Source organism: Streptomyces sp. CB02056 (assembly GCF_001905545.1).
Taxonomy (GTDB): domain Bacteria; phylum Actinomycetota; class Actinomycetes; order Streptomycetales; family Streptomycetaceae; genus Kitasatospora.
On sequence record NZ_LIPD01000007.1, the window covers coordinates 56,446 to 114,116 of the forward strand.

Annotated in this window: 29 protein-coding genes, 2 pseudogenes and 1 riboswitch (1 of these 32 running past the window's edge); of the genes and pseudogenes, 14 read left to right on the forward strand and 17 right to left on the reverse strand. The window is 74.0% G+C overall.

Features of this window, described 5'->3' with window-relative positions; all coding sequences use genetic code 11:
* The 4 genes in view from AMK13_RS19350 to AMK13_RS19365 are tightly spaced (at most 23 nt apart) and all read right to left on the reverse strand, a layout consistent with a single transcriptional unit that may run on beyond the window.
* Nucleotides 1-266, reverse strand: the beginning of a protein-coding gene (locus AMK13_RS19350; RefSeq protein ID WP_074003373.1) for an NAD-dependent epimerase/dehydratase family protein. Its footprint begins 730 nt before the window's first position; only the first 266 of its 996 coding nucleotides appear in the window; it begins with the start codon at nucleotides 264-266; its stop codon lies beyond the left edge, outside the window.
* On the reverse strand, nucleotides 263-1,936 hold the full coding sequence (locus tag AMK13_RS19355; RefSeq protein ID WP_241852952.1) for an AMP-binding protein: 1,674 nt from the start codon (nucleotides 1,934-1,936) through the stop codon (nucleotides 263-265). The genes AMK13_RS19350 and AMK13_RS19355 overlap by 4 nt, the downstream gene beginning before the upstream one ends.
* Nucleotides 1,933-2,928, reverse strand: coding sequence for a 3-oxoacyl-ACP synthase III family protein (locus AMK13_RS19360; RefSeq protein ID WP_074003374.1), 996 nt, complete (start codon nucleotides 2,926-2,928; stop codon nucleotides 1,933-1,935). The genes AMK13_RS19355 and AMK13_RS19360 overlap by 4 nt, the downstream gene beginning before the upstream one ends.
* Nucleotides 2,929-2,951: 23 nt before the next feature.
* Nucleotides 2,952-3,776 carry an alpha/beta fold hydrolase gene (locus AMK13_RS19365; protein ID WP_241852953.1) on the reverse strand — a complete coding sequence of 275 codons (825 nt, stop codon included), beginning with the start codon at nucleotides 3,774-3,776 and terminating at the stop codon, nucleotides 2,952-2,954.
* A 379-nt stretch (nucleotides 3,777-4,155) separates the two neighbouring features.
* Here AMK13_RS19365 and AMK13_RS19370 point away from each other — a divergent pair, with 379 nt between their 5' ends.
* Together AMK13_RS19370 and AMK13_RS19375 are read left to right on the forward strand one after the other, a co-directional pair.
* Nucleotides 4,156-4,830 carry a hypothetical protein gene (locus tag AMK13_RS19370; RefSeq protein WP_074003376.1) on the forward strand — a complete coding sequence of 225 codons (675 nt, stop codon included), beginning with the start codon at nucleotides 4,156-4,158 and terminating at the stop codon, nucleotides 4,828-4,830.
* Nucleotides 4,831-4,873: 43 nt separating this feature from the next.
* Nucleotides 4,874-5,569: a hypothetical protein gene (locus tag AMK13_RS19375; RefSeq protein ID WP_074003377.1), complete on the forward strand. Its 696-nt coding sequence runs from the start codon at nucleotides 4,874-4,876 to the stop codon at nucleotides 5,567-5,569.
* Between the two features lie 91 nt (nucleotides 5,570-5,660).
* Here AMK13_RS19375 and AMK13_RS19380 read toward each other — a convergent pair.
* A pseudogene (locus tag AMK13_RS19380) lies at nucleotides 5,661-6,398 on the reverse strand (SDR family oxidoreductase).
* Nucleotides 6,399-6,523: 125 nt separating this feature from the next.
* Here AMK13_RS19380 and AMK13_RS19385 point away from each other — a divergent pair.
* The 4 genes and pseudogenes from AMK13_RS19385 (at nucleotide 6,524) to AMK13_RS19400 (ending at nucleotide 9,753) form a co-directional block, all read left to right on the forward strand.
* Nucleotides 6,524-7,367: pseudogene (locus AMK13_RS19385) on the forward strand (helix-turn-helix transcriptional regulator).
* A gap of 200 nt (nucleotides 7,368-7,567) precedes the next feature.
* Nucleotides 7,568-8,773: a cytochrome P450 gene (locus AMK13_RS19390; protein WP_074003378.1), complete on the forward strand. Its 1,206-nt coding sequence runs from the start codon at nucleotides 7,568-7,570 to the stop codon at nucleotides 8,771-8,773.
* 3 nt (nucleotides 8,774-8,776) lie between these two features.
* Entirely contained in the window at nucleotides 8,777-8,977 is a 201-nt protein-coding gene (locus tag AMK13_RS19395) for a ferredoxin (protein ID WP_074003379.1), read from the forward strand.
* Nucleotides 8,978-9,117: 140 nt separating this feature from the next.
* Complete coding sequence (locus tag AMK13_RS19400; RefSeq protein WP_074003380.1) at nucleotides 9,118-9,753, forward strand: class I SAM-dependent methyltransferase; 636 nt, start codon at nucleotides 9,118-9,120, stop codon at nucleotides 9,751-9,753.
* A 49-nt stretch (nucleotides 9,754-9,802) separates the two neighbouring features.
* Here AMK13_RS19400 and AMK13_RS19405 read toward each other — a convergent pair whose 3' ends face one another.
* Nucleotides 9,803-11,062: an APC family permease gene (locus AMK13_RS19405; protein ID WP_074003381.1), complete on the reverse strand. Its 1,260-nt coding sequence runs from the start codon at nucleotides 11,060-11,062 to the stop codon at nucleotides 9,803-9,805.
* A 182-nt stretch (nucleotides 11,063-11,244) separates the two neighbouring features.
* The gene (locus AMK13_RS19410) at nucleotides 11,245-11,607 is read right to left on the reverse strand and encodes a hypothetical protein (protein ID WP_198959392.1); all 363 of its coding nucleotides are present in this window, start codon (nucleotides 11,605-11,607) and stop codon (nucleotides 11,245-11,247) included.
* A 172-nt stretch (nucleotides 11,608-11,779) separates the two neighbouring features.
* Nucleotides 11,780-11,956: riboswitch (M-box (ykoK) riboswitch) on the forward strand.
* A 426-nt stretch (nucleotides 11,957-12,382) separates the two neighbouring features.
* Here AMK13_RS19410 and AMK13_RS19415 point away from each other — a divergent pair.
* Both AMK13_RS19415 and AMK13_RS19420 read left to right on the forward strand, forming a co-directional pair.
* A complete protein-coding gene (locus AMK13_RS19415; protein ID WP_074003382.1) occupies nucleotides 12,383-13,147 on the forward strand; it encodes an MgtC/SapB family protein in 765 nt (254 codons plus the stop codon).
* A 64-nt stretch (nucleotides 13,148-13,211) separates the two neighbouring features.
* On the forward strand, nucleotides 13,212-13,583 hold the full coding sequence (locus AMK13_RS19420) for a VOC family protein (protein ID WP_074003383.1): 372 nt from the start codon (nucleotides 13,212-13,214) through the stop codon (nucleotides 13,581-13,583).
* Nucleotides 13,584-13,602: 19 nt separating this feature from the next.
* Here AMK13_RS19420 and AMK13_RS19425 read toward each other — a convergent pair whose 3' ends face one another.
* Both AMK13_RS19425 and AMK13_RS19430 read right to left on the reverse strand, forming a co-directional pair.
* Complete coding sequence (locus AMK13_RS19425) at nucleotides 13,603-14,928, reverse strand: ABC transporter ATP-binding protein (RefSeq protein WP_074003384.1); 1,326 nt, start codon at nucleotides 14,926-14,928, stop codon at nucleotides 13,603-13,605.
* A 92-nt stretch (nucleotides 14,929-15,020) separates the two neighbouring features.
* Entirely contained in the window at nucleotides 15,021-16,769 is a 1,749-nt protein-coding gene (locus AMK13_RS19430; RefSeq protein WP_338016309.1) for an ABC transporter permease, read from the reverse strand.
* 378 nt (nucleotides 16,770-17,147) lie between these two features.
* On the opposite strand from AMK13_RS19430, the gene AMK13_RS19435 reads away from it, so the two are divergent.
* The gene (locus AMK13_RS19435) at nucleotides 17,148-18,359 is read left to right on the forward strand and encodes an MFS transporter (protein WP_074003385.1); all 1,212 of its coding nucleotides are present in this window, start codon (nucleotides 17,148-17,150) and stop codon (nucleotides 18,357-18,359) included.
* 104 nt (nucleotides 18,360-18,463) lie between these two features.
* Here AMK13_RS19435 and AMK13_RS19440 read toward each other — a convergent pair whose 3' ends face one another.
* The 3 genes from AMK13_RS19440 to AMK13_RS19450 form a co-directional block, all read right to left on the reverse strand.
* Entirely contained in the window at nucleotides 18,464-19,357 is an 894-nt protein-coding gene (locus AMK13_RS19440; protein ID WP_074003386.1) for a class I SAM-dependent methyltransferase, read from the reverse strand.
* A 40-nt stretch (nucleotides 19,358-19,397) separates the two neighbouring features.
* Complete coding sequence (locus AMK13_RS19445) at nucleotides 19,398-19,739, reverse strand: thioredoxin family protein (RefSeq protein WP_074003387.1); 342 nt, start codon at nucleotides 19,737-19,739, stop codon at nucleotides 19,398-19,400.
* A gap of 192 nt (nucleotides 19,740-19,931) precedes the next feature.
* Entirely contained in the window at nucleotides 19,932-20,534 is a 603-nt protein-coding gene (locus AMK13_RS19450) for a DUF1349 domain-containing protein (protein WP_074003388.1), read from the reverse strand.
* A 617-nt stretch (nucleotides 20,535-21,151) separates the two neighbouring features.
* Between AMK13_RS19450 and AMK13_RS19455 the strand changes: the two genes are divergently transcribed.
* Entirely contained in the window at nucleotides 21,152-23,917 is a 2,766-nt protein-coding gene (locus AMK13_RS19455) for an ATP-binding protein (RefSeq protein ID WP_074003787.1), read from the forward strand.
* Nucleotides 23,918-23,926: 9 nt separating this feature from the next.
* Here the strand turns inward: AMK13_RS19455 and AMK13_RS19460 are convergent, their stop codons facing one another.
* Nucleotides 23,927-24,742 (reverse strand): alpha/beta hydrolase, encoded by an 816-nt coding sequence (locus AMK13_RS19460; protein WP_074003389.1) that lies wholly within the window; start codon nucleotides 24,740-24,742, stop codon nucleotides 23,927-23,929.
* A 232-nt stretch (nucleotides 24,743-24,974) separates the two neighbouring features.
* On the opposite strand from AMK13_RS19460, the gene AMK13_RS19465 reads away from it, so the two are divergent.
* The gene (locus AMK13_RS19465) at nucleotides 24,975-26,042 is read left to right on the forward strand and encodes an alpha/beta fold hydrolase (RefSeq protein WP_074003390.1); all 1,068 of its coding nucleotides are present in this window, start codon (nucleotides 24,975-24,977) and stop codon (nucleotides 26,040-26,042) included.
* A gap of 65 nt (nucleotides 26,043-26,107) precedes the next feature.
* Here AMK13_RS19465 and AMK13_RS19470 read toward each other — a convergent pair whose 3' ends face one another.
* The 4 genes from AMK13_RS19470 to AMK13_RS19485 form a co-directional block, all read right to left on the reverse strand.
* Nucleotides 26,108-28,831 carry an AAA family ATPase gene (locus AMK13_RS19470; protein ID WP_074003391.1) on the reverse strand — a complete coding sequence of 908 codons (2,724 nt, stop codon included), beginning with the start codon at nucleotides 28,829-28,831 and terminating at the stop codon, nucleotides 26,108-26,110.
* Between the two features lie 212 nt (nucleotides 28,832-29,043).
* On the reverse strand, nucleotides 29,044-30,192 hold the full coding sequence (locus AMK13_RS19475) for a nucleotide disphospho-sugar-binding domain-containing protein (RefSeq protein ID WP_074003392.1): 1,149 nt from the start codon (nucleotides 30,190-30,192) through the stop codon (nucleotides 29,044-29,046).
* The gene (locus AMK13_RS19480; RefSeq protein WP_074003393.1) at nucleotides 30,189-31,982 is read right to left on the reverse strand and encodes a condensation domain-containing protein; all 1,794 of its coding nucleotides are present in this window, start codon (nucleotides 31,980-31,982) and stop codon (nucleotides 30,189-30,191) included. The genes AMK13_RS19475 and AMK13_RS19480 overlap by 4 nt, the downstream gene beginning before the upstream one ends.
* Entirely contained in the window at nucleotides 31,979-42,544 is a 10,566-nt protein-coding gene (locus AMK13_RS19485; RefSeq protein WP_074003394.1) for a non-ribosomal peptide synthetase, read from the reverse strand. The genes AMK13_RS19480 and AMK13_RS19485 overlap by 4 nt, the downstream gene beginning before the upstream one ends.
* Nucleotides 42,545-43,195: 651 nt before the next feature.
* Between AMK13_RS19485 and AMK13_RS19490 the strand changes: the two genes are divergently transcribed.
* The 3 genes from AMK13_RS19490 (at nucleotide 43,196) to AMK13_RS19500 (ending at nucleotide 57,628) form a co-directional block, all read left to right on the forward strand.
* Nucleotides 43,196-44,437, forward strand: a complete 1,242-nt coding sequence (locus tag AMK13_RS19490; RefSeq protein ID WP_074003395.1) for a cytochrome P450 — start codon at nucleotides 43,196-43,198, stop codon at nucleotides 44,435-44,437.
* A gap of 88 nt (nucleotides 44,438-44,525) precedes the next feature.
* Nucleotides 44,526-57,398 carry a non-ribosomal peptide synthetase gene (locus AMK13_RS19495; protein WP_074003396.1) on the forward strand — a complete coding sequence of 4,291 codons (12,873 nt, stop codon included), beginning with the start codon at nucleotides 44,526-44,528 and terminating at the stop codon, nucleotides 57,396-57,398.
* A complete protein-coding gene (locus tag AMK13_RS19500) occupies nucleotides 57,395-57,628 on the forward strand; it encodes an MbtH family protein (protein WP_074003397.1) in 234 nt (77 codons plus the stop codon). The genes AMK13_RS19495 and AMK13_RS19500 overlap by 4 nt, the downstream gene beginning before the upstream one ends.
* Nucleotides 57,629-57,671 lie beyond the last annotated feature (43 nt).

Sequence of the window (57,671 nt, forward strand, 5' to 3'; positions counted from 1 at the left end):
CCCTCGACGTTGGCCGCGCGGTACGGCCGCTCGGGCCCCCGGACTCCGGCCAGGGCCGCGTTGTGGATCACCGCCTCGCACCCGGCGAGGGCCCGCCGGACCGCACCCCGGTCGGCGATGTCGCCCAGGTGCTGACGGACCCCGAGCCGCTCCAGCTCAGGACTCCAGCGGCGGTGCAGCGAGACCGCGATGTCGCCACGCCCGGCGAGGCGCCGGCACAGCTCCAGACCGAGGAAGCCACTGCCCCCGGTGACCAGGACCCTCATCGCCCGCCTCCCAGCACGCCGCCCGGGCCTCGTCGGCGCAGCTGTCGGCGGGCCCAGCGGGCCAGGCGGTCGCGGTCGACGCGCGAGTTGTGCCTCGGGTCGGTGGGCAGCCGGCGGTGGACCAGCACGGTGGCGATCCGGTGCCCGCCCGGCACCGCCGACAGGGCCTGCCGAAGACTCTGGCGGACAGCCGTCCCGGAGTTGGCCGCCGATGGCGCCAACTCGACGCAGAGCACCGGCCGTTGGCGGCCGACGGGCCCGAGGCCGATCAGCGCGGTGCGGCCGATGCCGGGCACCGCGTCGGTGATCCGCTCGACCACGGCGGTGTCGAGCACGAACCCGGTGCCGTGCACCCGGTGTGCGGAGCGCCCGAGGAACCACAGCCGGCCGCTCTCGTCCAGCCAGCCGAGATCGCCGGTGCGGTGCAGCAGGTCCTCACCGGTGCCGACCTTGGCGGCGGTGTTCGCTTCCGGGCGGGCGTGGTAGGCCCGGCTGACCTGCGGGCCGCCGACCGTGATCTCTCCGTACCTCCCTCGCGCCATCGGCCGGTCGGAGGCCGACCGGCCGGCCGGCGCCAGGACGTGGGCCGCCATGCCGGGCACCGGGCGGCCCAGGCAGACCCCGCGGTGGGTGTGCAGCGGATCGGCGTGCGCGGCGGCCAGCTCGGCACTGTCGATCACGCTGACCGGCAGGCACTCGGTGGCGCCGTACGCGCTGAGCAGCGTCGCCTCCTCCGGCAGCGCCCGGCGCAGCGCACGCACCAGCCGGTCGGGCGGCGGGGCGCCGAAGGAGCAGATCCGCCGTACCGGGGCGAGCGGCAGGCGGCCGCCCTCGCACCCCTCGGTCAGTGCCCGCAGCACCGCGGGGGAGGCGCACACCACCGAGGTGCGGTGGTCGGCGACGGCGCGGACCAGGTCCGCGCCACGGGTGCGCGCGGGCCTGAGGTGGTCGACGGCCGGGACGACGGTGGTGGCGCCGGTGGCGGGCCCGAACAGGGCGAAGGGCAGGAACCCGGCGAGCAGCACCTCATCGGGGCCCAGTTCCAGCAGCCCGGCGACGGAGCGGACCTGAGCGGCGAGCTGCCGGTGCTCGTACTCGACGCCCTTGGGCGGACCGGTCGAGCCGGAGGTGAAGGCGATCAGCGCGAGCGAGGCCGCGGGCGGCGGGCTCGGCCACGGCGGACCCGGCCGGGCCGGGTCCGGCCGCGGGCCGCGCCGCGCACGTCCCGTGACCAGCGTGGTGGTGACGTGCCGACGGGCCCAGCCGAACAGCAGCCGGGCCAGGTGGGCGAGCGGGTCGCCGATGAACACCTCGGGCCTGGTCTCCTCCAGGCAGGCCCGCAGGGCCGGCCGGGGCAGCGCCGGGTCGATCAGCACCGGTACCGCACCAAGGGCGAGCAGCCCGTACACGGTGGTCACCAGGTCGTACGGGTCACGGGCCATCACCACGGCCTTCTGCCCGGCTCCGACCCCCGCCTCGCGCAGTTCCCGGGCACGCGTGCGGCAGGCGGCCTCCAGGGTGGCGAAGTCGACGGTGTGCCAACGCCCGCGCTGAGCGGGCCAGACGAGCGCGGTACGGTCCGGTTGCAGGTCGGCCCAGCCGGCCAGGCGGGCGGCGAGCGTCTCCGGCCGGGCCCCGTCCGCCCGGACGGCCCCGGAGTCCACGGTCACCACCGCAGCGCCATGACGCCGACACTGGTGCCGCTGGCCAGGCCGACGATCCCCACCAGATCGCCCTCGCGCAGCCGGCCCTGCTCCTGCGCGAGGACCAGCTGCAGCGGGATGGTGGCGGTGGCGACGTTGCCGTGGTGGGCGAAGGTGGGGATCACGGCCTCTTCGGGGATACCGGTGGTCGAGCAGAGGATGCGGGTCATGGCCGCCGAGGGCTGGTGGACACAGAACAGCGCGCAGTCGGCCACGGCACCGATCAGCTCGCCCGCGGCCTTGACGGTCTGTTCCCGCAGCCCCGCGAAGGAGGCCGTCAACGCGGCGTCGTCGACCTCCAACTCGTGCATCCGGCCGGTGGCGTACGGGCTGCGCAGTACCGCGCTCGGCCACGCGGCGGGGTTGGCGAAGAACCGGCTGCCGAGGATGCCGGGCCGTTCGCTCGCCTCCACCAGCACGGCCGCCCCCATGTCGCCCAGCGTGAGGCTGGCCATCGCCGACGCGAGCCGGCCACGGTCCGGGACGCGCCAGCGGGTGAGCCGGCTGGGCGCCTCCCCGGTGACCACCAGCACCCGCCGGTAGGAGCCGAGCCTGATCAGCGCATCGGCGCTCTCCAGCGCGCTGAGCACGCCGTTGCAGGCATTCATCAGGTCGAAGACCGGTGCGGTGACACCGAGTTTGGCGGCCACCACGTTCGCGGTCGCCGGCTCGTCGAGGTCCTTGGTGATCCCGGTGTAGACGAGCAGGTCGATCGCCTCGGGCGGGAGGCCGGCGTCCTCCAGGACGGCGGCGCCCGCCCGGGCCGCCAGGTCCGAGGGCAGGTCCCCCGGCGCCGCCACGCACCGCTCGCGCAGCCCGAACATGTGCTCCAGCAGCCCCGTCGGCAGCGCGGCCCCGGGGCTCTGCCGGCACAGCTCCTCCTCGATCTCGCGGGAGCTCTGGCGGGCCTCGGGGACATGGACCCGCACGAGACCGATCCTGCTGTGGGGCGAGGGCATGGGTACCTCTCTGTGATAGGTCGTCACCGCGCGGACAGGAAGCGCCGAAGCGGCCCGACCAGGGCCTCGCCGACGTCCTCCAGGACGAAGTGGCCCGCGTCGGCGAAGGCGTGGACCTCGGCGTGCGGGAATCTGCGGCGCCACTCCCCCAGGACGAGCGGCGTGAACACCGGGTCGCGCAGGCCCCAGCCGATGAACACCGGCAGCCCGGCGTGGTCGGCGCTGTCCCCACCGGGATCGACCAGGGACCAGGCGGGGTCCTCGCCGCTGCGCGGGATCTGCCGCAGGAAGTCCCGTACCGCCCGCCGCCGCCCCGCGCCGCGGTACGGCCACAGGTAGGCGGAACGGACCTCGGCGGGCAGCGGCCGGACCACCCCGGCCCGCAGCGCCGCCCGCGGGAAGGCGTTCAGCAGGTGCGCCGCCTCACCGAGCGGCCCGATGTCGCGCAGCAGGGCCAGCGAGCGCGGCAGCCGGTAGCCCTCGGGCCAGCGGAAGCCCACGCTGTTCAGCACGACCAGCCGGGTCACCAGCCCGGGATGCCGTCTCGCCCAGGCCAGACCGATCGGCCCTCCCCAGTCGTGCACCGCCAGGGTCCAACCCTCCGACGGTGCCCCGCACCGCTCGATCAGGTGGGCCGCCAGCACGTCGAGGTGCTCCAGCCGTTCCACGAAGGGAATAGGGGCGGCGCCGGCGCTCCGCCGGGAGAGGCCCATGCCCAGCTGGTCCGGCACGACGCAACGGAAGTCCTCGGCCAGCGCGGTGACAAGGCGCCGCCACAGATATCCCCACGTCGGGTTCCCGTGCAGCATGAGCACGACGTCGCCGGACCCCTGGTCGACGTAGTGCAATCCGGATTCCTCCTCGCGCCGCCAGTGCTCCGTACCCGGAAAGCCGGGCAGACGAGGTCGACTGGGCAGCATGGGGGTCTCCCCTGGTCCGTCGGCGGCCCGGCGGGCCGGCGCTGAAAGGTCTGCCGCAGAACGTAGCCCGACGCCGGCGGAAGACCCGGCAGGCGCACGCCGCTATCCCCCGACTGCCGGACAGTAAAGATCGTCAGCGATCTTTAGCGGCAAAAGTCAACCCATTCATGACTCTTCCCACACGCTGCGACAGTCGGATCAATATCGCACCGTAAAGGCGAATCCGGTCCCGCCTGGATCGCGCAGTTCCACGCCAGTGGTGATCCTGGCACCAGCAGTTCGTATACACAATCAAAAGGAGGACATTATGGGCTTTCAGCCCACCGCCGCGGACACCCCGTCCGGTCCACACGCCGGAAACTCCTCGACCCGGCGCTGGCGCCTCGCCACCGTCCCGCTCGCCCTGGCCGCCACGGTCGCCGGTGCCGGCCTGCTCATCCAGGAGACCGCCCCCACTCCGGCCGCCGCCAGCGGCTCCACCGGCCACCGCGACACGCTCCTGACCAAGCTCAGCTGCTCCGGGCAGGCGGTCGTCACCACCAGCGCGCCGATCACGGACGCCCCCACGAGCGTGTCCATCACCGCGGTCGGCACCTACGACGACTGTTTCGCCGAGAACGGCGGGCCCGCGAACGTCCTGTCGGCGACGTTCACCTTCGCCGGCTCCGGCACGATCTCGTGTTCCTCCCCCAGCTCGTTCAGCGGCACCGAGACCATCACCTGGTACAGCGGACTGAACCAGACCGGCAGCGTCGTCGGAACCTCCACCGTGACCACCAACGGCGCACAGCCCGTCGAAGGCGACCCCGCGCACGAGGAGATCCTCGACTCGACCGACAGCACGGTGTCCCTCGGCAGCACCGTCCTGCCGGGGGCCGGCGTCGTCGCCACCTTCGAGCCCACCAGCGACATCAGCAACTGCTCCAACGGCCTGAGCAGCATGACCGTGAAACACGACGCCGCGTTCTCCGCCCTCCTCTGACCCCTCCTCTCCCAGCCGCCCGATCTCACAGAACAGGAACACCATGCCTTCGCACTCCTGGGACTCCGACCCCGTCCCGACGCGGGAAACGACGCCCCCCAAGCCCCGCCGGTGGCACCTGGCCGTCGTCCCGCTCGCCCTGGCCGCCGTGGCCGCCACCTCGGCCGTGCTGCTCCAGCAGTCCGCCCCCGCCTCGGCCGCCGACACGCCGGTCGTGACCGACGGCGCCAATGAGGTCGCCAAACCCCGGGCCACCCCCCTGCTCAAGCTCATGTGCGGCGCGAACGGTACGATCCAGAGCACCCAGCCGGTCACGAACACCCCCACCTCGGTCGACATCTCCATGACCAACGGCGTCGTCGAGAGGTGTCTGACGCAGAACGGCGGACCCGAGCTGTCCGCCGGAACGGTCTCGCTCACCGGGGCGGCCACCCTCTCGTGCAGCCAGGTCGGCCAGCTCACCGGCACCATCGTCGTCAACTGGTCCGACGGAAGCGGCAACTCGGCCGGCGTCTCCACCATCAACGCCGACGGCATGCAGCGCGTCCAGGCCGACGCCTCGAAGAACGAGATCACCAACAACCTCAACGGCGTGGTCTCCCTCGACAGCACCGTCCTGCCCGGTGCCACCGTCACCGGCACCCTCTACCCGGGGGCCGACATCACGAAATGCAGCACCGGGACCCTCAGCAGCATCCCGAACAGTGACATCGTCCTGCGTTTCAACAGCCTCGTCTGAGACTCCCTCGGCACCGGGCCGGGGCGCGGCACCTGCCGTGCCCCGGCCCGGTGCCGTAGCGCCGGTGCCGACAGCATTCCGGGATCTTCCGTCACTGGGCGCTCGCCGCGGGTCGTACGACGATCTCGTTCACGTCGACGTACGGCGGCTGGGAGATCGCGTAGGCGACGGCGTCCGCGATCGCGGAGGCCGGCAGGGCCACGGCGCGGTAGGTCCGCATGGCCGCCCGGGCGGCCGGGTCCGCGATGCCGTCGGCGAGTTCGGACTCCGTGACGCCCGGCGAGACCAGCGTGACCCGGACGTCACCGGCGGACTCCTGACGCAGGCCCTCGGAGATCGCACGGACCGCGAACTTGGTGGCGCAGTACACGGCGGCGGTGGGAGAGACCTCGTGCGCGCCGACGGAGGCGATGTTCACGATGTGCCCGCCGCCCTGGGCGCGCAGCACGGGCAAGGCGGCGGAGATGCCGTGCAGGACGCCCCGCAGGTTCACGTCGATCATGCGGTCTCACTCCTCCGTCCTGAGCGCCTCCAGCGGCGACAGCGGCATCACCCCGGCGTTGTTGACCATCACGTCCACGCGGCCGTACCGCTCTTCGGCCGCGGCCACGAAGTCCCGCACGTCGGCGGCCCCGGTCACGTCCAGGCGCCGGGTCGCCGCCGTGCCGCCCGCGGCGGTGATCTCCGTGACGAGTCGCTCCAGGCGATCGGTGCGCCGCGCTCCCAGGAACAGGCGGTGGCCGTCGGCGGCGAGCCGGCGGGCGGTCGCCTCGCCGATCCCACTGCTGGCACCGGTGATCGCTACAACCTTGACTGTCCGGTCGTGCATGACTGCCCCTCATCTCTCGGTAGGGCACCGAGTCTGGGCGAGGTGTTCCAGGCGGCCCAGGCCGTGTGCTGCCCGGGTGCGGTACACCCAGGCAGCACACCGGGCCCTCGGCATAGCGTGGGCACATGACCGACAACCAGCTGGGTGAGTTCCTGCGGGCACGCCGTGCGGCCGTGCGGCCGGACGAGGTCGGGATGCCGAGCCATGGCGTGCGCAGGGTCGCCGGGCTGCGCCGCGAGGAGGTCGCCGTACTGGCAGGGGTGAACGCGGACTACTACACCCGGCTGGAACAGGGCCGCGAACGCCACCCGTCCGCGCAGGTGGTGGACGCGCTCAGCCGCGTGCTGCTGCTGGACACCGACGCCCGGGCGCACCTTCACCACCTGTCCGGAACCGCACCGTCCCGGCGGCCCGTCGCCGCCACCGACCGGGTCGCCCCCGCCCTGCGCGTCCTGCTGGACGGCTACCCCGGCACTCCGGCGTTCGTCATCGACCCGGCCCTGGACGTCCTGGCCGCCAACGCCCTGGCCGAGGCCCTGTATTCCCCCTTCGAAGCGATGGACAACCTGGCCCGCATGGTCTTCCTCGACCCGGCAGGTCGGCCGTTCCACCCCCGATGGGACCGGACGGCGGAGACAGTGGTGGGGCACCTGCGCCAGGCGTCCGGCGTCGACCCGGGCAGTCCGCGCCTACGGGCTCTCGTAGGCGAACCCAGCACGCGCAGCACGGACTTCGCCCGGCTGTGGAACACCCACACCGTGCGCGGCAAGACCCGCGAACACAAGCAACGTCCACCACCCGGACGTCGGCGGCATGACCCTCACCCACCACGCGTTCGACGTGCGGGACGCCCCCGGCCAGCAGTTGATCATCTACCATGCCGAACCCGGCAGCCCCAGCGCCGAGGCACTCAGCCTGCTCGGCTCCGTGCACGCCACAGCGAACCGCGCCAACCGGCCCGCCGGGTGACAGCCTGCTCCGTGACGCCCGGCGAGTTTGCCTTAACCTTCATCCATTGCAACGGGGCGTTGCGTTCGAGGTCAGCGTCATTGCATCAGTTTACCGCTACTGAGCTGGCATAATGCCTTTCATGCGATTGACGCCACGTCAGGAAAAGCCGTAGCTTTCCAGTTATCCGAACGTGCGGCAACGCGAAACGAGGCACGGCCATGGGGGAATCCCCGCACACCGTCACGACCATGCCGGCGGCACGCCGCCCCGGCTGTCCCTTCGACCCGCCCGCCGAGCTGATCGACGCCCGCCGGCACGGGCCGATGAGCCGCTACACCTTCCCCGGCGGGAAGCCCGGCTGGCTGGTCACCGGCTACGACCTGGTCCGGGCGGTGCTGGCCGACACCCGGTTCAGCTCGCGCAAGGACCTGATGCTCCACCCGACCATCGACTACGGCGACTTCCAGATCCCGCCGGCGCCGCCCGGGGAGTTCGTCCTCATGGACGAGCCCCAGCACAGCCGCTACCGCAAGCCCCTGACGGGCAAGTTCACCGTCCGGCGCATGCGGCTGCTCACCGAGCGCATCGAGCAGGTCACCGCCGCCCGCCTGGACGCCATGGAGGCCGCCGGGCCTCCGACCGACCTGGTGACCGCGTTCGCCAAGCCCATACCCGCCATCGTGATCTGCGAACTGCTCGGGGTGCCGTACGAGGACCGGGGCTCCTTCCAGGAGCAGGTCGACTCGTTCATGAACGGGGAGACCAGCGACGAGGACCTCATGGCTGCCTACGCCGCGACCCAGGAGTACCTGGCGGAACTGGTGGCCGCCAAGCGCGCCAACCCCACCGACGACGTGCTCAGCGACCTCACCGACAGCGACCTGACCGACGAGGAGCTGAAGGGGATCAGCCTGATCCTGCTCGCCGCCGGTCTCGACACCACCGCGAACATGCTGGCCCTCGGCACCTTCGCGCTGCTGCGCACCCCGGACCAACTGGCCGCGCTGCGCGCCGATCCCGCGCTCGCCGACCGGGCCGTGGAGGAGCTGCTGCGCTACCTGAGCGTCGCCAAGACCTTCATGCGGACGGCCCTGGAGGACGTCGAACTCGGCGGCCGGACCGTCAAGGCCGGCGACCGGCTGATCCTCTCCTTCAACACCGCCAACCGCGACCCCGAGCGCTTCCCCGATCCCCACGTGCTCGACCTGAGCAGGCAGGACGGCGGACACCTGGCCTTCGGCCACGGCATCCACCAGTGCCTGGGCCAGCAGCTGGCCCGCATCGAGATGCGGGTCGCCTTCCCCGCGCTGCTCGGCCGCTTCCCCACGCTGCGGCTGGCCGTACCGCCCGAGGAGGTCGCCCTGCGCCCGGAGCTCGCGGACATCTACGGAGTGAAGAGCCTCCCCGTCACCTGGGACGCGTGACCGATGAGGATCACCGTGGACGTCGACCGCTGCATCGGCTCCGGAATGTGCGCCCTGACGGCCGGCGAGGTCTTCGACCAGCGCGAGGACGACGGCACCTCGGTCGTACGGCAACCCGACCCTCCCGCCGAGGCCTTGGACGCGGTGCGCGAGGCGGTCGCCCTGTGCCCCGCCTCGGCGATCAGCCTGTCGGCCGACCTGTGACGGCCGGGCCGGTCCGACACATGATCGTCCGGTCGTCTCGCGGAGCCCGAGGCCCCGGGAGGGCCTGCGGCGCCAGGGCCCGCGGCCGGGCGTTCGGTGGCCGTGACCAGCGCCGACGGTCTCGCCTTAGGATGCGGGACATGAACAGCACCACGCCGCCGCACGGAGAGCCCATACCGACGACGCGGCGAACCCGCTGGCAAGAGGCGGGGCAGAGCGGGAACTACGGCAAGCGGTTCGCCGACCTCATCTCCGCCGGCGAGGACGTCGACGGTGAGGCCCGGCTCGCCGACACGCTCCTGCCGCGCGGCGCCCGGGTGCTCGACGCCGGCGCCGGCATGGGCCGGGTCGCCGCGGCGCTGCTGCGGCGGGGGCACGACGTGGTCGCGATCGAGCCCGACCCGGCCCTGGTCCGGCAGGCCCGGGAGACCTACCCCGGGCTGGCGATCGAGGAGCGCGACATCCTCGACCTCGGCCCCGACGACGGCCCGTTCGACCTGGTCGTCTGCGTGGGCAACGTCATCGTCTTCCTCGCCGAGGACACGGAACGCAGGGCACTGGGCGCGATGCGCGACGTACTCGGCGAGAACGGCCGGATCCTGGTCGGCTTCCACCTCCAGGACCCGCCACCGCACGCCCGCACCTACCCGGCGGCGGAGTTCGAGGCGGACCTGGCCGCCGCCGGACTGCGCGTCGACCTGCGGGCAGGCACCTACCAGCTGCACCCCGCGAACGACGCCTACGGCGTCTGGGTCCTGAGCCGGGCCCAGGCGTAACGCCACCTCCCGGGGCCCTGCCCAGCCGCCGGGACGGTGCTCCCGTCCGTCAGGCGCGGGCGACGGCCCTGCGCAGGCAGTAGGCGGCGGCACCGGCCGCGATCACCGCGGCTCCCCACAGGACCGAGGAGGGCGGCAGGGCGAAGGCCAGGAGCACGCAGCCGACGGCGCCGACGACGGGCACGATCCGCACGGGGCCCTTCACGGGGGTGAGGGTCCAGGCGGACGCGTTCGCGATGGCGTAGTAGGCCAGCACACCGAAGGAGGAGAAGCCGATCGCGCCGCGGACGTCCGTGGTGGCGGCCAGGACCGCGACCACCGCGCCGACCGCGAGCTCGGCGCGGTGCGGCACCTGGAAGCGCGGGTGGACGGCGGCCAGGACGTGGGGCAGGTGCCGGTCGCGGGCCATCGCCAGGGTGGTGCGCGAGACCCCGAGGATCAGCGCGAGCAGCGAGCCGAGCGCCGCGACGGCCGCCCCGGTGCGCACGACCGGGGCGAGCGCGGGGACGCCGGCGGCACGCACGGCCTCGGTGAGCGGTGCGGCGGTGTGGGCGAGCCGGTCGGGCCCGAGCACGGCGAGCGCGGCCACGGCGACGGCCGCGTAGACGACGAGCGTGATGGCGAGCGCGGTGGGGATCGCCCGGGGGATGGTCCGCTTCGGGTCGCGGACCTCCTCGCCGAGGGTGGCGATGCGCGCGTAGCCGGCGAACGCGAAGAACAGCAGGCCGGCGGCCTGGAGCACCCCGCCGAAGGTCGCGTCCGTACCGACGGCGAGCCGAGCGCCCTCGGCGGCGGGGCCGGTCAGGCAGGCGGTGACCACGGCGGCGAGCACCGCCAGGACGACGGCGACGATCCCCCGGGTCAGCCACGCGGACTTCCGCACGCCGACGTAGTTCACCGCGGTGAGCACCACCACCGCGGCGACCGCGACCGCGTGCGCCTGTCCGGGCCACACGTAGGAGCCCACCGTGAGGGCCATCGCCGCGCAGGAGGCGGTCTTACCGACCACGAAGCCCCAGCCCGCCAGGTAGCCCCAGAACTCGCCGAGCCGCTCACGGCCGTAGACGTAGGTGCCGCCGGACTCCGGGTAGCGGGCGGCCAGCCGGGCCGAGGAGGTGGCATTGCAGTACGCCACCACCGCGGCCAGGGCGAGGCCCGGCAGCAGACCGGACCCGGCCGCGCCGGCGGCCGGGGCAAGCGCGGCGAAGATCCCCGCGCCGATCATCGACCCGAGCCCGATCACCACGGCGTCGAACACGCCCAGGTGGCGCCCCAGCTCCCCGGCCCGGGCCACTGCCGGTGTCCCCATCGCTCGCTCCTCGACCACGGCGCACGGCCGTTCCGGACTTCGGTTCCGGCGCACGCTATAGGAGCAAGGTGTCGAGCCGGCCTCGCGGACCGGACCGAGGCGAGGGCCTGGCCACCGCCCGCGAGCCAGGACGCCTCACCGTGAGTCGGCACGAGCCCGCGGGTCGGTCCCCGCGGAGCACGTCATCCGACCTCGCGGGTGGCGGACCGGGCCGGGGCACCGAGCACCCGCCGCAGCTCCTCGACGCTCGGCGCCCCGTCCACCCGGCCGTCCGCACTCCGGTAGAGCCGGCAGGACACGCTCGGCGGTGTTCCGGGGGCGGCGAACGGGTCGTTCCCGTCGACCAGCAGGGTGGGCGAGCCGTGCATGCCCAAGCGTTCGGCGTCCTCCTGGTCCTCGACCACGTGCCGCACCAGCCCGACGCCCGGCAGGTCGGCCAGCACCACGGCGAGCCGCTCCGCCAGCACCGACTCGTTCGGGCACTGCGGAACCGTCAGCATCTCCAGCCGCACGGCCGCCACCTCCTTCGTCCTCGTCGTCAGCACCGTTCACGCTAGACCGGATCACCGCCCGGCGCGGTGGGTGCCCGGGATTGGCGAGGTGAGGGGTCAGGCGGCCGTCACGTGGCCCCACTCTCCGCATGAGCCGAAAGGTAAAGATTCTACCAAGTGTGCAAGTATGCCAGGGGCGGAGGACTATGCTTTTCGAGGTTTGAAGAAGGCACCTCGTTCGGTGAGGCTTCTTCACGGACACAGGCCACTGATCCGACGACGTCGAGAGACGCCCAGGGTCAGGACAGATCCTCCCGACCTAAGGGTTGATCCGAAGTGGCTTCCGGCCTATGCGGCCGGACACGCCGTGGAGTGCCAAAGCTCTGACGAGTTGGGGTGAGTCGGCCGCTGTTTCCGCGCGCCGGCGAACTCCTTGCCGTGTCGATCACACGCACCACGGGGTGCGTCGACCGGGAGGAGGCGAGAGACATGGATTGCAGTAGTCCGGGCCACAGTCGGCCCTTCCCGCGCCTGCCCTCGTACACCTCCGGCACGCGGTAGCCACCTTCCCCGCGCGCACACGCGCCGCTGCGTCACGCCCGCCCGACGGCTTCGCCGTGCCCTGCGGCGTCGCGTCCTCGCAGCGCGCAGCGCGGTCTCCACCGGTTGCGATATCGGCACGGGTGCCCCGCGCACCTACCCGCCGATCGTGACGGTCGTGGTCGTCATCACGATCGTCCGGACCGCCCCGGGCAGCTGACCCACCGCGCCGGGGGCACCGACCGCGTGCCACCGTCCGTCCCCCTCCTCCCGTGAAGGAGGTGCCGTCGTGCACACCCTGACCACCGTCGACTTCCTGGTACGGCTCGCCACCGGCGTCGCCTGCGGCGCGCTGATCGGCGTCGAACGCCAGTGGCGGGCCCGGATGGCCGGCCTGCGCACCAACGCCCTGGTCGCCGCCGGCGCCACCCTGTTCGTGCTCTACAGCGAGGCCGTCGGCGACGCCGCCAGCCCCACCCGGGTCGCCTCCTACGTCGTCTCCGGCATCGGCTTCCTCGGCGGCGGCGTCATCCTGCGCGACGGCGCCGGCGTACGCGGCCTCAACACCGCCGCCACACTCTGGTGTTCGGCCGCCGTCGGAGTGCTCGCCGCCTCCGGCAAACTGCGGTTCGCCGTCCTCGGCACACTCGCCGTCCTCGTCGTCCACCTGGTCCTGCGCCCCGCCGGCCGACTCCTCGACCGGGCCCCGCAGGCCAGCAGCGACCCCGACTCCACCACCCGCGCCACCGTCCACCTGGAATGCGACCGCAAGTCCGAGACCCACATCCGGGCCCTGCTGCTCCAGGCCCTCGCCGCCTCCGGACTCGCCCCGACCGGCCTGCGCGCCCGCCGCACCGACAACGGCGACGCCACCAGCCTGCGGGCCACCGTCGCGATCACCCGACAGATCGCCCCGGCACTCGAACAGGTCGTCACCCGCCTGTCGTTGGAGCCCGGCGTACGCGACCTGCACTGGCACCTCGACGACGGCCGCGACGCCGCCGAGCAGTCGACAGCCGGGCATCCGACAGCGGCGGAGCCGGCACTCGCCTGAAAGCGGCCCACTCCCAGCCGCCCGTCGAAACCACCCCGACCGCCCCGACCGAGAGGACACCGCAGTGATCACGGCCCTCGACCACGTCCAGCTCTCCGCACCACCCGGCAGCGAGGCACTGCTGCGCGCCTTCTACGGCGACGTCCTCCAGATGGCGGAGCTGCCCAAGCCCGGGCCGCTGACCGGCCGCGGTGGCTGCTGGTTCGCCGCCGACGGCGGCCGGGTCCGGCTCTACCTCGGCGTCGAGGAGCGCTTCCGCCCCAGTACCAAGGCCCACCCCGGCCTCGCGGTCTGCGAGATCGACGACTTCGCCCACCGGCTCGCCGAACTCGGCGCGCACGTGGTCTGGGACGACAGCCTGCCGCCCCAGCGCCGCTTCTACACCACCGACCCCGTGGGCAACCTCCTGGAGTTCGTCGAAGCCTCGGCCCCCTGACCGGACGGCGCCGGGCGCGTCACAGCGCGGCTTCCGCCCCGGGTTCGAGCTCGAACTCGGCGTCGTCGGCGTCGTAGTCGTACAGCTCCGCGTACCGACCCCAGTCGATGGCGGTCTCCAGCTGCCGTCGCGCGCCGACCGGGTCGAAGCCGCGCCGCAGCAGGTCGAGGAAGAGGCCCTCGCGCAGGGTGTGGTCCTCGGTGGCCGCCAGGGACTGGACGATGGCGCGCACCAGCGGGGCACGGCGGGCGGCCAGCCGGGCGAAGAGCTGCTTGCTGGCGAGGATGTCGGCGGCCGCGAACTCCCGGCCGACGCCGGTGACCGCGATCCGGCCGGCCATGGTGGTGGCCAGGCCCAGCAGGACGGCGGCGTCCACGATCGGCAGGAGGTCGTCCACCTCGAAGTTGAGCTCGTCGGCGATCTCCGCGAGGCTCTCCTCCCCGCCCATCGCGAGCAGGATCTCCAGCAGGCCGGCGAGGCCGCCCACGCTCGCCTGCGGCAGCGGGACGGTGATCGGGGTCTCGACCGGACGGGCGGCCGGTCCGGCGCCGGCAGCCGTGCCCTCCTCCCGCCCGGTGAGGATGCCGTAGACCGTGTCGACCAGCGCCTCGAACTGCGGGGTGCGGCGGTCGCGGGGCCGGGTCAGGTCCACCGTGAGTTCGGCGCGGATCCGACCGGGGTTGGAGGAGAGCACCAGGATCCGGTCGGCGAGCAGCACCGCCTCCTCGATGTTGTGGGTGACGATCAGGATCGCCTTGACCGGCGCCTCGTGCCCTTCCCACAGGCCCACCAGCTCGGAGCGCAGGTTCTCGGCGGTCAGCACGTCCAGCGCGGAGAACGGTTCGTCCATGAACAGCGCGTCCGGCTCGACCACCAGGGCCCGGGCGAACCCGACCCGCTGCCGCATGCCTCCGGACAGCTCCTTGGGGTAGGCGCCCTCGAAGCCGTCCAGCCCGATCAGGTCGATCGCGTCCAGCGCCCGCCGGCGCCGCTCCTCCTCCCCCACCCCGCGGGCCCGCAGGCTGAGTTCGACGTTCTGCTGGACCGTCAGCCACGGCAGCAGCGCGAACGACTGGAAGACCATCGCCACCCCGGGGTTGGCGGCGGTGAGCGGATCGCCCCGGTAGGAGACGGTGCCGGACGACGGGGCGATCAGGCCGGCCAGGCAGCGCAGCAGGGTGGACTTGCCGGAGCCGGACTTGCCGAGCAGGGCGACGATCTCGCCCTCGACCAGGCGCAGGCCGATGTCCTCCAGCACCGGCAGGGCCCGCCCGTCGGGGGTGGTGAAGGTCTTGGTCACGCCGACCGCCTCGACGATCGGGGTGTGGACGGTGCTGGTGGTCATCGCGCTCCCTCGGTCCTCGGCCTCTCGGTCCCTCTGTCTCGCCGTCCCGCTGTCTCGCCGCCCCTCGGTCTCTCGGTCCCTCGGCCCCTCGGTCAGAGTGCGTAGCGGGTGTCGGCGATCCGGTAGAGCCTGCGCCACAGCAGGCGGTTGAGGGCGACGACGTAGATGCTCATGACGCTGATCCCGACCAGGATCCTCGGGAAGTCGCCGGTGGCGGTGGCGGCGGTGATGTAGGCGCCGAGCCCGGTCGCGGTCAGGTGGTGGGATCCGTAGTCGACGACCTCGGCGACGATCGAGGCGTTCCACGCGCCGCCCGCCGCGGTGATCCCGCCGGTGACGTAGTACGGGAAGACCGCCGGCAGGATGAACGCGCGCCAGCGCAGCGTCCCGCCCACCCCGAAGCCGGTCATCGCCTCGCGCAGGTCGGAGGGGATCGCGTAGGCGCCGGCGATGACGTTGAACAGGATGTACCACTGCGCGCCCAGGGCCATCAGCAGCACCGCGCCGACGTTCAGCGAGATGCCCACCGCCACGAAGAGCACCGTGGCGAAGGGGAAGAGGAAGTTCGCGGGGAAGCTCGCCAGCACCTGCACCACCGGCTGGGCGAAGCGGGTGACCTTGGGGTTCATGCCGATCCACACGCCGATCGGCACCCACACCACGGTCGCCGCGACGAGCAGGACCACGACCCGGCCGAAGGTGACCGCGCCCAGCCACAGGGCGTGCACGAACTCGCCCAGCCCGACCGTGGCGTCGACGTAGTCGAGGGCCCGCCAGGTGCCGAGCAGCACCACGGCCGTCACCGCGCCCGCGAAGAACACGTCCCCGGTCCGCTCGCGCGCCGCCGGAGGGGCCAGCGGGTGCTCGGCCAGGCCGAAGGCCCGGGTGCCGCGGTCGAGCGCCGTGCCGACCGGCCGCAGCGGCCGTCCGAGCAGCTCCGGCACGCTGGAGCGGCGCAGGAGGTCCAGCACGGCGCTGCGGGGCCGCTCGGCGGCCTCCGACTCCTCCACCCGGAACCGCTCCGACCAGGCCACCACCGGCCGCCAGAACAGCACGTTCACCCCGACCACCATCACGACCATCACCGCGATCGCGATGCCCACCTTCCCCAGGTCCCCCTCCTGGATCGCGGCGGCGGCGTAGGACCCGATGCCCGGCAGGGCGTACTGGTGCCCCAGGACCCTGATCGACTCGGACGCGGCGAGGAAGAACCACGCCCCGCCGAAGCTCATCATCCCGTTCCACACCAGCGGGATCATCCCGCCCGGCACGTCCAGCTGCCAGAACCGCTGCCACTTGGTCAGCCGCATCACCCGGGACGCCTCGTCCAGTTCCCCGGGCTGGCTGGTCAGCGAGGCGTAGAAGGCGAACGTCATGTTCCACGCCATCGACGTGAAGATCGCGAAGATCGACGCGCACTCCAGCCCCAGCGTGGAACCGGGGAAGAGGTTGATGAACGCGGTCACGGTCACCGACAGGAACCCCAGCACGGGCACCGACTGGAGGACGTCCAGCACCGGCAGCAGCACCTTCTCCGCCCGCCGCATCCGGGCCGCGGCCGTGGCGTAGACGAAGGTGAACAGCACGGAGACGACGAGCCCCACGAACATCCGCAGCAGGGACCGCACCGCGTAGTACGGCAGGTCCGACGGGTCGGTCGACACCGTGGACGGCGCCTGCTCCGGCAGGAACGGCGCGTCCAGCGACGGGGCCAGCCGCAGCAGGCCGTACAGCAGCCCCACCAGCGCCGCCGTCACCAGCACGTCCACCCAGCGCAGTGCCGGGCGCCGCCACACGCCGCGGGAAGGGAACCCGCCCTCGCCCGACATCCGCACCACCATCCGAAGCCCCTGGTCACCGCCGTCCGCGCCACTGAACCACGCCCGACCCGCCGGACCGCCCATCCCCGGGCACGCGACGGGACCGCTCACCGGCACGGACCAATGCCCCGGGCCCGGGCCCGGTGGTGTCTCAGGCCGCGAGGCCGACGTCGAGGACCCGGGCGGCACCGGCGGGGCGATAATTCCGGCCGCTCTCCGCTGCCCGCCTGTTAGGCTCCGCGGGTGTTCATCGTGATGTTCATCTGACGGTCCTGGGTCCCTCCCGCCCAGGTTCTGATCCGTCGAGGGTGCGGTTCCGCATGCCCTCCGGACTTCGATCACCGTCAGACGTCGGCGGCCGCGCACACGACTCCGGCCGCGCATCATCGGAGCCTCCTCATGCTCGCAGTGCTTCTCCTTCCCGGCGCGCTTCGCGCCTTCCTCCCCGCCCTGGTCGCCCGGTCCGCCCTGGCGATGGGCGGCCTGGCCCTCCTGCTCGCCGTCCAGGCCAGTACGGGTTCGTACTCCCAGGCCGGCTTCGCCACAGCGACGTTCGGGATCGCCAACGTCGTCGCCGCCCCCTGGCGCGCCCGGGCCGTCGACCGGCTCGGGCAGCGGATCGCGCTCACCGCCATGGCGGCAGGCCAGGCCTCGGGGTTCGTCGCCCTCGCGCTCATCGCGGGAACCGAAGGCGTCCCGGATGCCTGGTTCCTCGTCCTCGGCGCGGTGGTCGGCCTGACCGCGCCGCCCCTGGGAGCCGCGATGCGGATGATCTGGGCGTCGCTCACGACCGCCGGTGACCAGCGGACGAAGGCGTTCAGCATCGACGCGGTCTGCGAGGAACTCCTCTTCGTCGGCGGTCCCGTCGTCATCACCGCGGTCATCGTGGCCACGTCTCCCGCCACCGGACTCTGGGTGACCGCCGCCACGGTCTTCCTCGGCACCGCGGCGATGACGTCCAGCGCGTCGTCGGGGGCGCTGCGCGGAACCGGAGGGGGTGTCGCGCGGGGTGACCGCCCGCTCCAGCAGCCGGGATTCGCACGGGTGTTGACCGTCCTCGTGGGCGTCGGCGGCGTGCTCGGCGTCGCGGAGATCGCGGCGCCGGCCGTCGCCGCGCAGCGTGACGCCGTCGCGGCCTCGGGCTGGCTCCTGGCGGCCTTCGCCGGCGGAAGCGCCCTCGGCGGGTTCCTCTACGGGCAGCTGAAGCTCACGTCGGGCATCGGCGCGAGGCTGTTCACCCTGTGCACCGGCATGGGGCTCGCCGCGGTGCTCGTGTCCCAGCTGCACCCGCTCGGTCTCTTCGCCGTGGGCCTCGCCCTCGTCGGCCTCTTCCTCGCCCCCTCCCTCATCACCGGGTACCTCATCGCCGACACCGTCGTCCCGGAGTCCGGCCGGACGGAGGCGTCGACCTGGATCAACACCTCCGTGAACCTCGGCGCCTCGCTGGCGTCCGCCGCGGCCGGAGTCGTCATCGACAGGTCCGGCGGCTGGTTCGCCCTCCTGCTCATGGGAGCGATCGCTCTCGCTCTCGCCACGGCCGCGCCGTTCGCACGACTGCGCGAGATGGAGCGGCCTGCGGCCCCCGCTCCCGATCGTTGCGAGAACGGCTGACGATCCCGTTGGCGTCACCGACGCCGACACCGGGTCCGGACCGGCCACGACGAGCGACGAGGCCGCAGCCCGGGAGCTGCGGCCTCGTCACGGTGAGGAGCGTTTCAGTGCCGAACGCCGCCGTGGCACAGCCGGGCGGTGTGGACGGTGTCGGCCGTGAGGTAGAAGGCGTCAGGACGTCCGAGGATGCCCGCGGACGTGTCGCTGTCCAGGAGCTGCTCCAGCGTTGCGCGGTCCTCCGGATCCAGCCGGTCACCGATCCGGTCGCGCAGCCGGGTCAGACGCAGGTGCAGGTACTCCCGCGCCGACATCCCGAGGGGGGACGTGAGATCGGTGAAGAAGCTGCGCGTCCCGCTGGGGACGAGCCCGGCACGGGCGAGCATGGCCGGCCAGTCCTCCACCGTCGCGGCCGCGCCCGGCAGTTGGTCGCGCATCGCGCCGAAGGCATCCTCGGCGGCCGCGTCCAGGCGGGCCTGCAAGCCCGGACGCCCCGTGCCGATGTCGCGGGGCAGGAAGCGCGGGGGAAGCCCGCTCTCGGCGACGGCGAGGAGCCCGCCCGGCCGCAGGCAGGCGACCAGGGAGCGCAGTGCCGCCTGCTGGTCCCCCACCTGCTGGACGCCGTGACGGCTCCAGATCAGGTCGGCGGCACCCAGCGCGTCGAACTCGCCGCTGATGTCCGTCAGTTGAGTGACGACGCGGTCCGCCACCCCCTGAGCCGCCGCACGCGAACGGACCTGCTCCAGGAGGCCGGGCGACCGGTCGACGGCTACGACCTCGGCGTCCGGGAAGGTGCGCGCCAACAGGCAGGTCACCACGCCCGGCCCGCTGCCGACGTCCAGCACCCGGTGGACGGGGGCGTGTCCGCCGCCGCCGATCCGCAGCAGACCCCGCAACCACTCCACGGCCCGCAGGAGAGCGGGGGCGTGCACGCCGGCTTCGCGTTCCCGGAGCGCGCCGGAGGCGTCCCACCCGAGGTCCTGGTCGTGCTGCGGGTTCATGAGTCCATGCCTTCCTTCGTGGGTCGGTCCGGGTCCGCGCTCAGCGGAGGAAGGGGGCGAGCTGGCGCTCCAGAACCGGCTTCGGCGCGGCACCCGTCCACGCCGTCGAGACGGCGCCGTCGGCGTAGACCACGAAGGCGGGGATCGACGTGACCCCGTACCGCTCCGCCAGTCCGGGCTCCTCGTCGACGTTGATCTTGACGACGTCCAGGACACCCGCGTGCTCGGCGGCCAACGCCTCGACGATGGGAGTGACCCTGATGCACGGCCCGCACCACGCGACCCAGAACTGGACCAGGACGGGGTGCTCCGCCTTCAACACGCGGGCGGGGAAGGTCTGTTCGGTGACACTCTCCACGAAGCGGGTGGACTTTGCGGCCATGGCGGGGCTCTCCTCTTCCGGTGCGTTCGCGCACGAGCGCCGCTCCCGGCGGGACCGGACCGGGACCGGGGCGGCGCTCGAACCTCAGCTCCGAGGGTGCGCCCGCAATCGCGGAGGCGGCAAACAGACTTGCCGTTTTCGCAAATATGCTTCCTGACTCAGGGAAAGTGCGGGGGCCGGGGCACGTTCGGTCTACGCCGCGCCCGGGTCGTGGAGCGACGCGTCGGCGGGCCCCTGACGGAAGCCGGTGAACCGTACCTGCAGGCCCTCGCGCTGCGGGGAGCAGCAGAAGGGGCCGGCTGATGCCACCGCCTCCGGTGCCAGCGGGGCGAGCCGGACCATGCGCCACGGGTCGTCGTCGCGGCGGGCCCGGATCGTCAGGGCATCGCCGACGCGGCTGGCCCGGACGGTGATGCGGCGCCCGCTCCAGTCGGGCACAGGGGCCAGGGACCAGTCCGACTGCCCGCGGGTGACGACGGCGCCCAGGTGCGGGACGCCGTCCGTCATCTCCACGCCGGCCTTGATCCACGTCCGCTCGTCCACCCGGACCATGAGTCCGGCCTGGTCGTAGAGGGCGTCGAAGTCGGCGACGAAGGTCACTTCGACGGCGCTGGCGTCCGGCAAGGGGGTCAGCAGCGCGTGCCCGTCGTCCCGGACGAAGCCGTAGCTGGTGGTGCGCCAGAAGTCGCTGCGGTCCCGGGTGGTGACGAGCAGCCCGGAGCCGTCGTGGACGGCGTCCAGCGGAGGGTTGAGCCAGGTCGCGTCGTCCCAGCCGATGGTGTGCTGATCGCTCATGTCTCTGCTTCCGTTGTGCGGGTGGGGCGCTCGGTCGGTGTTCGTCGGCCCCGGACTCCTCCGCGCCCGTCGACACGAGGGGAACCCGTCGCGCGGCGGGCGTCTACGGGTGGTGGCGGGCGTCGGCGTGGCGTCCCGTCAGCAGGCACCCGGGGGCCAGGAGGATGCCGGCCCCACCGCGCCCGTGCCGGACACCGGCCGCCCCCGGCCAGGGTACTGGCCAGGGTTCGACACTGGCTCGACGGGCCCGTGGTCCCGGGATCGTGGTCGGTGGACGCCGCACGGCTTCCACGGCCGCGAAGGAGCTGACGGGGGTGGGGCCTGTTGGCAGGGGCTTCCGGCGTCGGCACGACCGCCCTGGGGCCCGCACGCCGACCAGCGCCGGGCGCCTTGCCGGCCTGCCGGAACCACGGGTGGACGGGCTCCGCGACGACGACGCCCGGACGTTGCTCGACTCGATGCCGCCCGGTCCGGTGCACCCCCGCGTGCGGGACGCGATCGTCGTCGAAGCACGCGTCAACCCGCCGGCGCTGCGGGAGCTGCCGCGCGGTGGGAACGAAATCAGGAAGGGGCAAGGGGACATGACCGGGTTCCAGCGATGGGGCGTCACCACGGCGATGGTGGGCCGCGAGGACGAGCAGGCGGAGCTCGCGGCGTTCGTGACGGCCGCGACGGGCCAGGCGCTGGTCCTGCGGGGGGAGACGGGGGTCGGCAAGAGTTCGTTGTTGAGCCACGCCGCCGCGCTGGCGGAGCGGGAGAGCCAGGTCGTCATCCGGGCCGCCGGTGTCGAGGCGGAGTCCGAGCTGCCCTATGCCGGGCTGCACCAGGTCCTCCATCCGCTGCTCACCGACGTCGCGCGGCTGGACGACGGGACCCGGGCGGTGTTCGACGCCGTGTTCAGCGGAGTGCGGGGCGATCCGCCGTCGGTCATGGCACTCGGCATCGCCGTGCTCAGCCTGCTGTCGCTCTCCGCCGCGCAGCGGCCGCTGCTGCTGGTCCTCGACGACGCGCAGTGGCTGGACGACTCCAGCGCCGACGTCTGCGGCTTCGTGGGCCGACGCCTGGCCGGCGGCCCGGCGAAGATGCTGGTCGCGGTCTGCAGCGACATCACGTCCCGCTTCGACACCGCCGCACTGCCCGAACTGCCGGTCACCGCCCTCACCGACGAGGACGCGGCCCGCCTGCTGGACCACCGGTACCCGGAGCTGAGCCGACAGGTCCGTCGAATCGTCCTGGAGCGGGCCCGGGGCAACCCGCTGGCCCTGCTGGAGCTGCCCGCCCACTTCGCCGGCCGGTCGAGCGATCTCCCGGTCGAAGACCTGATCGGTCAGCACGGCGTGCCGTTGCCCCGACGGCTGCAACGGCTGTTCGGCACCCGCATCGCCGCCCTCGACGAGCGGGTGCGGACCGAGCTGCTGATGGGCGCGCTCGACGGCGCCGGGGCCCCGAGCGGCACCGACACCGTCCCCGGCACCCGTTACAGCATGCGTGACGCCGACACGGCGGTGGCCGCGGGGCTGCTGGACATCGAGGTGGTCACCGGCGATCTCGTCTTCCGGCACCCGCTCGTACGGTCCGCCGTCGTGCGGATGGCCACTCCCAACCAGCGCCGCGCCGCCCACCTGGCGCTGGCACAGGTTCACCGGGAGAACCTCGAACGCCGGGCGACGCACCTGGCGGCGGCAACGGTCGATCCGGACGAGGACGTCGCCGACATCCTGGAGGCGGCGGCCGAGTCGGCGACCCGGCGCGGCGGCGCGCTGGCGGCCGTGGCCTGGCTGACCCGGGCCGCCGAGCTCAGCGAGACCCACACCGGCCGGTCCCGGCGCCTGGCCGACGCGGCCTTCGTCGCCGCTCACGCCGCCCGCCTCGGCCAGGCGCACCGGCTGGTCCAGGCGGACCTCACGCCCGGCTCGACGGGGTCGCCGGCCTCGGTGCTGGCGGCCGCCTACCGGGCGCTCCACCAGGACGGGGACGTCCGCTCCACGCACCGCCAGGTCTCGGCCGCGATCGAGAAGCTCCGGGACGGCGGGTCGGCCGTCGCGTCGACCGTCGGCGAAGCCGAACCTGACGAGGTCCTCACCCGGCTGGTGGTCCTGCTCCTGACGATCAGCCAGTACAGCGGGGACCGCGCGGCCTGGGAGAGCACGCACGAACTCCTCGCCTCCCTGGGCAGCCTCCTCACCCGACGCTCGCGTCTCTACAGCGGCACCTGGAGCGACGTGACCAGGCACGGAGCCGGCTTCGCCGGGCCGGTGCGACAGGCCGCCGCGACCCTGCCGGACCTGGAACCCTGGGACGTCACGCAGTTCGGCGCGGCCGCGTACCACCTCGACCTCCTGAGCCACTACCGCCCCCACCTGCAGCGTGTCGTCGACCGCGAGCTGGAGACCGGGGCCGTGGCAACCGGCATGGTCATGCTGCACCAGATCATGCTCGACCAGTTGACGGTCGGAGAATGGGCCGAGGCCGAGGACACCGGACAACGCGGCCTGGACCTGGCGACCGAGCACGGCCACCAGCTGTTCGCCGCCCAGAGCCGCGCGTACCTGGCCCAGCTCGCGGCGCTGCGCGGACAGGTCGGGCGGGCCCGGGACCTGCAGGCCGAGGTGGACGCCTGGGCCCGCCCGCGCGGACTGGGATTCCTGACCCAGGTCGCCGACTCCGCCGGCGCGACCGCCGCGCTGAGCTCCGGCGACTACGAGACCGCGTACCTCTACGCCATCGGCATCACCCAGCCGGGTGAGTTCCGGCCCTACGCCTACCAGGCCTCGCGCACCCTGCTCGATCTCGTCGAGGCCGCCCGGCACACCGGACGCGTCGACCAGGCCCGGGCGCACGCCCTCGCCGCCCGCGACGCCGGTCTGCCGGAGGTGTCGCCCCGCCTGGGGCTGATCACCTACGGCGCGCTGGCGATGACCGCCGAGGACGAGCGGGAGGCCGCCGAGATGTTCACGCGGGCCGAATCCCAGCCGGAGGCCACCCGCTTCCCGTTCGAGCTGGCCCGGATCCGGCTGGCGCACGGCATCCGGGTGCGCCACGTCCAGGGCCCGGCCCCGGCGCAGCAGTACCTGGTCCCGGCGGCCGAGGTGTTCGAGCGGCTGGGCGCGGCCGGCTGGACCGAGCGGGCCCGGGCCGAACTGCGCGCCACCGGGGCCCCGCCCCGCGTCCCGACGCTGACCGTGGCCCCGCTGACCTGGCAGGAACGCCGCATCGCCGACCTGGCCGCCGGCGGCCTGACGAACAAGGAGATCGGCGCGCGGATGCACCTGTCGCCGCGTACCGTCAGCTCGCACCTGTACCGCGTCTTCCCCAAGCTGGGCATCACGGCCCGGGCGGCACTGCGCGACGCGTTGAGCCGGACCGACGCGGCGCAGGTCTGATGCCCGCGCTCACCCCTGTGGGGCCACGGCCTCGACGCCGTTGGCGGCCAGCCAGCCAAGGACGTGGTCGGCGACCGAACGCCAGCCGCTGTCGAACACCAGGGAGTGCCCCCGATCGGCGAACTGCTTCAGGTCCGTCACGGCGGAGGAGTCGCCGTAGAGCTTGTAGACCGAGCGGGTCACGGCGTCCGGGACCATCCGGTCCTCCTGGCCGGAGACCAGCAGCAGCGGTCCGCGCGCCGTATTGGCCGTGTCCACGACGGTGCCGGCCGGCCCGGTGGCGGTGCCGTCGAGTCCGAGGTCCGCGAGCAGCCGGAGCGGGGCCGGGACGGCGTACCGGTCGAAGAGCTGCTCGGCCTCCCCCTCTCCGACCGTGTTGACGACGAGGTGTCGGAACCGGGCGCGCGGCAGCTGCCCGAAGCCCGGGTGCCGGGTCGGGCCGGCCGACATCAGCGGCCACGGCCGGGACCGGCCGTCGGCCGGCGGCACACCGCCGGCCGGCAGCGGCGCGAGGGCGACGGCGGCGCGGCCGAGGTCGGCCCCGAGGAGGTGCTGGGCGATGAGGCCGCCGGCCGAGTGCCCGATGAGGACCGGCGGGTCGTCGAAGCCGCGCACGACCTGCTCGTAGTGGGCCACGAGCGCGGCGAGCCCGAGGTCGCGCGGCGGGCCGGGATCGCGGCGGGCCTGGTCGACGGTGTGGGCTTCGCCGGGCCAGCCCGGGACGCACACCGCGTAACCGTACGCGGTGAACCGCTCGGCCCAGCCCTCCCAGGAGGACATGTGGAACCACGCACCGTGGATGAGGACGACGGGGGTTTGTTTCACGGCCAGACCTTCCGAATTGCACGCACGACGATCCGCCGGCATCACGGCGCTCCATCGAGGATCACCGAGCGGCAGGCCGGCGGACACAGTCGAATGACTGAATCCGGCGGCCCGACAGACCCTTCGCGGGTCCGCGGGCGTCTTCCCGCGTCTCGACGTCATGTGACCGATGCGTCCGGCCGGCGGCCGGAGAACAGTGGAGGCACCAGCGGGTCTCCAGGAAGGATCAGACATGATCGACAGGCGTGCCTTCACCAAAGCGGTCGGTCTCGGCGTGGGCGCCACGGCCGTGTCGGTCGGCGCGGTCTCGAACGCGCCTGCCGCCCTCGCGGCCGGTTCCGACCGGCCCGGCCGCCCGGCCCCGGTCGTCCCGGCCGTCACCGCGGGCACCCACACCACGTTCACCGACCTGAAGCGGGTCCAGGCCGGCGTGCTCGACATCGGCTACGCCGAGGCCGGGCCGAAGCACGGGCCCGTGGTCATCTGCTTGCACGGCTGGCCCTACGACATCCACAGCTATGTCGACGTGGCGCCGCTGCTGGCGGACGCCGGCTACCGGGTGATCGTGCCGTACCTGCGGGGCCACGGCACCACCACCTTCCTGTCCCCGACGACCGTCCGTACCGGGCAGCAGTCCGCGATCGCCCTCGACGTCATCGCCCTGATGGACGCCCTGAAGATCCCCGAGGCGGTGCTGGCCGGCTTCGACTGGGGCTCGCGGGCCGCCGGCACCGTCGCGGCGCTGTGGCCGGAGCGGGTCAAGGCCCTGGTGGCGGTGAGCGGTTACCTGATCGTCAACCTCCCCTCGCAGAAGAACCCGCTGCCGCCGAAGGCCGAGCGCACCTGGTGGTACCAGTACTACTTCGCCACCGACCGCGGCCGCGTCGCCATGGAGACCAGGCAGAACCGGCACGACCTGTGCCGACTGGTGTGGGAGGAGACCTCCCCCACCTGGAGGTTCGACGACGCCACCTTCGAACGCACCGCGGCGGCGTTCGAGAACCCCGACTACGCCGCCATCGTGATCCACAACTACCGCTGGCGTCTGGGCCTGGCCGACGGCGAGCGCCGCTACGAGCACTACGAGCGGCTACTCGCGGCCCGACCGCCCGTCACGGTGCCGGCCATCGCCGTGGACCCCGCCCTCGACCCGTTCCTGCCCACCACCGACGGCAGTGGGTACCGGAAGTTCTTCACCGGCCCCTACGAGCACCGCGTCCTCACCGGCATCGGCCACAACGCGCCGCAGGAGGCGCCGACGGCGTTCGCCCAGGCCGTGGTGGACGCCGACCATCTGTGACCCCTGCTGATCCCGCACGGCTGTCACCGCATGGCCGTCACCGCATCGCCGTCACCGCACGGCCGTCACCGCACGGACAGGGCGCCGTCGATCTCTCGACGGGAGGAGATCCCCAGCTTGGCGAAGACCTTGCGCAGGTGCCACTCGACCGTACGGGGGCTGAGGAACAGGTGCTCGCCGATCTCCGCGTTCGGGTGCCCGGCGGCCGCGAGGCGGGCGATCCGCGCCTCCTGCGGGGTCAGGACCGGCGCGCCGACGGTCCTCTTGCGAACCGTCTCACCGGTGGCGAGCAGCTCACGCCGGGCCCGCTCGGCGAAGCCCTCCATACCCGTGCGCCCGGCCGCCTCGTACGCCGCCCGCAGCTCGGTACGGGCCTGCGCGCGCCGGTTCCGGCGGCGCAGCCACTCCCCGTACAGCAGTCGGGCCCGGGTCTCGAACACGCCGAGCCCACCGCGGCCGAAGTGGTCGACGGCCTCGCGGTAGCGGTCCTCGGCCTGCTCGGGTGCTCCGGTCAGGGCTTCGGCGACCGCGTGCGCGCCCAGGGCCCAGGGCGTGCCGGCCCGGCTCCAGTCGGCGAGCCGCTCGCGCGCCCCGGCCGCCACGGCCGGCTCGCCGGCCCTGGTCGCGGCCTCGACCAGCTCGCCGCACGTCCAGACGTGCACCACGAGGTCCTGGTACTCCCCGCCCCGGAGCGCCGCTTCCATGGCGAGCGGATAGTTGCCCAGGCCGTTGTGGAGCACAGCCCTCGCGCACGCGGCTACGCCGACGAGTCGGCCCAGGCCGCGCTGCTCGCCCTCGTGCTCCATCGCCTCGATCGCTTCCAGGGCCGGTCGTTCCCGTCCCTGGTACGCGCTGATCAAGGCCGCCGTGGCCGTGCGCGCCACCGAGCCGGTGACCTTGTCCAGGGCCGCGGCCTCGGCCAGCAGGTCGCCCGCTGGGGAGAAACGCCCCGCGAAGCCCAGCGCGGACGCCTGATAGGGCAGCGCCGTCGAGAGGAGCGACAGGGTTCCCGTCCGGCGTGCGAAGCGGACCGCCCGGCCGCCGATGTCCAGCCAGCCCTGGAGATCGCCCAGCTCCGCGGCGGCGTTCGCGGCCGCCCACAGGACGGACGGATCCTCCTCGTCGGTGAGGGAGCGCAGCGCCCGTGCCAGCTGCGGGAAGACGGCAGCCGGCCCGTCCACGCTCCGGGCGACCAGGGCCCTGAGGAAGACTCCCGCCGGCTCGTCGCCGGGCGGCAGGTCCCGAGCGGCCTCGGCGACCCGGCGCAGTGCGCCTTCGTCGTACCGGCCGACCCAGATGGCCGCGTCGTACGCCGCGAGGCAGGTCTCCCGCGCGAGGGCCGGGTCGAGGTCCCTGAGCCGACCCGCCGCGTCGAGCAGCGGCTGCACCGCGCCCCTCCCCGAGTCGGTCATGGACGACGCCTTGGCCCGCAGCCGGCCGGCATGGGCCTGCTGCAGCCGGTCCAGCGGCCCCAGCTCCGCGGCGGCGAGCAGGTCGGGCACCCGGGCCGGCACGCCCGCCGCGACATGGGCCGCCGCGGCCGCCAGAGCGCGCCGCGCCCGCGCCTCCGGACAAGGGGTGAGCGCGGCGGCACGCTCCAGGAAAGAGGCGGCGGCCGCCCTGCCGCCGCGTGCCAGGGCCCGGTCGGCGGAGCTCTCCAGTGCGGCCGCCACCTGTTCGTCCGGCCCGACCGCGGCGTGGGCCAGGTGCCAGGCCCGCCGGTCGGGGTCGCGCTCGGCGTCGGTGGCCTCGGCCAGGGCCGCGTGCGCCGCATGCAGCGCCGCGGCATCCGCGCCGCGCCACACCGCCGAACGCACCAGCGGGTGCCGGAACCGCACAGCGGCTCCCAGGGTGATCAGGTCCGCGGCCTCGGCCGGCGCCACGGCCTCCGGCCCGATGCCCAGCAGACGCAGGGCGTGCCACAACAGCGGCCCGTCGCCGACCGGTTCGACCGCCGCGACCAGCAGCAGGGCTCGGGTGTCGGCCGGCAGGGCGTCGACGCGCCGGCGGAAGCCGTCCTCGAGCCGGGTCGCCAGCGGGCCGGCGCCGGGCCCGCCGAAGCCGAACGCCAACTCCGCCGGCGACAGGCCCCGGGGCAGCTCCAGCAGGGCGAGCGGATTCCCGCCGGTCTCGGCCACGATCCGGTCCCGTACCCGGGCGTCGACCGGCCCCGGCAGCACGCCGTCCAGCAGCGCCCGGGCGTCGGCATCGGCCAACCCGCCCAGCGGAAGGTCCGGCAGACCGGAAAGGCCCTCGTCCTCCGCCTTCCCGTCGGTGATCCGCTCGGCGAACACCAGCGCCACCGATTCCGCGTCCAGCCGGCGCCCGACGAACGCCAGGATTCGCCGGGACATCAGGTCCAGCCACTGCGCGTCGTCGACCAGGCACACCAGCGCGGACCGGGCCGCCGCCTCGGCGAGGAGACCGAGGACCGCGAGCCCCACCAGCAGCATCTCGGGCGGGTTTCCCGTGCTCAGGCCGAACGCGACCCGCAGCGCGTCCTGCTGCACCTCCGGCAGCCGGCCGAGGTGCGACAACAGCGGGGCGCACAGCCGTTGCAGGGCCGCATAGGCGAACTCGGCCTCGGCCTCGACACCGGCCGCGCGTACCACCTGCCACTGCCCCGCCTGCCCGGCCAGATGGTCGAGCAGCGCCGACTTGCCGACACCCGCCTCACCCCGCAGCACCAGCACCCGGCTGCGCCCGTCGCCCACCTCGCGCAGCAGACGGTCCAGCACCTCCACCTCCCGGGTACGCCCGATGAGCTGGTGGTTCGCGGACTGCGGCATGGCACCTCCGGGGAGAGTTCCTCCCGGAGGAGCTGCACCCATCCTACGAAGGGCGGGGCCGGCCGAGTCGCACGGGTTCCGTCACGACCGGCGCGCGGCGGTCAGCCGATGGCACGCGCGGTGGTGCGGGGCCCGGCACCACCGCGCCGTGTCACCTCAGCGTCCTGAAGGCGGCGCGGAGTTCTTCGGCCAGGAGCCGCGGCTGCTCCCGGTCAGCGCTCGCCGACCAGCTCCTCCAGCCGCGAGACCAGCGCCGCCGGGCTGGGCCGGGAGGCGATCTCCGCCTGCACCTCGCGTGCGGTCCGCCGGTAGTCCGGCACGTCGAGCAGCCGCAGCAGGCCGTCCTGCACGGCGGCCGCGGTCGCCTCGTGCGCGGAGCAGGCCAGTCCGACGCCCCGGGCCGCGATCACGGCCGCGTTCGCGGGCTGGTCGGCGAGCCGGGGCACGACCAGCTGCGGGACGCCGTGGACCAGTGCGGTCAGCGCGGTGCCCGCCCCACCGTGGTGGACGATGGCGGCGCAGGTCGGCAGCAGGGCGCTGAGCGGCACCCAGCCGGCCACGCGCACGTTGTCGGGCACCGGGCCCAGGGCCGCCGCCTGGTCCGCCCCCATGGCGAGGATGAGCTCGACGTCCAGCCCGGCGCACTTCTGCAGGAACGCGGCGAGCTCGCCGAGCTCGCCGGACAGTGGCAGGACACTGCCCAGGGTCAGGCACACACGTGGCCGGGACGGCGCCGCCAGCGCCCACTCGGGCAGCAGTCGGCTCTCGTTGTAGGGCACGTAGCGCATCGACCACTCAGCCGCGTCGTCGTGGCCCCCCATGCTCGGCGGCCGGACGTCGATCGTCGCGGCCGCAGCGGCCGACTCGGCCAAGCCCAGCCTGGCCCGTGTGGGTTCCAGGTACTGGGCTATGGAATGGCGGTACGTCACCGCTTGTTCGTCGCTGCCCGCCCAGGCCAGCCGAACGCTCTGCTCCACGTAGGGGACACCGAGCGCGGTGGCCACCAGGGGTCCGGCGCCCTGCTCCAGGGTGGACAGCACGAGGTCCGGCCGGAACTCCTCGGCGACCTTCAGCAGGCCCTCGGCCATCTCCTCGCCGAACAACCCCAGCCCGCCGCGTCGGGGCCGCGGTTCGCCCGGCGGCGTCATGTTGATCGCGTGGCTGGCCGCCATGAACTCGCCGAACACGTCGCGGCCGGGGCACACGTCGACCGCCGGGAGTCCGGCCGCGACCAGCGTTTCGGCGGCCTGGCCGTTGTTGGCGACCAGGACCTCGTGCCCGGCGGTCCGCAGCGCCCAGGCCAGTGGGACAGTGGGCAGGAAGAGGCCGGAGCCCGGGGCGGCCATGGACAGTACTCTCATTGCAGGTTCCCTTCCGAAGCGTGCGCGTCGTCGACGAGGAGCCGGGGCGTTTCCGGGCTGCTGCCGTCGAGGCGTTCGACGAGGCCGGTCGTGGTGATGAGCAGGGCGGGACGTGCGTCGGCGAGCATGTACGCGATGCGTTCGGCCGGATAGCCGGGGTCGATCGGCAGGTAGGCCGCGCCGGTCTTCAGGACGGCGAGCATGGCCACCACCATCTCGGTCGACCGCGGCACCGCCAAGGCGACGATGGCCTCGGGCCTGATGCCCCAGCTGCCGAGGTCGGCTGCCAACCGGTTCGCCCGGTCGTCCAACTCGCGGTAAGAGGTGGTCTGTTGACCGTACCGGACGGCGACGCTGTCCGGCGTGGCGGCGGCCTGTGCGGCGAACAGCTCGGCCACCGAGCGGTCCGGCGCCGGGCGGGCCGTATCGTTCAGCCCGACGATCAGCCGGTACCGTTCCTCCGCCGTCAGCACGTCGATGTCGCCGACGGCGGCGTCCGGCGCACCGGTGGCGAAGCCGCCGAGCACGTGGACGAAGCGGTCGGCGACGCGCCGGGCCGCGGCGCCGGTGAGGAGGTCCGGCCGGTAGCCGAAGCAGAGCACGAGGGTCTCGCCCGGGTGGGCGATCAGGCTCAGCGGGTAGTGGATGCTGTTGTGCGCCTCCGTGCCCGTCACGCGCACGCCGGCGACGGAGTCGACGGTCCGGTCCAGCGGGTAGTTCTCGAACACCACGAGCGAGTCGAAGAGGTCGCCGTCGATCTCCGACAGGCCCTGGATCTCGGTCAGTCCGAGGTACTGGTGAGCGCCGAGCCGGGACTGCTCCTCCTGGAGCCGCCCGAACAGCCCGGCGAGGGTCTCCCGCGGGTCGATCCGGACCCGCACCGGCACGGTGTTGACCAGCATCCCGACCATGGCCTCGACGTCGCGCAGCTCGGGTGCCCGGCCGGCGACCGTGGTACCGAAGACGACGTCGTCACGGCCCGTCAGCCGGGACAGCAGCAGGCCCCAGGTGCCCTGGACCACGGTGTTGACGGTCAGGCCCAGCAGCCTGGCGCGTTCGGCGACGGCCGCGGTCAGGTCCCGGGGCACGGTGACCAGCACCTGCTCGGTCGGCACCGCCGTACGGCTGTCCGCGTTCGGCGCCACCCGGGTGGCCTCCTCCAGGCCGGTCAGCGCCGTGCGCCACGCCGTCCGGGCCTGCGGAGCGTCCTGGCGGGCCCGCCAGGCGAAGAACTCCTGCAGCGGCACGGCGGCCGGCAGCGCCGACGCGTCGCCGCCGGCGCCGTAGACCTCGAAGAGCTCGCGCAGCAGCAGCCCGGTGGACCAGCCGTCCAGCACGGCGTGGTGGTTCGTCAGCACCAGCCGGAACCGGTCGGACCGGCGCCGGATCAGCGTGAACCGCACGAGCGGCGCCGCGGCCAGGTCGAACCGGCGGGTGCGGGCCTCCCGGGTGATCCGCCCGACCTCGGCCTCGCGGTCGCCGTCCGCGACCGCGGTGAGGTCCGCCTCCTCCCACGGCAGCGGCACCTCCGACTGGACCACCTGCAGGGTGTCGCCGATGGCCCGGCGCCGGAAGCTCGCCCGCAGAGTCGGGTGGCGCCGTACCACGGCCTCCACCGACCGCCGCAGCACGGCGGCGTCGAGCGGTCCTTCCAGGTCCAGCACCACCTGGACGTTGTACAGGGCCGATCCGTCCTCGTCGTACGCCGCGTGGAACACCAGCCCTTCCTGGACCGGCGTGAGCGGTAGGACGGTCTCGATCCTGGGCGTGCGCTTCGTCGCCGTTGTCACAGGTCCCCCTCCAGGGCCAGTTCTTCCTGAAACTGGTCGATCTCGTCCTGGGAGAGCAGGACCAGTGGCAGGTCGGAGGGGCTCTGGCCCCCCGAGTCGGGTCGTCGGGCATGGTCGACCAGGGCCCGCAGGACGCGGAACCAGGTGGCTCCCAGGTCCTCGACCTCCGCCGCCGTGAACAGCTCCGCCGCCCAGGACCACTCGGCCACGAGCACCGGCTCCGTGCCGTCGTCCTCCCGGACGAGCGTGTTGACCTCCACCGCGTGCGCCAGCGGCAGGCCCGGGTCGGCGCCGCCGGTGAACCCGCCGACCTCGTGCGCCGGCGCCCACGCGCCGGACTCGGCGGGCGTGCCGAACCGGCCGAGGTGGTTGAAGCCGATCTGCGGCACCGCCAGCCCGGCGAGCACCTGCCTGGTGCGCGGGTTGAGGTGGCGCAGCAGTCCGTAGCCCAGACCGTGGTCAGGGACGGCGGCCAGTTGCTCCTTGACCCGCTTCAGCACCCGTCCGACCTCGGGACCGGCCGCCCAGAGGTCCGGCCACTCGACCGCGCCCGGGTCCAGCCGGACCGGGTGGACGGTGGTGAACCAGCCCACCGTGCGGGACAGGTCCACGCCGCCGACCGCGTCCTCCTCCCGGCCGTGGCCCTCGACGTCCACCAGCACCGGCCCGGCGGGACGGCCCCGCCGACGGGACCAGTCCTGCACGGCCAGGGCCACCGCGGTGAGCAGGACGTCGTTGACCGTGGCGTGGAAGACGGTGGTCACGTCGGTCAGCAGCGCCTTGGTGGCATCCGCCGGCAGCGTCAGCTCCACGGTGCGCCGGGAGGCCACCACGTCCCGGGCCGGGTCCGGCGCCCGGCGGCCGAGCGGCGCGTCGGCGCCGTCCAGCATCGCCGTCCACAAGCCGAGTTCCGCCGTCCGCCGGTCGCTGTCGGCCTCCTCGGCGAGCAGCCTCGACCAACGGCGCAGCGAGGTGCCGACCGGGGCCACCGCGGCGTCGGCGCCGCGCCGCAGCGCGTCGGTGACCTCCGCGAGGTCGCCGAGCAGGATGCGCCAGGAGACGCCGTCCACCGCGAGGTGGTGCACGGCCAGCAGCAGGTGCCCGGGGTCGGCCGGGCCGGCGTCGAGCCACACGGCCTGCCACACGGTGCCGTGCTCGGGAGCCAGTCGGTCCCAGGCGAGCTCGGCCTGGTGCCGAGCGGCCTCGCGCAGCGCGTCCCCGGTCAGCCCGGCGACATCGTGGCGGGCGAACCGGTCCGCGAGGTCGGCGTCCGGCTCGGTGATCTCCAGGTCCCAGCGGGCGTCGTCGTCCTTGCGGCGCAGCCGCAGCCGCAGGGCCTCGTGACGGTCCACCAGCGACCGCAGTGCCGCCGTCAGCGTCGGCTCGTCGATGCCGGCGGGCAGCCGGACGAACATCGACTGGTTGAACCGGTCGACCGGGCCGCCCAGTTCGCGCAGCCACTCCATCACCGGAGTCGGTGCCAGTGGCCCCGGACCGGCCTCGGTGTCCTTCTCGGCCACCGGGTGGGCCTGCTCGCGCGCCACCCTGGCCAGGTTCGCCGGGGTGCGGTGGTCGAAGACGTCCCGGGGGGTGAACTCCAGGCCCTGGCGCCGGGCCTGGCTCACCAGCTGGATCGAGGTGATGCTGTCCCCGCCGAGTGCGAAGAAGCTCTCGTCCGGCCCGACCAGCGGCACGCCCAGGGTCTGCGCGAAGAGTCCGCACAGCAGTTCCTCGCGCGAGGTCCGCGGGACCAGGCCGGTGCCCGGGGCGTGCTCGCCCGGGTCCGGCGCCGGCAGGGCGGCCCGGTCCAGCTTTCCGTTGGCGGTGACCGGCAGCCGGTCCAGGAGGACGTAGCCGCCCGGGAGCATGTAGCCGGGCAGTTCGCCCGCGGTCCGCTCCGCGATGTCGGTGACGTCCGGTTCGGCGCCGGGCCGCGGGACCACGTAGGCGATCAGCCGGGTGGTGCCCGCAGAGGTGTCGCGGGCCAGGACGACGGCCTGGGCGACGTCCGGATGGCGGGCCACCACCGTCTCGACCTCGCCGAGTTCGATCCGGTGGCCGCGGACCTTTACCTGGTTGTCGGTGCGGCCCAGGTAGTCCAGCGCGCCGTCGGGCAGCCGGCGGGCGAGGTCGCCGGTGCGGTACATCCGGCTTCCCGGGGCGCCGTACGGGTCCGCGACGAAGCGGTCGGCGGTCAGCGCGGGCCGGTTGAGGTAGCCGCGCGCGACACCGGTGCCCGCCAGGTACAGCTCGCCGGGCACGCCGGCCGGGACCGGGCGCAGCCAGCTGTCCAGCACGTAGGCCCGGGTGTGCGGCAGCGGACGGCCGATGGGCGGGGCGAGCACCTCGTCGTCGGCGCACGTCCAGTCGGTGGCGTACACCGTCGCCTCGGTCGGCCCGTAGAGGTTGACGATCTCCGTACCGGGCAGCGACTGCCGGATCCGCCGTACCAGGGGCTCGGGCAGGGCCTCGCCCGCCAGGACGAGCCGCCAGGCCGCGAAACTCGGCGACGGGTCGGCGAGCAGCCCGGCCAGCGCTGACGGGACACCGCTGATGAGCGAGCCCTGCCAGGGCCGTTCGGCCAGTTCCAGCAGGTCGCGGACGATCTCCAGCCGGCCGCCGGCGGCCAGCGGGGCGAACAGCTCGAACACCGAGACGTCGAATGAGAGCGAGGTGGCGGCCAGGACCCGCTGAAGCCCGTCGCCGCCGAAGCGCTCCACCGCCCAGCCCACCAGCGCGTCCATGGCGGCGCGCGACACGGCGACGGCTTTGGGTCGGCCGGTGGACCCGGAGGTGTAGATGACGTAGGCGAGCGAACCGTCGGGCGCGGCCGGGACGGTGCCGGCCAGAAGGGCACCGGACGGGACGGCGCCGGCCGGGACGTCCGGGTCGCTGGGCGTGCCGGGCGTGCCGGGTCCGTCCAACGCGAGCCGCGCCAGCCGGTCCGCCGGCGGCAGCCCGGGCACCTCCTCGCCGCTGGTCAGCACCAGCGCCGGCGCGGCGTCCTGGATCATGAACGCGGTCCGCTCGGCGGGGTGCCGATGGTCCAGCGGCAGGTAGCCGGCGCCGGTCCTGAGCACGGCCAGCAGCGCGACCATCAGCTCGGCCGAGCGCGGCACCGCCACCGCGACCAGGTCCTCCGGTCCGACGCCGCGGGCCCGCAGCTGCTGGGCCAGCCGGTCCGCCCGCTCGTCGAGCTCGCGGTAGGTCAGCTCCTCGGCCGCGCAGACCACCGCGGTGCGGCCGGGTTCCCGCGCCGCCCAGTCCCGCACGGCGTCGGCCACGGCGACCGGGGCCGCCGGGCGGCCGGTGTCGTTCCACTCCTCGGTGAGCTGCCGCGTCTCGGCCGGCTCCAGGGCCTCGATGCGGTCCGCCCGGGTGTCCGGGCCCGCCTCGGCGATCTCCTGGAGCAGCCGGGTATACCGCCGGACGACCTGCTCGGCGTCGGCGGCCGCGAACAGGTCCGGCCGGTACGTGAACTGCAGGTCGAGCGAGGGGCCCGGGGTGGCGATCAGGGCCAGCGGGTAGTGCACGTCGTTGTGCGTGCGGACTGCGCCCACCCGCGGGCCGGTCCGCGCGCCCTGGTTCAGGGCGTCCGGGTCCAGCGGGTAGTTCTCGAACACGGTGAGCGTGTCGAAGAGTTCGCCGTCGACTCCGGTCAGGCGTCGGATCTCGGCGATCCCGAGGTGCTGGTGGGCGGCGAGGCGGGACTGCTCGTCCTGCAGCCTGGCCAGCAGCGCGCCGATCGGCTCGTCGGGGCGCAGCCGCAGCCGCACCGGGACGGTGTTGATGAAGCAGCCGATCATCGTCTCGGTGCCCGGCAGCTCGGGCGGCCGTCCGGAGACGGTGGTGCCGAAGACGATGTCCTCGCTGCCGGTCAGCCGGCTCAGCAGGAGCCCCCACGCGGCCTGCACGACCGTGTTGAGCGTGACGCCGTGTTCCCGGGCCCGCCCGGCCAGCGCGGCGGTGAGGGATTCGGGCAGCAGGACGGAGCGGGAGGCGGGCTGGACGGAGGCGTGCGCGTCACCGTGCGGAGCCAGCCGGGTCGGCGCGTCCAGTCCTCGCAGCGCCGCCTGCCACGCCTGCTCGGCCGCGGTGCGGTCCTGGCCGGCCCGCCAGTCCAGGTAGGTGCGCCAGGAGCCGGCCGGCCGCGCCGGTGTGTCGGCGCCCCGGGTGCCGTAGTGGGCGAACAGCTCCTGCAGCAGCAGGGGCATCGACCAGCCGTCCAGGACGATGTGGTGGTTGGTCACCGCGAGGGTGTGGCGGCCCTCGCCGAGGCGCAGCAGCGTCAGGCGCAGCAGGGGTGCTTCGGCCAGGTCGAAGCGGCGGCTCAGGTCGTCCCGGAGCGCCGCCTCGGCCTGGGCCGCCCGCTGCTCGGGGTCGAGCCCGCTCAGGTCCAGGTACCGCCACGGCACCGGGACCTCGGCCCGGACCACCTGGACCAGGCCGCCGCTCGCCCGGTTCCGTACGCAGGTGCGCAGCACCGGGTGGCGGCGCAGCAGGGCCTCGGCGGCCTCGCGCAGCGTCCCGGGGTCGATCTCGCCGTCCAGGTCGAGGGCGATCTGGACGTGGTAGACGTCCGGTGCGTGGTCGTCGTACGCGGCGTGGAAGGCCAGGCCCTCCTGGAGCGGCGTCAGCGGCAGGACGTCCTCGACGTCGGGGCAGGCGGCCTCGATCTCGTCGATGTCCTGCTGTTCGAGCCGGGCGAGCGGGAAGTCGGACGGCGTGTGGCCGCCGGCGCCCGGTCGGCGGGCGTGGGTGGCCAGCGCGCGCAGGGCGGTGGACCAGGTGTCGGCGAGGTCCCGGACCTCGTCCTCGGTGAGCAGGCCCGCGGGCCAGGACCACTCGGCGGACAGCCGGGGGCCGTTCTCCCCGTTCTCCCCGTTCTCCCCGCCGTCCGTCGCGTCCTCGTGGACGAGCGCGTTGATCTCCAGCGTGTGGGCGAAGGGCGTTCCGGGGTCGGTGTGTCCGGCCAGTGCGCTGCCGTCGCGCACCGGTGTCCAGGTGCCCTGGCCCCGGGTGGTGAGGGAGCGGCCCAGGTAGTTGAAGAGGACGTCGGGGCTGCCGAGGCCGGCCAGGGCCGTGGCGGTCCGCGGGTTGAGGTGGCGCAGCAGCCCGAAGCCCAGTCCCCTGCCGGGCACCGCCGCGAGCTGTTCCTTGACCGTGCGCAGCGCCGTTCCGACGGCCTGGCCCGCGGCCCAGGTCTCGGCCGGGTCGGTCACGCCGGGGTCGAGCCGCACCGGGAAGAGGCTGGTGAACCATCCGACGGTGCGGGACAGGTCGGTGCCCGGGACGGCCTCCTCCTCGCGGCCGTGCCCCTCCAGGTCGACCAGCACCGGCGCGGCCCCGTGCCCGCGCCGCCGGCGCCAGTCCTGTAGGGCCAGGGCCAGGGCGGCGAGCAGGACATCGTTCGCGCCGGCGTGGAAGGCGGTGGTCACCTCGGTGAGCAGCGCCGCGGTGGTGTCGGCGTCGACGGAGGACACCAGGGTGCGCCGGGTGGCGAGGACGTCCCGGACGGGATCGAGCGCGCGTGCCCCGAGCGGGGCGGTGGCACCGGTGAGCGTCTCCCGCCAGTGGTCGAGCTCGCCGACCACCTCGGCGGTGCCGGCCCGCTCGACCAGCTGCCGCGACCACTGCCGCAGCGAGGTGCCCACCGGGGCGGGTGCGGGGCGCCCGCCCTCGGCCAGGGCGGCGTAGGCGTCGGCCAGGTCGGGCACCAGCACGCGCCAGGACACCCCGTCCACGGCCAGGTGGTGGACGGCCAGGAACAGCCTGCCTCGGCGGGTCGGGCCGGCGTCGAACCAGACGGCCTGCACCAGGACGCCGTCGTCGGGGTCGAGCCGGTCGAGAGCGGCTTCCTCCCAGGCCCGCAGCTCCGCCTCGGTGGGTTCGCCGGTCTCGGCGACGGCCACCCGTCGCAGGCACCCGGCGGCGTCGACGGCGCCGGCCGGCCGTACCGTCAGCGACCACGCCTCGTCGCCGTCCCGCGCCAGCCGCAGGCGCAGCGCGTCGTGGTGGTCGAGCACGGTCTGCAGGGCGTCGCCGAGGGTTTCCAGGCGCAGTCCGGCGGGCACGTCGAGACGCATCGACTGGCTGAACCGGCCGACCGGGCCGCCGAGTTCACGCAACCGGTGGACGATCGGCAGCAGCGGAACGGGACCGGCTCCGGTGTCAGGCGGCGGGGCCTGGGTGTCCTGGGTACGGGCCACCTCGGCGAGCCGGGCGACCGTCCGGTGCTCGAAGACCTCGCGCGGGGTGAACAGAACTCCGGCGCCGCGCGCGCGGCTGACCAGCTGGATCGCGCCGATGCTGTCGCCGCCGTGGTCGAAGAAGCTGTCGTCGGCACCGATTCCGGGCAGGCCCAGGACCTCGGCGAAGAGCCGGCTCAGCAGTTCCTCGCGTGGACCCCGGGCCGGCCGGCCGCCGCCGGTGGCGCGGAACTCCGGTGCGGGCAGGGCGCGCCGGTCCAGCTTCCCGTTGGCCGTGGTGGGCAGTGCGTCGAGCACCATGACGGCGGCCGGGACCATGTAGTCGGGCAGGTTCTCCCGCAGGTGCTCGCGCAGGGCGGCGGCGAGCCGCCCGGCCTCGCGGCCGACCGCGGGGTTGTTGGTCAGGGCCTGCGGCGCCGCCGCGGCCGGGAGGAAGACGTCGGTCAGGGCCGCGGTGGCGGGGTCGGTCCGGGAGCTCAGGAAGAGCACGTCGAGTTCGCCGTCGGTGCCCTCGCCGGACCAGGTGACCACCGTGCGGTAGCCGAGGTCCTCGCCGAGCTCGTGGAAGCTCTCGGGCAGCGGGCCGGCCGGGCCGTCCCCGTCCACCGCCCGCCGGACATCCGCCATCGGCGCCCCGGCGAACAGCTGCCGGGTGGCGGAGGCCTCGGGCACCAGGCGGACGTTGGGCACGCCGGTGATCCGCAGCCGGGCCGGCGCCTCGGTGGCGAGCCGGTCCCGCAGCGCGGTCAGGTCGGCGACCTCGGTGCCCCAGTGCGCGCCCGGCACGTCGAGCAGCGAGACGGGCCGGTGCTCCGAGTGCTTGTGCAGTACCACGTCGTAGCGGTAGCGGATCAGTTCGGTGTCGTAGTCGCCGCGCTTGACCCGGATGTCGACGCCGGCGAGGTCGGCGCTCTCCTGCTGGAGCGCGGTGAAGAACCGCGGGTCGACCAGGAGTTCGTTCTCCTGCCGGGTCCGCTGTTCCACGGCCCGGCGCACGGCCTGCGGGTCCGCGTCCGCCGGGCTGTGCGCGAGTTGCACACCGGTGGCGAGGATCCGGCGGAGCCTCAGGTCGCGGACGTCTCCGAGGAACACGGCGCCGCCGGGGCGCAGCAGTCCGAGCGCTCCGCGCAGGACGGTCCCGAGGTACTCCGCGGTGGGGAAGTACTGCGCCACGGAGTTGATGACCACGGTGTCGAAGAAGCCCTCGGGCAGCCCGGCCAGGTCGTCGGCCGGCTGGGTGCGCAGCTCCACCCGCCCGGCCAGGTCCGGCCGGGTGCCGAGGTGCCGGCGCAGCGCGGCGACCGCCGCGGGGGAGAAGTCGGTCGCCCAGTAGCGCTCGGTGTCCGGCGCGAGCCGGGCGAGCAGCAGGCCGCTGCCGACGCCGATCTCCAGCACCCGGCGGGGCCGGAGGGCGCGGATCGCTTCCACCGTCCGGTCGCGCCACTGCCGCATGTCCTCCAGCGGCAGCGGGCGGTCGGTGTAGCTGCTGTCCCAGCCGGCGAAGCCCTCGCCGAAGGCGGCCTCGGACGGTGCGCCGTACATCGACTGGTACAGCTGCTGCCATTGGTCGACGTGCTCGCCGTCGGCCCGCTCCCGCACGGAGGCCGGGCGGTCGCGCTCGGGCACCACGTACCCGACGAGGTATTTCCCGGACGAGCGGTCGTCGCGGGCCACCACCACCGCCTCGCCGACCTCGGGGTGCTCGCCGAGGACCGAGGCGATTTCGCCGGGTTCGATCCGCACGCCCCGGATCTTCACCTGGTCGTCGGTCCGGCCCAGGTAGGCCAGCTGCCCGTCGGCGTCCCACCGGGCGAGGTCACCGGTGCGGTACATCCGCTCACCGGGCCGGCCGAACGGGCAGGCCACGAAGCGCTCCGCGGTGACGGTCGGCCGGCCGAGGTAACCGCGCGCGAGGCCGGTGCCGGCCAGGTAGAGCTCGCCGGGCACGCCGTCGGGCACCGGCTCCAGGGCCTGGTTCAGCACGTACACCCGAGTGTTGGCGATCGGGAGTCCGATCGGCGGGGCGCCGGTGCGCGCCGGGTCGCACTGCCAGGACGTCACGTCGATGGAAGCCTCGGTCGGTCCGTACAGGTTGTGCAGCTCGCAGTCGAGGACGGCGAAGAACCGGGCGGCGAGTTCGGCGGGCAGCGCTTCACCGCTGCAGATCACCCGGCGCAGGCTGGTGCACCGGCCGGTCTCGGGCTCGACCAGGAAGGCCTGGAGCATGGCGGGGACGAAGTGGACGGTGGTGACCTGCTGTTCGCGGATCACCGCGGCGAGGTAGCCCGGGTCGCGGTGCAGCCCGGGGTCGGCCATCACCAGGGTCGCGCCGCTCACCAGGGGCCAGAAGAACTCCCAGACGGAGACGTCGAATCCGCAGGAGGTCTTCTGCAGCACCCGGTCCCGCGCGGTCAGCCGGTAGCGGTCCTGCATCCACAGGAGCCGGTTCGCCAGGCCGGCGTGGGTGTTGACCGCTCCCTTGGGCCGACCGGTCGAGCCGGAGGTGTAGATGACGTAGGAGGGCGAGTCCGGCGAGAGCGGGCGCGGGCGGTCGGCCTGGGTGACGTCCCGGTCGGGCGCCGCGTCCAGGGCCGCCGCCAGGTCGGCGTCGTCGAGCAGCAGCCGCGGGGTGGCCGTGGCCCCGGGCAGCCGGGGCGCGGTGTCCTGTGTGGTGATCAGCAGCGCCGGCCGGGCGTCGTCGAGCATGTACGCGATGCGGTCGGTCGGGTAGTCCGGGTCGACCGGCAGGAACGCGGCGCCGGACTTGACCACGGCCAGCAGAGCGGTGACCAGGTCCACGGACCGCGGCACCGCGAGAGCGACGAGGTCCTCTGGGCCGAGGCCGCGGGCGAGCAGCAGCGACGCGAGCCGGTTCGCCCGCTCGTTCAGCTCCCGGTAGGAGAGGCCGTGCGGCCCGTGCAAGACGGCCGGGGCGTCCGGAGTGGCCGCCGCCCGGGCCTGGAACAGATCGACGACGGTCTCGGGGCCGACCGGCCGCCCGGTGTCGTTGCGGCCGACGAGCAGCCGCTCCAGGTCGTCGGGCCGGAAGACGTCGAGTCCACGGCACGGGGTGTCCGGGTCCGCCTCGGCCATCTGTTCCAGCAGCCGCAGCAGGCCCTGGCCGTGCACCCGCAGATCGGCGCGGTGGTACAGCTCGGTGTTGCCGTCGACGTCGATCCGTCCGCTGCCCCGCCGGACGTCTCCGTAGAACACGAAGGCCAGGTCGTCGACCGGTCCGTTGGTCAGGTTGTGGATCGTCGTCGCGCATCCGGCGAGATCCACATCCTGGTCGAAGAACTGCAGGTTGACGTGCGGCCCGACCAGCGGGCTGCTTTCCTCTCCCGCGCCGAGGTCGTTGCGCAGGTCCTCATATCGGTAGCGCTGGTGCCGAAGGCCGAGCAGCATTTCCGCGGAGACGTTCTGCAGCAATCCGGACAGCGGCAGCTCCGGTCCGGCCGAAACGCGCAGCGGCACCACGTTGGACATCATTCCGGGAATACCGCGTATGGCCTTGCCGAACCGGGCGGTGACGGGCAGTCCGAGCACGACGTCCGTTTCACCGGTGAGTCGTGCGGTGTAACGGGCGGCGGCGGCGGCGTAAACAGCGGCGGGCGTCACGCCGCAACGCTGCGCCAGTCTGCCGAGTGCCTCGCTCAGCCCGCTTTCGATTTCCACCGTCTCGCGGGTCCGGCCGCCCCGACGATTCGGCTCGGCCTGTCCGAAGGTCGCCGGCGCCGGGCTGTCCGCCAGTTTCTCCATCCAGTACGCGCGGTCCGTGTGGAATGCGACGGACTCGCGATAGGCACGATCCGACCGCAACATCTCCCCGAAACGCCCGAGGCCGTTCACGGCGTCCCGGCCGGTCGCCAGCGCGGTGTACCGGGCGGCGATTTCCCGTACGAACAACGCGCCGGAGAAACCGTCCATGGCCACGTGGTGGGCCCGCAGGTACCACAGGTACCGGTCCTCGCCGATCCGCAGCAGCGCGAAGGAGTGCATCCGGCCGCTGTCCGGGGCGAGCGGCACGGCGAGCTCGTCCTCCATCCAGGCCAGCGCCGCCCGGTGTGGCTGCTCCTGGTCGCGCAGGTCCAGGCAGGGCATGACGAGTTCGGCCGCGTCGTCGACCACCTGCGCCGGCTCCGGGCCGGAGGCCACGATGCGGGCCCGCATGGTCGGGGTGTCGGCGAAGGCCCCGCGAGCCGCCCGCACCAGCAGGTCGACATCGAGCGGGCCGACGATGTCGGCGTACAGCGCGACGCTGTAGTCGAGGCCGTCCCGCGCGAAACGCTGGGCCAGCCATATTCCGGTCTGCGCGGAAGTGAGAGCGAATTCCTGACGCGCTGTTGCGGGCATGCAGAGTCCTTCGCAGAGCTGTCGGCGGTTGAAGTCAACTCACGAACAGGCGAGGTCCCGAGGATTGGATGGCGGTACCGCGCTGCGGCGGGCACGCGCGTCCGGCTGTTTCCTTCGGGATCCCCGCGAGTTCCAGCGAAGATTCAGCGCGAAGGCCCAGCGCGGTCCCGGCATCGAAAAAACCGCACGATCACGTGCATATCCCCCGTCCCCGTGTCTCGTGCCGTGCGCCCTGTTCCCCGATGCTCTCGAACAACAGTCCCGCAGGCACTGTTCCGCAGCGTACCCCGACCTCTAGAGATCGCAAAGGCCCAACCGGAACGCCGCCCTTCTGGCCGAAACCGTGCCCTCCGGTCCGAAACCCGGCGCAGACGGCACCGCCGGCGACGTTCACCCAGGTCAGACCCCCCGGGCCGACGCGCGGTCCTGACGCACCGTCGGAGATCACTCTTGACACTGCCGAGACGGGCTACCTAGGCTCCAGCTCCGTCGGCGTCAATTCGGGCTTCCCCTTCCGGTACTCGAATTCGACGATTCAGGGCGGTACGGGGGACTCCGTCTGAGCGGCCAGGCGAGCACGGATGCCGGCCGCTTCCAGCTCCTTTCGTCACCAGCCCTCGTTAACCATTTCCTGCTCGCGGGGGCTATCTCATGACCGATCTCGCAGCTTTGACGAGCCTTTCCTACGACCAGCGCACCAAGGCGTTCCTGGAGTACCTGGACCGCGGTCGCGCCGCCGGTCCGGTGGCCAAGAGCTACCAGCCGGGTGTGTGGGAGGTGTTCGGCTACGACGAGGCGCTCCAGGTGCTGGGCGACCACCGCACCTTCTCCAGTGACATGAACGACATGATCCCCGAGGACGAGCGGGAGCTGGCCAGCGCCGCCCAGGGCAACTTCCTCGGCGTCGACCCGCCCCACCACACCCGGATGCGCGAACTGGTGCGGCGCGCGTTCACTCCCAACGTCGTCGCGAGTCTCGAACCGATCATCACCGAGACCGCGAACGAACTGCTGGACCGGATCGAGCTGTCGGCCGACGGCACCGGCGCCTTCGACGTGGTGGCCGACTACGCCGCCCCGCTGACCGCCCGGGTGATCGCCAAGCTCTTCGGCATCCCCGAGAAGGACCACGGGATGTTCACGGTCTGGGCGGACGCGCTGCTCGGCGCCCGGCCGGCCGGTGAGCTCGGCCGGGCCGACGAGTCCGCGGTGCGCGAACTGGGCGAGCTCGTCCGCTTCGCCTCCGCCTACCTCCTCGAGATCATCCACCAGCGCCGTGCCGAACCCCGGGACGACCTGATCAGCGCCCTGGCGCAGGCCGAGGTCGACGGGCGGTGCCTGGACGACCACGAGATCGTGGGCGTCATCGGCATGTTCGTGATCGCCGGACACCTGCCGTCCTCCGTGCTCGTCGGCAACACCGTGATGAGTCTGGACAGCCACCCCGAGGTCCTCGCCGAGGTCCGCTCCGACGTGGACCTCCTGCCCAAGGTCGTCGAGGAGGTGCTGCGCTGGCGCCCGCCGCTGGTGCGGGACCAGCGGGTGACGGCGTGCGACACGGAGCTCGGCGGGGAGCGCATCCCGGCCGGCGCGATGGTGTGCGTATGGCTGCTCTCCGCCCAGCGCGACGCCGCCCACTTCGGCCGGGCCGAGGAGTTCGACATCCACCGGCCGAACCAGGGCCGTCACGTCGCCTTCGGCAAGGGCATCCACTACTGCCTGGGCGCGCCGCTGGCCCGCATGGAGGCGCGCATCGCGCTCACCGCCCTGCTGGAGCGCTTCGAGCGGATCGCGGTGCTTCCGGAATCCGGCATCCGGTTCCACCCCTCGATCGGCGTCCTCGGCCCGGTACGACTGCCCGTCGCCGTGCGCCGCGCCACCCAGGCCGGCTGACCCCGCCGGGCCCGGGCCGCGACCGGCCCGGGCCCGGCGCCCCCGCACCGCTCTGTGCTCCACCCTGCCGTCCTCAGCGAGGGATCCCATGGCGAATGACCGTCCCACCCGCCCCCACCCGCTCAGCCCCGCGTATGTGATCTACACGTCCGGCTCGACCGGACTGCCCAAGGGCACGGTGATCCCGGGCGAGAACCTCGTCAACCTGCTGACGGACTTCCAGGAGCGGCTGGACTTCGGCCCCGACGACCGCATGCTCGCGGTCACCACCTTCGGCTTCGACATCGCCAACCTGGAACTGCTGCTGCCGCTGCTGTCCGGCGGCGAGCTGGTCCTCGCGGGGCAGGACGGCGCGCACGACCCGCAGACGCTCAAGCAGCTGATCACCGACGCCGGAGTGACGGCCGTCCAGGCCACGCCCACACTGTGGCGCAGCATGCTGGACCACGGCCCGGACGGCCTGACGGGACTGAAGGTGCTGGTCGGCGGCGAGGCGCTGCCCGAGGGCCTGGCCCGGGAACTGGGCGAGGCCGCCGCCGAGGTCACCAACGTCTACGGCCCGACCGAGACCACCATCTGGTCGACGGCGGCCACCGTCGACCCGGCGCTTCCCGGCCGTCCGCCGATCGGACGCCCGCTCGCGAACACCCGCACCTACGTACTCGATCGCGCGCTGCGCCCCGCGCCCACCGGCGCCACCGGCGAGCTGTTCATCGCGGGCGCCGGCGTGGCCCGCGGGTACCTGAACCGGCCCGGGCTGACCGCCGAACGCTTCGTGGCCGACCCCTTCGGCCCGCCCGGATCCCGGATGTACCGCACCGGCGACCTGGTCCGCTGGCGCGACGACGGCAGCCTGGAGTACCTCGGCCGCACCGACGGCCAGGTCAAGGTCCGCGGATTCCGGATCGAGCTCGGCGAGGTCGAGCACGCGCTCACCGACCACCTCGAGGTGGCCCAGGCCGCCGTCGTGGTCCGGGACCTCGGCTCCGGCGGGCCGGCCCTGACCGGCTACGCCGTGCCCGTCCCCGGCACCGCTCCGGACCCGGCCGCGCTGCGCGACCACCTCGCCCGCCGGCTGCCCGGCCACATGGTCCCGGCCGTCCTGACCGTGCTCGACGTGCTGCCGCTCACCCCCAACGGCAAGTTGGACCGCAAGGCACTTCCGACCCCCGACCTCGGCCCGGCCGGGCCCGGGCGCAGGCCGCGCACCCCGCAGGAGGAAATCCTCTGCGAGCTGTTCGCCGAGGTCCTCGAAGTGTCCCGGGTCGGGCTGGACGACGACTTCTTCCAGCTCGGCGGCCACTCCCTGCTCGCCACCCGCCTGGTGAACGCCCTGCGCTCGCGGCTGCGCGTGGAGATCCCGGTGCGCACCCTCTTCGAGGCGCCCACCGTCGCCGCCCTCGCCGCCAGGATCGACGGCTCGGCCGGCGCGCGCACGCCCCTCGCCCCCGCCGCACGACCCGCGCGGATCCCGCTGTCCTTCGGGCAGCGCCGGCTCTGGTTCATCAACCGACTGGCGGACGACGGCTCCGCGTACCACATGCAGAGCGTGCTGCGGCTGCGCGGCGAACTGGACCGCGCGGCGCTCGCCGAGGCCCTCGCCGATGTGGCCGCCCGCCACGAAGCCCTGCGCACCGTCTTCCCCGAGGTCGACGGCGAGCCCCACCAGCTCGTCCTCGACCCGCGGGAGGCCCGTCCCGTCCTGACCGTGACGGACACCGGCGAGGCGGACCTGCCCGGCCGGCTGCGCGCCGCCGCGGCCGAGGCCTTCGACCTCACCCGTGAAGCCCCCCTGCGCGCCCACCTGTTCGCACTGTCGCCGACCGAGCACGTGCTGCTGGTCGTCCAGCACCACATCGCCGCCGACGGCTGGTCCCTGACCGTGCTCGCCCGCGACCTCGCCCAGGCCTACCGCAGCAGGAGCCGCGGCCAGGAGCCAGGTTGGCGTCCGCTCCCGGTCCAGTACGCGGACTACACCCTGTGGCAGCGCGAGGTCCTCGGCGGGCCCGACGACCCGGCGAGCGTCCTCGCGGTGCAGACCGGCTTCTGGCAGGACGCGCTGCGCGCACTGCCCGAGCAGACCGTGCTGCCGACGGACCGGCCGCGCTCGCGCGAGGCCGGCTTCCACGGCGAGACGGTCGGCCTCAGCCTGGACGCCGAACTCCACCAGCAGCTGCTCGACCTCGCCCACCGGCACAACGCCAGCCTCTTCATGGTGCTGCAGGCCGCGCTGGCCGCCCTGTGCACCCGGCTCGGCGCGGGCACCGACATCCCGATCGGCTCGCCCATCTCGGGACGAACGGACGCCGCCCTCGAGGACCTGATCGGCTTCTTCGTCAACACCCTGGTACTGCGCACCCGTACGTCGGGCGACCCCCGCTTCACCGAGCTGCTGACGGCGGTCCGGGACAACGCCCTGGCCGCCTACGCCCACCAGGACCTCCCGTTCGAGCGCCTGGTCGAGATCCTCAAGCCCGAGCGCTCGCTCTCCCAGCACCCGCTCTTCCAGGTCTTCCTCGCGCTGCAGAACACCCCCGACGCCGAGCTCCGCTTCGCCGACCTGGACGTGACCCTGGCCGAGGAGCCGCTGCCGTCGGCCAAGTTCGACCTGGCGTTCAACCTCTCCGAGCGGTTCCGCGAGGGTCGGCTCGCGGACGGCGTCCAGGGCACCGTCGAGTACCGCACCGACATCTTCGACCGCACCACGGTCGAGACCGTCGTCGAGCGGCTGACCCGCTTCCTCCGGGCCGTCGCGGCCGACCCGCGCCGACGGATCGGAGCCGTGGAGATCCTCGGCGAGGACGAACGCCGTCGGCTGCTCGCCGGTACCCCCGCGCTGGTCACCGGCGCCGAGGAGGTGCTGCACGTCCGGTTCTCCCGCACGGCCGCGGAGCACCCCGACGGGGTCGCCCTGCGCGCCGGGGAGCGGGAGTTGACCTACCGGGACGTGGACCGGCGGGCCGACGCGTTGGCCCGCTCCCTGACGGCCCGGGGCGTCGGACCGGAGAGCCGGGTCGCGGTCTTCCTGGAGCGCTCCCCCGAACTGGTCGTGTCGATGCTCGCCGTCTGGAAGGCCGGCGGCGTCTGCGTCCCGCTGCACGAGGCCTACCCGGCGGAGCGGCTCGAATACGTCATGGCCGACACCGCGGCGTCCGTACTGCTGACCGACCGGGCGATGCTCGCCCGGGAGTTCCGGCACGAGGCCCGGGTCGTCGTGGTGGGGGCCGACCAGGTGCCGGCGGATGCCGCCGCGACCGGCCCCGACCTGCCGGTCGTCCACCCGGACCAGCTCGCCACCATCATGTACACCTCCGGCTCCACCGGTCTGCCCAAGGGCGTGGCCGTCGCGCACCGGGACGTGGTGGCCCTCGCCGACGACCCGTGCTGGGACTCCGGCAACCACGAGCGCGTGCTCATGCACGCCCCGTACGCGTTCGACATCAGCGACTACGAGCTGTGGGTGCCGCTGCTGGCCGGGAACGAGGTGGTGCTCGCCCCTCCCGGGCCGCTGGACACCGCCGCCATCGCCCGGCTGATCGCGGACGAGAAGATCACCGCCGTGCACTTCACCGCCGGGCTCCTGCGGGTCGTGGCCGAGGACGCGCCCGAGTGCCTGGCCACCGTCCGCGAGGTGCTCACCGGCGGCGACGTCGTCTCGCCGATCGCGGTCCAGCGCGTCCTGGAGCACGCGCCGGGAGCGGTCGTGCGCCAGCTGTACGGGCCCACCGAGATGACGCTGTGCGCCACCCACCACGAGCTGCGGTCGCCGTACACCGCCGACGTCCGGGTGCCGCTCGGGCGGCCGCTGGCCGGCACCCGGGTCTACGTGCTGGACGAGTGGCTGCGGCCGGTCCCGCCGGGAGTGACCGGCGAGGCCTGGCTGGCCGGGACCGGTCTGGCGCGCGGCTACCTCCACCGGCCCGGCCTGACCGCCGAGCGGTTCGTCGCCGATCCCTTCGGCGCGCCCGGAAGCCGGATGTACCGCACCGGCGACCTCGCGCGCTGGAACGGCAGCGGGCAGCTGGAGTTCATGGGCCGCGGCGACGATCAGGTCAAGATCCGCGGCTTCCGGGTGGAGCCCGGAGAAGTCGCCGCGGTGCTGGCGGACCACCCCGAGGTGTCCGAGGCCGAGGTGCTGGCCCGTACCGACCACCGCGGCGAACGGCAGCTGGTCGCCTACGTCGTCGCGGGCGGCCTGCGGCCGGCCGACCAGGAGACCGGGGCGGTCCAGCACGTCGCCGAGTGGCGGCAGATCTACGACGGAATGTACGACGGCGCCCGCTCCGCCGCCTTCGGCTCGGACTTCTCCGGCTGGGAGAGCAGCTACGACGGCCGGCCCATCCCGCTGGACGAGATGGACGAGTGGCGCCGCTCCACCGTCGAGCGGATCCGCGAACTGCGCCCGCGGCACGTGCTGGAGGTCGGGGTGGGCAGCGGCCTGATCCTGTCCCGGTTGTACGCCGAGTGCGAGTCGTACTGGGCCACCGACTTCTCCGAGCAGGCGATCCGCACGCTCCGTGCCCACCTGGGGGCCCACCCCACCGTGCGGCTGAGCACCCAGACCGCGGACGACCTCACCGGGCTGCCCGCCGGGCACTTCGACACGATCGTCCTCAACTCGGTGGTGCAGTACTTCCCCGACGCCGACTACCTGCGGCGCGTGCTCACCGCACTCACCGGCCTGCTCGCCCCCGGCGGTTCGCTGTTCGTGGGCGACGTGCGCAACCTGGACCTGCTGCACACCTTCCACACCGGCGTCGAACTGGCGCGCGCCGACGACGCCGAGGACTCCTCCGAGCTCCGGCGCCGGGCCCGGCGCCGGGCGGACCGGGAGAAGGAACTCCTGGTGGCGCCCCGCTACTTCCACGCGTTCGCCCGGGCCACCGACGGCCTCGCCGGCGCCGACGTCCGCGTCAAGCGCGGCCACGCCCACAACGAGCTGACCCGCTACCGCTACGACGTCGTGCTGCACGCCGCCGTGGACGCGCCGGTGCCGCCGGTCGAGGCGACCACCCTGCACTGGACGCAGGACCTCACCGACCTGGCGGACCTCCAGGCCCACCTCGCGCAGCACCGGCCGGCGAGCCTGCGGGTGACCGGCGTGCCGGACGGCCGTACCGGGCCGGAGGCGGCGGCCACCGCCGCCCTGGACGCGGGCGAACCGCTCGCCCGGGTACGGGCCCGGCTGGCGCAGGCCGTCGGCGTCGACCCGGCGCTGCTCTACGAGCTGGGCGACCGGCTCGGCTACCGGACGGCCGTCACCTGGTCGCCGTCCGGACCCGGCGGCCTGCTCGACGTGGTCTTCGCCGACGCCTCCGGGCCCGTCGGCCCGCTCCTGCCGACCGGACGGGCCGAGCCCGCCCCCGAGGACGACACGGCCCGCGACACCAACGCGCCGCTGCTGTTCCAGCAGGCCGGGCGGCTCGCCAAGGCCCTGCGGGCGCACGTCGGCGCCCGGCTGCCGGCGTACATGGTTCCGGCGGCGTTCATGGTGCTGGAACGCCTTCCGGTCACCGCGAACGGCAAGCTCGACCGCGCGGCCCTCCCGGAACCCGACCGGGAGGTGCAGGCCGGTTCGGGCGCGCCGCGCTCGCCGCGCGAGGAGGCGCTCTGCACGCTGTTCGCCGATGTGCTCGGGCTGCCCGAGGCGGGCATCGAGGACGACTTCTTCCAGCTCGGCGGACACTCCCTGCTGGCCATCCGGCTGGTCAACGCGATCCGCTCCGCGTTCGGCGCCGAACTCGACGTGCGGACCGTGTTCGAGGCCCCCACCGTCGCGGCGCTCGCCGAGCGGCTCGACCGGGCGGCCCCGGCGCAGGCCCCGCTGGTCCCGATGGAGCGGCCGGACCCGCTGCCGGTGTCGTTCGCCCAGCGCCGGCTGTGGTTCCTGCACCGGCTCGAGGAACACGGCGGCGCCTACAACATCCCGATCGCGCTGCGGCTGTCCGGCCCCGTGCGGGAGCGCGAACTGCGCTCGGCCCTGCGCGACCTGGTGGTGCGGCACGAGTCGCTGCGCACGGTCTTCGCCGAGGTGGACGGCGAGCCGGTCCAGCGGATCCTGGACCCGGCGCAGGCCCGGCCCGGCCTCGCCGTGGTGGACACCGACGCCGACGCGCTCGAACGGTCGCTGCTGGCCGAGGCCGGCCGCGGCCACGACCTCGGTGCCGAACTCCCGCTGCGCGCGACGCTCTTCCGGCTGACGCCCACCGATCACGTGCTGCTCGTGGTACTGCACCACATCGTCGGCGACGGCTGGTCGATGGACCCGCTGGCCCGCGACCTCGGCACGGCCTACGCGGCGCGCCTGGCCGACCGGGCACCGGAGTTCCCGCCGCTGCCCGTCCAGTACGCCGACTACGCGCTGTGGCAGCGCGCCGTGCTCGGCAGCGAGCAGGACCCGGACAGCCGGATCAGCGGCCAGATCGCCTACTGGCGCGACAGGCTGGCCGGGCTGCCCGAGGGCCTGGAGCTGCCGACCGACCGGCCGCGGCCGCCCGAGTTCAGCTACCGGGGCGCGGAGGTCGCCTTCCGGCTGCCCGCCGAACTGCACACGGACCTGCTCGGCCTGGCCCGCGAGCACGGCGCCACCCTCTTCATGGTCCTGCACGCCGCCCTCGCGGCACTGCTGACCCGGCTGGGGGCCGGCACCGACCTGCCGATCGGCACCCCGGTCGCCGGGCGCGCCGACGCCTCGCTCGAGGGGCTCGTCGGCTTCTTCGTCAACACCCTGGTCCTGCGCACCGACACCAGCGGCAACCCGGCCTTCGGTGACCTGCTCCGCCGGGTAGCCGCGGACGACCTGGAGGCCTACGCCCACCAGGACGTCCCGTTCGAGCGGCTGGTCGAGGTGCTGGCGCCGCCGCGGTCACTGGCGCGGCACCCGCTGTTCCAGGTGATGCTGGCGCTGCAGCCCGGCGGCGGCGAGGCGGTGACCCTGCCGGGGCTCGACGTCACCGGGCAGCGGATCCCGCAGCGGACGGCCAAGTTCGACCTCGACGTCCAGTTGCGCGAGACCCGCTCACCGGCGGGCGAACCGGCCGGTGTCGAGGGCACCCTGGGCTACTGCGCGGACCTGTTCGACGAGGCGAGCGCGGTCGCGCTGGCCGACCGGCTGATCCGGTTCCTGAGCGCGCTGGCCGCCGACCCGGCCCTGCCGATCGGGGACGTCGACATCCTGACGCCGCAGGAGCGGCCCCGGCCGGCCGACGCGCAGCCGTCCGGCCCGGCGCACTTCGACCCGGTGCCGCTGCGCTTCGCGGCGCAGGCCCGACGCACGCCCGCGGCGCCCGCGGTCAGCTCTGCGGGCCGCACCCTGTCCTACGCCGAACTCGACGCCGAGGCCGACCGCCTGGCCCGGCTGCTGGTCGCCGGCGGCGCCGGTCCGGAGCACGTGGTCGCCGTGGCGCTGCCGCGCTCGGAGCGGATGCTGGTCGCGGTGCTCGCGGTGCTGAAGTCCGGCGCGGCGTACCTTCCGGTGGACCGTGCCCAGCCGGCCGAGCGGATCGCCTTCGCCTGCGCCGACGCCCGGCCGATCCTGATGCTCACCGAGGGCGAGCCGGTACCGGGGATGCCCGAGCCGTCCGTGCTGCCCCGGGTCCGTCTGGACGACCCCGCGGTCCGGGACGCCCTCGCCGGCACCCCCGCCGACGCCGACGCCCGCTCCGCCGAGGAGCGGTGCGCGGCGATCGCGGCGGACTCGCCCGCGTACGTCATCTACACCTCCGGCTCCACCGGGCGGCCCAAGGGCGTCGTGGTCTCGCACGGCAGCATGGCCCGGCTGCTGGACTGGGCCGCGGACCGCTTCGGGGCCGAGGGGCTGGCGGACGTCCTGGCCGCCACCTCGCTCTCCTTCGACGTCTCGGTGTTCGAGCTGTTCGCTCCGCTGCTGACCGGCGGTCACGTCGAGATCGTGCGCGACCTGCTGGAACTGGCCGAACGGCCCTGGTCGGGCAGCCTGGTCAGCGGCGTGCCGTCGGTGTTCGCCGCACTCCTCGCCGGTGGCGAGGCCGCCTTCTCCGCCCGGACCCTGGTGATGGCCGGCGAGGCACTGCCGGAGCACCTGGTCCGGGAGGTGCGCCGCCTGCTGCCCGGCACGCGGCTGGCCAACATCTACGGCCCGACCGAGGCCACCGTCTACGCGACCGCCTGGTACTCGGAGGACGAGGAGGCGAGCGGTGCGGAGAGCGCCGCGCCGCCGATCGGCCGGCCCCTGCCGCACGTGCGCGCCCACGTCCTGGACGAGCGGCTGCGACCGGTCCCGACCGGGGTCCGCGGCGAGCTCTACCTGGCGGGCCCGGGCCTGGCCCACGGCTACCTCCGCCGTCCCGCGCTGACCGCCGAGCGGTTCGTCGCCGACCCCTTCGGCGGGCCCGGCGCCCGGATGTACCGCACCGGCGACCTGGTGCGCCGCCGCCCGGACGGCGCCCTGGACTACCTCGGCCGCACCGACGACCAGGTCAAGGTACGCGGCTTCCGGATCGAGCCGGGCGAGATCGAGAACGTCCTGACCCGCCACCCGGCGGTGACCGGCGCCGCGGTCAGCGCCGCGGCCGACCCGGCGGGCGACCGGCGCCTGGTGGCCCACGTGGCGCTGCGCCCGGGCAACGGCGTGACCGGCGCGGAACTCGCCGCGCACGCCGCGGCCACGCTGCCGGAGTACATGGTGCCGACCGCGTTCGTCCTGCTGGACGCGCTGCCGACGAACGCCAACGGCAAGCTCGACCGCGGCGCCCTCCCGGCCCCCGACCTCACCGCCCGCGCCGCCGGCGGCCGGGCGCGCGACCCGCGCGAGGAGCTGATGGGCGAACTCTTCGCCCAGCTGCTCGCGGTGCCCTCGGTCGGCCCGGACGACGGCTTCTTCGCGCTCGGCGGGCACAGCCTGCTGGCCACCCGGCTCGGCAACGCCGTCCGCTCCGCGTTCGGGGTCGAACTTCCGCTGCGTGCGGTCTTCGAGACGCCGACCCCGGCCGGCCTGGTGGCCCGCCTCGACACCGCGGACACCGCCCGCCCGGCGCTCGTCCCCGCCGAACGCCCCGCGGTGATCCCGCTGTCGTACGCCCAGCAGCGGCTGTGGTTCCTCAACCGGCTCGACGGCGGCTCCGGGGCCTACAACATCCCGCTGGCCCTGCGGCTGTCCGGGGAGCTCGACCCGGCGGCGCTGGACGCCGCGCTGCGGGACGTGGTGGAACGGCACGAGGCCCTGCGCACCGTCTTCCCGGACCACGACGGCGACCCGCACCAGCGGATCCTCGCGGCCGAGGACGGCCCGGTCGCCCTCGTCACCGTGCCGGTCACCGCCGCGGAGCTGCCCGCCGCGCTGTCCGCCGCCACCCGCACCGGCTTCGACCTCGCCGTCGAACCGCCGTTGCGCACCGCGCTGTTCCGGATCTCGCCCACCGAGCACGTCCTGCTCCTGGTGCTGCACCACATCGCCGGCGACGGCTCCTCGTACGCCCCGCTCGCCCGCGACCTCACCACCGCCTACCGGGACCGCTCGGCGGGCCGCGCCCCGCGGTGGGAGCCGTTGGCGGTCCAGTACGCGGACTACACGCTCTGGCAGCGGGAACTGCTCGGCACCGAGGACGACCCGGACAGCGCCATCGCCCGGCAGCTCGCCCACTGGCAGGATGCCCTGGCGGACCTGCCGGAGGAGCTGACGCTGCCCACCGACCGTCCGCGCCCCACCACGCCCGGCCACCGGGGCGGCCACGTGCCGCTCGACCTGGACGCGCGGCTGCACCGGAAACTGACCGAACTGTCCCGGCGTGAGGGCGTCACCACCTTCATGGTCTTCCAGGCCGCGCTCGCCGCGCTGCTCACCCGGCTCGGTGCCGGGACGGACATCCCGGTGGGCAGCCCGCTGGCGGGCCGCGGCGACCAGGCCCTCGACCGGCTGGTGGGCTTCTTCGCCAACACCGTGGTGCTGCGCACCGACACCTCCGGCGATCCGGACTTCGTCACGCTGCTGCACCGGGTCCGCACCACCGCGCTGGCCGCCTACGCCCACCAGGACGTGCCGTTCGAGCGGCTGGTCGAGGTGCTGAGCCCGACCCGCTCGGTGTCCCGGCACCCGCTGTTCCAGGTCCTGCTGGTGCTGCAGAACACCGAGCCGCCGCGGTTCGACCTGGACGGCCTGACGATCACCCAGCCGGAGACGGACGCCGGCACCGCCAGGTTCGACCTCGACGTCTCCCTCCGCGAGAGCCACACACCGGAGGGCCTGACGGCGGGCGTACAGGGCAGCATCCGCTACAACGCGGACCTGTTCGACGAGGCCACCGTGACCGCGCTGGCCGGCCGCCTGGTGGCCCTGCTGGCCGCTGTCGCGGACGACCCGCGGGCGCCGATCGGCTCCCTGGACGTGCTACTGCCGCCCGAGCGGCTCGACCTCGAGCAGTGGTCCGGCGCTCCGGAGCCGCCGGTCCCCGCGCGAACGATGCCGGAGCTGTTCCAGGGGCAGGTGGCGCGCACACCGGACCGTACGGCGCTGCGCTACGGCGCCGACACCCTGTCGTACGCGGAGCTGAACCGCCGGGCCAACCGGCTGGCGCACCACCTCCGTTCGCTCGGGGTGGGCCCGGAGAGCACCGTGGCGCTGCTGCTGCCGCGCTCGCCCGAGCAGGTCACGGCCGTGCTGGCCGTGCTCAAGGCGGGCGGCGCCTGCCTGCCGGTGGACCCGGACTACCCGGCCGAGCGGATCCGGCACATGCTGGCCGACGCCCGGCCGTCCCGGGTGCTCGCCCTGCGCTCGACGGCCGACCGGCTGCCGGAGCCGGCCGCCGCGCTGGTGCTCGACGACCCGCTCACCGCGCGGACGCTCGAAGCGGCACCGGACACCGACCCGGCCGACCAGGACCGCACCGCCGCGCTGCTGACCGCCCATCCGGCGTACGTCATCCACACCTCGGGCTCCACCGGCCGCCCGAACGGGGTGGTGGTGACCCATGAGGGCATCGCAAACCTCGCGGCCCGTCAGATCGACCGCTTCCAGGTCACCGCGGCGGACCGGGTGCTGCAGTTCGCCTCGCCGAGCTTCGACGCCGCCTTCTCCGAACTGTGCATGGCGCTGCTGTCCGGTGCCGAACTGGTGCTGGCCACCAGGGAGGAGCTGATGCCGGGCCGCCCGCTGGCCGAGCTGATCGCCCGGCACCGGGTCACCCACGTGACCCTGCCGCCGGTGGCGCTGTCGGTCCTGCCGCCGGACGGGCTGGCGACGGTCCGCACCCTGGCCGTGGCCGGCGAGGCGATGCCCGCCGACGCGGTGCACCGGTGGGGCTCCGGACGGCGCTTGATCAACGCGTACGGTCCGACCGAGACGACCGTCTGCGCCACCATGAGCGAGCCGCTGACCGGCCAGGACCGCCCGTCGATCGGCCGTCCCATCGGCGGCGCCGGCGTGCGGGTCCTCGACGAGCGGCTGCGGCCCGTGCCGCCGGGCGTCGCCGGGGAGCTGTACGTGAGCGGTCCCGGCCTGGCCCGCGGCTACCTCGGCCGGCCCGGGCTGACCGCGCAACGGTTCCTGCCCGATCCGTTCGGCCCGCCGGGCTCACGGATGTACCGCACCGGCGACCTGGTCCGCTGGGACCGCGAGGGCCGGCTGCACTTCCTGGGCCGCGCCGACCACCAGCTCTCGGTGCGCGGGTTCCGGGTGGAGCCGGGCGAGATCGAGGCCGCGCTGCTCGACCATCCGGCCGTCGCCCAGGCCGTGCTGACCGTCCGCGAGGACGGCCGGGGCGAGCCGCGGCTGATCGGCTACGCCGTACCGCACGGTGACGCGCCGGACCCGGCCGAACTGCGCGCGCACGCGGCCGGGCTGCTGCCCGCCCACATGGTCCCGGCCGCGGTGATCGTCCTGCCGGCGCTTCCGGTCACGCCGAACGGGAAGCTGGACCGTGCCGCGCTGCCGGAGCCGGACTTCTCCGGACAGCCGGACCGCGCCGCGCGCAGCCCACGCGAAGCGGTCCTGCGCGAGCTCTTCGCGGAGGTCCTCGGCGCTCCCGACCTCGGGGTCCACGACAGCTTCTTCGACGCCGGCGGCCACTCCATGCTGGCCGCCCGGCTGATCGACCGGGTCCACACCGTGCTGGGCCTCGACCTCGGACTGCGGCTGCTGTTCGAGTCCCCGTCGGTCGCGGAGCTGGCGGCCGCCCTGGACGGTGCCGCGGACGGGTCCCGGCGCGGCGGCGACTGGGACGTCCTGCTGCCGCTGCGGCCGGGCGGCGGGCGCGCACCGGTGTTCTGCGTCCATCCGGCCGCCGGCCTCGGCTGGTCATTCGCCGGGCTGGCCCGGTACCTGGACGACTGCCACCCGCTGTACGCGCTGCAGTCGCCAGGGCTGGAGGGCGGGCCGGACCGCCTCCCGGCGACGGTGGCCGACGCGGCGGCGGCGTACGTCGCCGAGATCCGCCGGGTCGCCCCGCAGGGTCCGTACCACCTGCTCGGCTGGTCGGCGGGCGGTCTGATCGCCCACGAGATGGCCGTGCAGCTCCAGGCGGCCGGCGAACAGGTGGGTCTGCTCGCGGTGCTGGACGGCTATCCGCTGGCCGGCCTGGCCCCGGTCGCCGCCCCGTCGCCCGAGGAGGTCGCCGAGGCGGTACGGCGGGAGACCGCCGGCCTGCAGCTCGACGACCGGGTCCGGGACAACCTGGCGGCCGTGTACCTGGGCGTCGCCCGGGCCGCCCAGGCCTTCACCCCGGGCGTCTTCAACGGGGAGCTGCTGCACTTCGCCGCGACCCACGACCGGGACCGGGCCCACGACCGGGGTCAGGACCGGGACCATGACCGACTCGAGGCGAAGCTCTGGGAGCCGCACCTCGACGGCCCGCTGCGAACGCACGAAGTCGCCTGCGGGCACGAGGAGATGACCCGGCCACAGGCCCTCGGCGTGATCGGCCCGGCACTCGCGGACCGGCTCCGGGAACTCACCGCACCCACACAACACACAGGGGGAACCGACCGATGACCAATCCCTTCGAGGACGACGACGCCACCTACCTCGTGCTGCGCAACGCCGAGGGCCAGTACTCGCTGTGGCCCGCGTTCGCCGAGGTGCCGGCCGGCTGGGAGGCCGTCCACGGCGAGGCCGACCGCCAGTCCTGCATCGACCACGTGAACGAGCACTGGACCGACATGCGTCCCGACAGCCTGATCGCGGCGATGGACGCCGCGGCGGGTGGGCGCGCCACGCCGTGAACACCGACCGCAGCCCCTTCAAGAACCTGACCGTCGACCACAT

Bases quoted from the DNA above. Each gene is read 5' to 3' on its own strand.
- AMK13_RS19465 (WP_074003390.1), top strand. From the start codon at position 24,975: ATGATCGACAGGCGTGCCTTCACCAAAGCGGTCGGTCTCGGCGTGGGC.
- AMK13_RS19485 (WP_074003394.1), bottom strand. From the start codon at position 42,544: ATGCCCGCAACAGCGCGTCAGGAATTCGCTCTCACTTCCGCGCAGACC.
- AMK13_RS19430 (WP_338016309.1), bottom strand. From the start codon at position 16,769: ATGGTGGTGCGGATGTCGGGCGAGGGCGGGTTCCCTTCCCGCGGCGTG.
- AMK13_RS19440 (WP_074003386.1), bottom strand. From the start codon at position 19,357: ATGAACCCGCAGCACGACCAGGACCTCGGGTGGGACGCCTCCGGCGCG.
- AMK13_RS19390 (WP_074003378.1), top strand. From the start codon at position 7,568: ATGGGGGAATCCCCGCACACCGTCACGACCATGCCGGCGGCACGCCGC.
- AMK13_RS19495 (WP_074003396.1), top strand. From the start codon at position 44,526: ATGGCGAATGACCGTCCCACCCGCCCCCACCCGCTCAGCCCCGCGTAT.
- AMK13_RS19445 (WP_074003387.1), bottom strand. From the start codon at position 19,739: ATGGCCGCAAAGTCCACCCGCTTCGTGGAGAGTGTCACCGAACAGACC.
- AMK13_RS19450 (WP_074003388.1), bottom strand. From the start codon at position 20,534: ATGAGCGATCAGCACACCATCGGCTGGGACGACGCGACCTGGCTCAAC.
- AMK13_RS19395 (WP_074003379.1), top strand. From the start codon at position 8,777: ATGAGGATCACCGTGGACGTCGACCGCTGCATCGGCTCCGGAATGTGC.
- AMK13_RS19400 (WP_074003380.1), top strand. From the start codon at position 9,118: ATGAACAGCACCACGCCGCCGCACGGAGAGCCCATACCGACGACGCGG.
- AMK13_RS19375 (WP_074003377.1), top strand. From the start codon at position 4,874: ATGCCTTCGCACTCCTGGGACTCCGACCCCGTCCCGACGCGGGAAACG.
- AMK13_RS19360 (WP_074003374.1), bottom strand. From the start codon at position 2,928: ATGCCCTCGCCCCACAGCAGGATCGGTCTCGTGCGGGTCCATGTCCCC.
- AMK13_RS19425 (WP_074003384.1), bottom strand. From the start codon at position 14,928: ATGACCACCAGCACCGTCCACACCCCGATCGTCGAGGCGGTCGGCGTG.
- AMK13_RS19455 (WP_074003787.1), top strand. From the start codon at position 21,152: ATGGTGGGCCGCGAGGACGAGCAGGCGGAGCTCGCGGCGTTCGTGACG.
- AMK13_RS19405 (WP_074003381.1), bottom strand. From the start codon at position 11,062: ATGGGGACACCGGCAGTGGCCCGGGCCGGGGAGCTGGGGCGCCACCTG.
- AMK13_RS19470 (WP_074003391.1), bottom strand. From the start codon at position 28,831: ATGCCGCAGTCCGCGAACCACCAGCTCATCGGGCGTACCCGGGAGGTG.
- AMK13_RS19370 (WP_074003376.1), top strand. From the start codon at position 4,156: ATGGGCTTTCAGCCCACCGCCGCGGACACCCCGTCCGGTCCACACGCC.
- AMK13_RS19475 (WP_074003392.1), bottom strand. From the start codon at position 30,192: ATGAGAGTACTGTCCATGGCCGCCCCGGGCTCCGGCCTCTTCCTGCCC.
- AMK13_RS19500 (WP_074003397.1), top strand. From the start codon at position 57,395: ATGACCAATCCCTTCGAGGACGACGACGCCACCTACCTCGTGCTGCGC.
- AMK13_RS19490 (WP_074003395.1), top strand. From the start codon at position 43,196: ATGACCGATCTCGCAGCTTTGACGAGCCTTTCCTACGACCAGCGCACC.
- AMK13_RS19435 (WP_074003385.1), top strand. From the start codon at position 17,148: ATGCTCGCAGTGCTTCTCCTTCCCGGCGCGCTTCGCGCCTTCCTCCCC.